53 protein-coding genes and 3 pseudogenes (1 of these 56 running past the window's edge) are annotated in these 55928 nt (G+C 71.8%); 26 read left to right on the top strand and 30 right to left on the bottom strand.

The window, feature by feature from the left end; translation table 11 throughout:
* The 13 genes from ACZ6EJ_RS02425 to ACZ6EJ_RS02365 form a co-directional block, all read right to left on the bottom strand.
* On the bottom strand, nt 1-113 hold the 5' end (the start) of the coding sequence (locus ACZ6EJ_RS02425; RefSeq protein WP_469263948.1) for a YccF domain-containing protein. Its footprint begins 280 nt before the window's first position; only the first 113 of its 393 coding nucleotides appear in the window; its start codon is at nt 111-113; its stop codon lies beyond the left edge, outside the window.
* Nucleotides 110-973 carry a zinc metalloprotease HtpX gene (gene htpX / locus ACZ6EJ_RS02420; RefSeq protein WP_469263946.1) on the bottom strand — a complete coding sequence of 288 codons (864 nt, stop codon included), beginning with the start codon at nt 971-973 and terminating at the stop codon, nt 110-112. The genes ACZ6EJ_RS02425 and htpX overlap by 4 nt, the downstream gene beginning before the upstream one ends.
* 221 nt (nt 974-1194) lie before the next feature.
* The gene (gene mscL / locus ACZ6EJ_RS02415; protein ID WP_469263944.1) at nt 1195-1650 is read right to left on the bottom strand and encodes a large conductance mechanosensitive channel protein MscL; all 456 of its coding nucleotides are present in this window, start codon (nt 1648-1650) and stop codon (nt 1195-1197) included.
* A gap of 132 nt (nt 1651-1782) precedes the next feature.
* Nucleotides 1783-3330, bottom strand: a complete 1548-nt coding sequence (locus tag ACZ6EJ_RS02410; RefSeq protein WP_469263943.1) for an NADH-quinone oxidoreductase subunit N — start codon at nt 3328-3330, stop codon at nt 1783-1785.
* Nucleotides 3327-4931 carry a complex I subunit 4 family protein gene (locus tag ACZ6EJ_RS02405; protein WP_469263942.1) on the bottom strand — a complete coding sequence of 535 codons (1605 nt, stop codon included), beginning with the start codon at nt 4929-4931 and terminating at the stop codon, nt 3327-3329. The genes ACZ6EJ_RS02410 and ACZ6EJ_RS02405 overlap by 4 nt, the downstream gene beginning before the upstream one ends.
* Nucleotides 4928-6928 (bottom strand): NADH-quinone oxidoreductase subunit 5 family protein, encoded by a 2001-nt coding sequence (locus ACZ6EJ_RS02400; protein ID WP_469263940.1) that lies wholly within the window; start codon nt 6926-6928, stop codon nt 4928-4930. Before ACZ6EJ_RS02400 ends, ACZ6EJ_RS02405 begins: the two co-directional genes overlap by 4 nt.
* On the bottom strand, nt 6925-7359 hold the full coding sequence (nuoK, locus tag ACZ6EJ_RS02395; protein WP_469263939.1) for an NADH-quinone oxidoreductase subunit NuoK: 435 nt from the start codon (nt 7357-7359) through the stop codon (nt 6925-6927). The genes ACZ6EJ_RS02400 and nuoK overlap by 4 nt, the downstream gene beginning before the upstream one ends.
* Nucleotides 7359-8060, bottom strand: coding sequence for an NADH-quinone oxidoreductase subunit J family protein (locus ACZ6EJ_RS02390; RefSeq protein WP_469263937.1), 702 nt, complete (start codon nt 8058-8060; stop codon nt 7359-7361). Before ACZ6EJ_RS02390 ends, nuoK begins: the two co-directional genes overlap by 1 nt.
* Nucleotides 8057-8629, bottom strand: a complete 573-nt coding sequence (locus tag ACZ6EJ_RS02385) for a NuoI/complex I 23 kDa subunit family protein (RefSeq protein ID WP_469263935.1) — start codon at nt 8627-8629, stop codon at nt 8057-8059. Before ACZ6EJ_RS02385 ends, ACZ6EJ_RS02390 begins: the two co-directional genes overlap by 4 nt.
* Nucleotides 8626-9597, bottom strand: a complete 972-nt coding sequence (locus ACZ6EJ_RS02380) for a complex I subunit 1/NuoH family protein (protein WP_469263933.1) — start codon at nt 9595-9597, stop codon at nt 8626-8628. Before ACZ6EJ_RS02380 ends, ACZ6EJ_RS02385 begins: the two co-directional genes overlap by 4 nt.
* Entirely contained in the window at nt 9594-11093 is a 1500-nt protein-coding gene (locus ACZ6EJ_RS02375) for an NADH-quinone oxidoreductase subunit C (RefSeq protein ID WP_469263932.1), read from the bottom strand. Before ACZ6EJ_RS02375 ends, ACZ6EJ_RS02380 begins: the two co-directional genes overlap by 4 nt.
* A complete protein-coding gene (locus tag ACZ6EJ_RS02370) occupies nt 11090-11761 on the bottom strand; it encodes an NADH-quinone oxidoreductase subunit B (RefSeq protein ID WP_469263930.1) in 672 nt (223 codons plus the stop codon). Before ACZ6EJ_RS02370 ends, ACZ6EJ_RS02375 begins: the two co-directional genes overlap by 4 nt.
* On the bottom strand, nt 11752-12165 hold the full coding sequence (locus ACZ6EJ_RS02365; RefSeq protein WP_469263987.1) for an NADH-quinone oxidoreductase subunit A: 414 nt from the start codon (nt 12163-12165) through the stop codon (nt 11752-11754). The genes ACZ6EJ_RS02370 and ACZ6EJ_RS02365 overlap by 10 nt, the downstream gene beginning before the upstream one ends.
* A gap of 438 nt (nt 12166-12603) precedes the next feature.
* Here ACZ6EJ_RS02365 and ACZ6EJ_RS02360 point away from each other — a divergent pair, with 438 nt between their 5' ends.
* The 7 genes from ACZ6EJ_RS02360 to ACZ6EJ_RS02330 all read left to right on the top strand — a co-directional run bounded on the left by ACZ6EJ_RS02360 (nt 12604) and on the right by ACZ6EJ_RS02330 (nt 23797).
* Nucleotides 12604-13779 carry a sensor histidine kinase gene (locus ACZ6EJ_RS02360; protein WP_469263928.1) on the top strand — a complete coding sequence of 392 codons (1176 nt, stop codon included), beginning with the start codon at nt 12604-12606 and terminating at the stop codon, nt 13777-13779.
* A 401-nt stretch (nt 13780-14180) separates the two neighbouring features.
* Nucleotides 14181-15542: a sensor histidine kinase gene (locus ACZ6EJ_RS02355; protein ID WP_469263926.1), complete on the top strand. Its 1362-nt coding sequence runs from the start codon at nt 14181-14183 to the stop codon at nt 15540-15542.
* A 477-nt stretch (nt 15543-16019) separates the two neighbouring features.
* Nucleotides 16020-16679 (top strand): LuxR C-terminal-related transcriptional regulator, encoded by a 660-nt coding sequence (locus ACZ6EJ_RS02350; protein WP_469263986.1) that lies wholly within the window; start codon nt 16020-16022, stop codon nt 16677-16679.
* Between the two features lie 984 nt (nt 16680-17663).
* The gene (locus ACZ6EJ_RS02345; RefSeq protein WP_469263924.1) at nt 17664-19667 is read left to right on the top strand and encodes a 2-oxoacid:acceptor oxidoreductase subunit alpha; all 2004 of its coding nucleotides are present in this window, start codon (nt 17664-17666) and stop codon (nt 19665-19667) included.
* Nucleotides 19660-20733, top strand: coding sequence for a 2-oxoacid:ferredoxin oxidoreductase subunit beta (locus tag ACZ6EJ_RS02340; RefSeq protein WP_469263922.1), 1074 nt, complete (start codon nt 19660-19662; stop codon nt 20731-20733). The genes ACZ6EJ_RS02345 and ACZ6EJ_RS02340 overlap by 8 nt, the downstream gene beginning before the upstream one ends.
* A gap of 331 nt (nt 20734-21064) precedes the next feature.
* Nucleotides 21065-22063, top strand: a complete 999-nt coding sequence (gene rarD, locus ACZ6EJ_RS02335; protein WP_469263920.1) for an EamA family transporter RarD — start codon at nt 21065-21067, stop codon at nt 22061-22063.
* Between the two features lie 60 nt (nt 22064-22123).
* A complete protein-coding gene (locus ACZ6EJ_RS02330) occupies nt 22124-23797 on the top strand; it encodes an FAD-dependent monooxygenase (RefSeq protein WP_469263919.1) in 1674 nt (557 codons plus the stop codon).
* A gap of 207 nt (nt 23798-24004) precedes the next feature.
* Here ACZ6EJ_RS02330 and ACZ6EJ_RS02325 read toward each other — a convergent pair whose 3' ends face one another.
* Nucleotides 24005-24379, bottom strand: a complete 375-nt coding sequence (locus tag ACZ6EJ_RS02325; RefSeq protein ID WP_469263918.1) for a hypothetical protein — start codon at nt 24377-24379, stop codon at nt 24005-24007.
* Between the two features lie 97 nt (nt 24380-24476).
* Nucleotides 24477-25109, bottom strand: a complete 633-nt coding sequence (locus ACZ6EJ_RS02320; RefSeq protein WP_469263984.1) for a CGNR zinc finger domain-containing protein — start codon at nt 25107-25109, stop codon at nt 24477-24479.
* A gap of 37 nt (nt 25110-25146) precedes the next feature.
* On the opposite strand from ACZ6EJ_RS02320, the gene ACZ6EJ_RS02315 reads away from it, so the two are divergent.
* Nucleotides 25147-25602, top strand: coding sequence for a VOC family protein (locus ACZ6EJ_RS02315; RefSeq protein ID WP_469263916.1), 456 nt, complete (start codon nt 25147-25149; stop codon nt 25600-25602).
* Between the two features lie 241 nt (nt 25603-25843).
* Nucleotides 25844-26395 (top strand): annotated as a pseudogene (locus ACZ6EJ_RS02310) (DUF3291 domain-containing protein); the annotation flags it as partial.
* 154 nt (nt 26396-26549) lie between these two features.
* Here the strand turns inward: ACZ6EJ_RS02310 and ACZ6EJ_RS02305 are convergent.
* Complete coding sequence (locus ACZ6EJ_RS02305) at nt 26550-27122, bottom strand: GNAT family N-acetyltransferase (RefSeq protein WP_469263914.1); 573 nt, start codon at nt 27120-27122, stop codon at nt 26550-26552.
* Nucleotides 27123-27425: 303 nt separating this feature from the next.
* Between ACZ6EJ_RS02305 and ACZ6EJ_RS02300 the strand changes: the two genes are divergently transcribed.
* The gene (locus tag ACZ6EJ_RS02300; protein WP_469263913.1) at nt 27426-28013 is read left to right on the top strand and encodes a hypothetical protein; all 588 of its coding nucleotides are present in this window, start codon (nt 27426-27428) and stop codon (nt 28011-28013) included.
* Between the two features lie 526 nt (nt 28014-28539).
* Entirely contained in the window at nt 28540-29202 is a 663-nt protein-coding gene (locus ACZ6EJ_RS02295; RefSeq protein ID WP_469263911.1) for a hypothetical protein, read from the top strand.
* Nucleotides 29203-29677: 475 nt separating this feature from the next.
* Here ACZ6EJ_RS02295 and ACZ6EJ_RS02290 read toward each other — a convergent pair.
* The 3 genes and pseudogenes from ACZ6EJ_RS02290 to ACZ6EJ_RS02280 form a co-directional block, all read right to left on the bottom strand.
* Nucleotides 29678-30079 (bottom strand): annotated as a pseudogene (locus tag ACZ6EJ_RS02290) (hypothetical protein); the annotation flags it as partial.
* A 5-nt stretch (nt 30080-30084) separates the two neighbouring features.
* On the bottom strand, nt 30085-30522 hold the full coding sequence (locus ACZ6EJ_RS02285; protein WP_469263909.1) for a hypothetical protein: 438 nt from the start codon (nt 30520-30522) through the stop codon (nt 30085-30087).
* Complete coding sequence (locus ACZ6EJ_RS02280) at nt 30519-30809, bottom strand: hypothetical protein (protein ID WP_469263907.1); 291 nt, start codon at nt 30807-30809, stop codon at nt 30519-30521. Before ACZ6EJ_RS02280 ends, ACZ6EJ_RS02285 begins: the two co-directional genes overlap by 4 nt.
* A 107-nt stretch (nt 30810-30916) precedes the next feature.
* On the opposite strand from ACZ6EJ_RS02280, the gene ACZ6EJ_RS02275 reads away from it, so the two are divergent.
* The 3 genes from ACZ6EJ_RS02275 to ACZ6EJ_RS02265 are packed head-to-tail and all read left to right on the top strand — an operon-like array spanning nt 30917 to nt 32185.
* Entirely contained in the window at nt 30917-31753 is an 837-nt protein-coding gene (locus ACZ6EJ_RS02275) for a helix-turn-helix domain-containing protein (RefSeq protein WP_469263905.1), read from the top strand.
* A complete protein-coding gene (locus ACZ6EJ_RS02270) occupies nt 31750-31959 on the top strand; it encodes a DUF397 domain-containing protein (protein ID WP_469263903.1) in 210 nt (69 codons plus the stop codon). The genes ACZ6EJ_RS02275 and ACZ6EJ_RS02270 overlap by 4 nt, the downstream gene beginning before the upstream one ends.
* A 16-nt stretch (nt 31960-31975) precedes the next feature.
* On the top strand, nt 31976-32185 hold the full coding sequence (locus ACZ6EJ_RS02265) for a DUF397 domain-containing protein (protein ID WP_469263902.1): 210 nt from the start codon (nt 31976-31978) through the stop codon (nt 32183-32185).
* 244 nt (nt 32186-32429) lie between these two features.
* On the opposite strand, the gene ACZ6EJ_RS02260 is transcribed toward ACZ6EJ_RS02265, so the two are convergent.
* The 3 genes from ACZ6EJ_RS02260 to ACZ6EJ_RS02250 all read right to left on the bottom strand — a co-directional run bounded on the left by ACZ6EJ_RS02260 (nt 32430) and on the right by ACZ6EJ_RS02250 (nt 34984).
* On the bottom strand, nt 32430-32723 hold the full coding sequence (locus ACZ6EJ_RS02260) for a hypothetical protein (RefSeq protein ID WP_469263901.1): 294 nt from the start codon (nt 32721-32723) through the stop codon (nt 32430-32432).
* A gap of 85 nt (nt 32724-32808) precedes the next feature.
* Complete coding sequence (locus ACZ6EJ_RS02255; RefSeq protein WP_469263900.1) at nt 32809-33000, bottom strand: hypothetical protein; 192 nt, start codon at nt 32998-33000, stop codon at nt 32809-32811.
* A 427-nt stretch (nt 33001-33427) separates the two neighbouring features.
* The gene (locus tag ACZ6EJ_RS02250) at nt 33428-34984 is read right to left on the bottom strand and encodes an MFS transporter (RefSeq protein WP_469263899.1); all 1557 of its coding nucleotides are present in this window, start codon (nt 34982-34984) and stop codon (nt 33428-33430) included.
* A gap of 103 nt (nt 34985-35087) precedes the next feature.
* Here ACZ6EJ_RS02250 and ACZ6EJ_RS02245 point away from each other — a divergent pair, with 103 nt between their 5' ends.
* From ACZ6EJ_RS02245 to ACZ6EJ_RS02235, 3 genes are read left to right on the top strand one after another with little or no spacing between them, the layout of a single operon-like run.
* Nucleotides 35088-35978 (top strand): helix-turn-helix transcriptional regulator, encoded by an 891-nt coding sequence (locus ACZ6EJ_RS02245; protein WP_469263898.1) that lies wholly within the window; start codon nt 35088-35090, stop codon nt 35976-35978.
* 59 nt (nt 35979-36037) lie between these two features.
* On the top strand, nt 36038-36172 hold the full coding sequence (locus tag ACZ6EJ_RS02240; protein ID WP_469263897.1) for a DUF397 domain-containing protein: 135 nt from the start codon (nt 36038-36040) through the stop codon (nt 36170-36172).
* Nucleotides 36173-36188: 16 nt separating this feature from the next.
* Nucleotides 36189-36398, top strand: a complete 210-nt coding sequence (locus ACZ6EJ_RS02235; protein WP_469263896.1) for a DUF397 domain-containing protein — start codon at nt 36189-36191, stop codon at nt 36396-36398.
* A gap of 371 nt (nt 36399-36769) precedes the next feature.
* On the opposite strand, the gene ACZ6EJ_RS02230 is transcribed toward ACZ6EJ_RS02235, so the two are convergent.
* From ACZ6EJ_RS02230 to ACZ6EJ_RS02215, 4 genes and pseudogenes are all read right to left on the bottom strand, one after another.
* A complete protein-coding gene (locus ACZ6EJ_RS02230) occupies nt 36770-38977 on the bottom strand; it encodes a permease (RefSeq protein WP_469263894.1) in 2208 nt (735 codons plus the stop codon).
* Nucleotides 38974-39666, bottom strand: coding sequence for an ABC transporter ATP-binding protein (locus tag ACZ6EJ_RS02225; protein WP_469263893.1), 693 nt, complete (start codon nt 39664-39666; stop codon nt 38974-38976). The genes ACZ6EJ_RS02230 and ACZ6EJ_RS02225 overlap by 4 nt, the downstream gene beginning before the upstream one ends.
* 112 nt (nt 39667-39778) lie before the next feature.
* Nucleotides 39779-40123: a hypothetical protein gene (locus ACZ6EJ_RS02220; protein WP_469263892.1), complete on the bottom strand. Its 345-nt coding sequence runs from the start codon at nt 40121-40123 to the stop codon at nt 39779-39781.
* Nucleotides 40124-40456: 333 nt separating this feature from the next.
* Nucleotides 40457-41064 (bottom strand): annotated as a pseudogene (locus ACZ6EJ_RS02215) (IS5 family transposase); the annotation flags it as partial.
* 171 nt (nt 41065-41235) lie between these two features.
* Between ACZ6EJ_RS02215 and ACZ6EJ_RS02210 the strand changes: the two are divergent.
* The gene (locus ACZ6EJ_RS02210; protein WP_469263891.1) at nt 41236-41901 is read left to right on the top strand and encodes a hypothetical protein; all 666 of its coding nucleotides are present in this window, start codon (nt 41236-41238) and stop codon (nt 41899-41901) included.
* 698 nt (nt 41902-42599) lie between these two features.
* On the opposite strand, the gene ACZ6EJ_RS02205 is transcribed toward ACZ6EJ_RS02210, so the two are convergent.
* Nucleotides 42600-43157, bottom strand: a complete 558-nt coding sequence (locus ACZ6EJ_RS02205; protein WP_469263889.1) for a TetR/AcrR family transcriptional regulator — start codon at nt 43155-43157, stop codon at nt 42600-42602.
* Nucleotides 43158-43263: 106 nt separating this feature from the next.
* Between ACZ6EJ_RS02205 and ACZ6EJ_RS02200 the strand changes: the two genes are divergently transcribed.
* Complete coding sequence (locus ACZ6EJ_RS02200; protein WP_469263888.1) at nt 43264-44181, top strand: NmrA/HSCARG family protein; 918 nt, start codon at nt 43264-43266, stop codon at nt 44179-44181.
* Between the two features lie 136 nt (nt 44182-44317).
* Here ACZ6EJ_RS02200 and ACZ6EJ_RS02195 read toward each other — a convergent pair whose 3' ends face one another.
* Together ACZ6EJ_RS02195 and ACZ6EJ_RS02190 are read right to left on the bottom strand one after the other, a co-directional pair.
* Nucleotides 44318-44731: a hypothetical protein gene (locus tag ACZ6EJ_RS02195; RefSeq protein WP_469263887.1), complete on the bottom strand. Its 414-nt coding sequence runs from the start codon at nt 44729-44731 to the stop codon at nt 44318-44320.
* Nucleotides 44732-44945: 214 nt separating this feature from the next.
* Entirely contained in the window at nt 44946-45581 is a 636-nt protein-coding gene (locus ACZ6EJ_RS02190) for a hypothetical protein (RefSeq protein ID WP_469263885.1), read from the bottom strand.
* Nucleotides 45582-45890: 309 nt separating this feature from the next.
* On the opposite strand from ACZ6EJ_RS02190, the gene ACZ6EJ_RS02185 reads away from it, so the two are divergent.
* The 3 genes from ACZ6EJ_RS02185 to ACZ6EJ_RS02175 all read left to right on the top strand — a co-directional run bounded on the left by ACZ6EJ_RS02185 (nt 45891) and on the right by ACZ6EJ_RS02175 (nt 49242).
* Entirely contained in the window at nt 45891-46913 is a 1023-nt protein-coding gene (locus ACZ6EJ_RS02185) for a hypothetical protein (protein WP_469263884.1), read from the top strand.
* Nucleotides 46914-46995: 82 nt separating this feature from the next.
* Entirely contained in the window at nt 46996-48222 is a 1227-nt protein-coding gene (locus tag ACZ6EJ_RS02180; protein WP_469263882.1) for an MAC/perforin domain-containing protein, read from the top strand.
* A 204-nt stretch (nt 48223-48426) separates the two neighbouring features.
* Nucleotides 48427-49242 carry an HAD family hydrolase gene (locus ACZ6EJ_RS02175; RefSeq protein ID WP_469263880.1) on the top strand — a complete coding sequence of 272 codons (816 nt, stop codon included), beginning with the start codon at nt 48427-48429 and terminating at the stop codon, nt 49240-49242.
* Between the two features lie 34 nt (nt 49243-49276).
* On the opposite strand, the gene ACZ6EJ_RS02170 is transcribed toward ACZ6EJ_RS02175, so the two are convergent.
* Nucleotides 49277-51640 carry an ATP-binding SpoIIE family protein phosphatase gene (locus ACZ6EJ_RS02170; RefSeq protein WP_469263878.1) on the bottom strand — a complete coding sequence of 788 codons (2364 nt, stop codon included), beginning with the start codon at nt 51638-51640 and terminating at the stop codon, nt 49277-49279.
* A 426-nt stretch (nt 51641-52066) separates the two neighbouring features.
* Here ACZ6EJ_RS02170 and ACZ6EJ_RS02165 point away from each other — a divergent pair, with 426 nt between their 5' ends.
* The 4 genes from ACZ6EJ_RS02165 to ACZ6EJ_RS02150 all read left to right on the top strand — a co-directional run bounded on the left by ACZ6EJ_RS02165 (nt 52067) and on the right by ACZ6EJ_RS02150 (nt 55695).
* Complete coding sequence (locus ACZ6EJ_RS02165) at nt 52067-52585, top strand: toxin-antitoxin system HicB family antitoxin (RefSeq protein WP_469263876.1); 519 nt, start codon at nt 52067-52069, stop codon at nt 52583-52585.
* 76 nt (nt 52586-52661) lie between these two features.
* Nucleotides 52662-53504 (top strand): DUF4097 family beta strand repeat-containing protein, encoded by an 843-nt coding sequence (locus ACZ6EJ_RS02160; protein WP_469263875.1) that lies wholly within the window; start codon nt 52662-52664, stop codon nt 53502-53504.
* Between the two features lie 338 nt (nt 53505-53842).
* A complete protein-coding gene (locus ACZ6EJ_RS02155; RefSeq protein ID WP_469263873.1) occupies nt 53843-54907 on the top strand; it encodes an ATP-binding cassette domain-containing protein in 1065 nt (354 codons plus the stop codon).
* Nucleotides 54904-55695, top strand: a complete 792-nt coding sequence (locus ACZ6EJ_RS02150; RefSeq protein WP_469263871.1) for an ABC transporter permease — start codon at nt 54904-54906, stop codon at nt 55693-55695. Before ACZ6EJ_RS02155 ends, ACZ6EJ_RS02150 begins: the two co-directional genes overlap by 4 nt.
* Nucleotides 55696-55928: the final 233 nt, after the last annotated feature.

Genomic DNA, 55928 nt, shown 5'->3' with positions numbered 1-55928 from the left:
CCGAACGGGATGCCGATGACGGTGACGCAGAGCAGGAGCCCCGCGAGCAGGTAGCCGAGGAACATCCAGAAGCCGCACAGGATGAGCCAGACGACGTTCAGGAGGGTCTTCATGGGCGGTGACCTGCCATCTGTTCCAGGCGGGCGATGCGCTCCGCCATCGGCGGGTGGGTCGAGAACATCTTCGCCATCCCCTGACCGGGGCGGAAGGGGTTCGCGATCATCATGTGGCTCGCGGTCTCGATCTTCGGTTCGGGCGGCAGCGGGAGCTGCTTCGTCCCGGCGTCGAGCTTGCGCAGGGCGCCGGCGAGGGCGAGCGGGTCCCCGGTGAGCTGGGCTCCGGACGCGTCGGCCTCGTACTCGCGGGAGCGGCTGACGGCGAGCTGGATGACGGAGGCGGCGAGCGGCCCCAGGAGCATGATCAGCAACATGCCGAGGAGGCCGGGGCCCTCGTCGTCGTTGGAGCGGCCCACGGGGATGAGCCAGGCGAAGTTGACCAGGAACATGATGACGGAGGCGAGGGCTCCGGCCACGGACGCGATGAGGATGTCCCGGTTGTAGACGTGGCTCAGCTCGTGGCCGAGGACGCCGCGCAGCTCGCGTTCGTCGAGGATCTGGAGGATGCCCTCCGTGCAGCAGACGGCGGCGTTGCGCGGGTTGCGCCCGGTGGCGAACGCGTTGGGCGCCTGGGTCGGGGAGATGTAGAGGCGCGGCATGGGCTGGCGGGCCGCCGTGGAGAGCTCGCGCACGATGCGGTAGAGCTGGGGGGCCTCGAATTCGCTGACGGGCCGGGCGCGCATGGCCCGCAGGGCCAGCTTGTCGCTGTTCCAGTACGCGTAGGCGTTGGTGCCGACGGCCACCAGGAGCGCGACGAGCAGGCCCGTACGTCCGAAGAAGCTGCCGATGACGATGATGAGTGCGGACAGTCCCCCGAGGAGTACTGCGGTCTTCAGCCCGTTGTGCCGGCGGTGCACGGTACGCCCTCCTAGTGGTGCGGCAGGGGACCCTTTGCGTGGTGCTGCTCCACTCCTCAGTGGAGCCTCCCGTACTGGTCAACGCCAGGCGGCGGGAGCTAGTTCCCTTGTGCGAGCGGCGGGAGGGCGGGGCCCGTCCGGCGTGTCCGGGCCGGTGCGGGCTCCGGCCCCGTACGGCGCGACCGCTGAGCCGTACGGGTGACCGGGGCGTGCCGGGGCGGTCAGCGCTGGGCGGGGAGCTTGGCGAGGGCGACCGCCTCCGGGTCGGGCTCGACCTCGCTGGTGCAGAAGCCGCAGCGGGAGGCGACGGCCGGGATCTCGTTGAAGCAGCGCGGGCAGTCGCGCAGGGCGGCCCTGATGTCGACCGCCTCCTCCTTGGCGAAGCGGTTCTGCACCTTGGCCATGGGGACGACGACGCAGAAGTAGAGGACCGCGGCGGTGATGAGGAAGGCGATGGCGGCCGCGAGGAACTTGCCGTACGGGAAGATCGTGCCCTCGACGGCGAACTCCGCGGTGCTGAAGTCGCCGACCGAGCCGGTGGCGAGACCGATCAGCGGGGTGATGAAGGCGGTGCTGAAGCCGGTGACGACCGCGGTGAACGCGGCTCCGATGGCGAGGCCGATCGCCATCGAGATGACGTTGCCCCGCAGGATGAAGTCCTTGAAACCGTTCAGCACTGCTCTCTCCTCCTGGGCGGGTACGTCGCCGCCTTGTCACGTGACGTATGCAGCCAAGACCTTGCCCTGCGCGGGCGACCGCGGGCAAACCGGCCCCGCGGGCCCCGGAGGCCCCCCGCGGGCGTCGGAGGGTCAGAAGAGGTGGACGGCGGCGAAGCGCAGGACGAGCTGGGGGGCGCCGGAGAGCAGGACCCCGGCCGCCGTGGCCAGGGCGATCGCCGCGGTGAGCGCGACGGGGGCGCCGGACCCGCGGGGCGCGGCCGTCCCGGCGGCCTCCGGGCCGCCGAACAGGGCGGCGGTCCACCGAAGGTAGTAGGCCAGCGCGATCACCACGTTGACGGCCATGACGACGGCGAGCCAGCCGAGGCCCGCGTCCACCGCCGCGGAGAAGACGGTCACCTTGGCGAACAGCCCGATGACGCCCGGCGGCAGTCCGGCCAGGCAGAGCAGGAAGAAGGCGAGGGCGAGGGCCGCGAGGGGGCGCGAGGCGTACAGGCCCCGGTAGTCGGCGAGGCGGTTGCCGGGGTGCGTACGGGCGACGAGGGCGGCGACGGCGAAGGCGCCCAGGTTCACGACGGCGTACATGAGGGCGTACGCGACCGTGGAGCCGATCTGGTCGTCGCTGGAGTACGCGGCGGCGGCGATGGGGACGAGGAGGTAGCCGGCCTGGGCCACGGAGGACCAGGCGAGCAGGCGGACGGCGCTGCGGGCGCGGGCGGGGTCCTGGCGGAGGGCGGCGACGTTGCCGACGGTCATGGTGAGCGCGGCGAGGACGGCGAGGGCGGGGCCCCAGACGTCGGCGTAGGCCGGGAACGCGACGACGGTCACCAGGACGAGCCCGGAGAAGCCGACGGTCTTGCCGACGACGGAGAGGTACGCGGCGATCGGCAGGGGCGCGCCGACGTAGGTGTCGGGGACCCAGAAGTGGAAGGGCGCGGCGGCGGTCTTGAAGGCGAACCCGACGAGGGTCAGGGCGACGCCGGTCTTGGCGAGGGTGTCGAGGGCCGGGGGCACGTCGTCGAGGCGGGCGGCGATCTCGGTGAGGTGCAGGGAGCCCGCGGCCGCGTACACGAAGCTGACGCCGAGCAGCATGACGGCGGTGGCGACGACGGAGGAGAGGAAGAACTTCAGCGCGGCCTCGGAGGAGCGCCGGTCGCCGCGCACGATGCCGACCAGGGCGAACGCGGGCAGCGAGGCGACCTCCAGGGCGACCACGAGGGTGGCGAGGTCGCGGGCGGCGGGCAGGAGGGCGGCGCCGGAGGCGGAGGCCAGGAGCAGGAACCAGTACTCGCCCGCCGGGAGCTTGCGGGTGTCGTCCAGGGAGAGCAGCGCGGTGAGGAGCGCGCCGCCCAGGACGAGGGCCTGGATGACGAGGGCGAAGTGGTCGGCGGTGTAGCTGCAGGGCTGCGCGCCGGTGGTGACGCAGAAGGTGGAGCGGTCCCCGCCGCGCAGGGGGATCAGGAGCGCGAGGGCCGCGGCGAGGGCGGTGAGGGCCCCGTAGCCGAGGAGCCGTTTGCGGTGGGCGGGCAGGAACAGGTCGGCCACGAGCAGGACCAGGGCGGCCAGCGCGGTGAGGGTGGGGGGCGCGACGGCGAGCCAGTCGATGGACTGGACGAGGCTGGGGGCGTCGGCGGCGGCGGTGGTGTGCGTGAGGGCGAGGGGGGTGGGGTCCGCGGTCACGACTTGCCTCCTGCGAGGAGCTTCTGCACGGCCGGGTCGGTGAGGCCGAGGAGGACGGCGGGCCAGAGTCCGGCGAGGACGGTGAGGGCAGCCAGCGGGGCCCAGGTGGCGGCTTCGTACGGCTGTACGTCGGCGAGCCGCGGCGCTCCGGCGGCGGGCGGGAGCGGGGGGTGGGGCACGTGTCCGCCCATGCAGACGCGGCGGACCACGATGAGCATGTACGCGGCGGTGAGCAGGGTGCCGAACGCCCCGACGGCCATGAAGGTGCGGAACGCGGGGCGGCTGAGTCCTTCGGCGGGGCTGAACGCGCCGAACAGCGTGAGCATCTCGCCCCAGAAGCCGGCGAGCCCCGGCAGGCCGAGCGAGGCGATCGCGGCGAAGGCGAGGAGCGCGCCGAGCCGCGGGGCCCGGCCGTAGAGGGCCGCTCCGGCGGCCCCGGCGAGGGTGTCGAGGTCGGCGGTGCCGTAACGGTCCTTGACCGCGCCGACCAGGAAGAACAGCAGGCCGGTGATGAGGCCGTGGGCGATGTTGGCGAAGAGCGCCCCGTTGACCCCGGTGGGGGTCATGGTGGCGATGCCGAGCAGGACGAAGCCCATGTGGCCGACGGAGGAGTACGCGATGAGCCGCTTGAGGTCGCCTGCGGCACCGGTGCGGGCGAGGGCCAGGCAGGCGAGGGAGGCGTAGACGATGCCGACGACGGCGAACGCGGCGAGGTAGGGCGCGAAGACGCGCATACCGTCCGGTGCGACGGGGAGCAGGATGCGGACGAACCCGTACGTCCCCATCTTGAGCAGGACGCCCGCGAGGAGGACCGATCCGACCGTGGGCGCGGCGGTGTGGGCGTCGGGGAGCCAACTGTGCAGAGGCCACATCGGGGTCTTCACGGCGAGGCCGAGGCCGACCGCGAGGACGGCGACGACCTGCACGGACGTGGTGAGGCCGCGGCCGTTGTCAGTGGCGAGTGCCACCATGTCGAAGGTGCCGCTCCTGAGTCCGATGAGGAGCAGGCCCAGCAGCATGACGACGGAGCCGAGCAGGGTGTAGAGGATGAACTTCCCGGCGGCGGGCTCCCTGGCCTCACCGCCCCAGCGGGCGATGAGGAAGTACATCGGGATGAGGACCATCTCGAAGGCGAGGAAGAAGAGCAGCAGGTCGAGGACGGCGAAGGTGGCGAGGGTGCCGGACTCCAGGACGAGGACGAGGGCGACGAACGCCTTCGGCGAGGGGCCCGCGGGCGGCTTGAAGTAGCTGTACAGCGCGCAGAGGAAGGTCAGCAGCGCGGTCAGGACCAGGAGGGGGAGCGAGATGCCGTCGGTGCCGAGGTGGACGCGGACGTCGAGCGCCGGGATCCACGGGATGTCGGTGGTCGCCTGGATCGTGGCGGGGTGGTCGTGGTCGAAGCCGGCGGCCAGGGCGATCGCGGCGATGAGCACGGCCGCGGTGACGGTCACGCCGTGGCGGAGGACGGCCTGGTCGGGGCTCCTGCCCCGGAGTCCGGGCGGGGCGGGGAGCAGCGCCGCGACGGCGCCGAGGAGCGGGGCGGCGACGATGAACGCGAGAAGGAACTGCATCACGGATGCGCTGATATCGAGCACGGTCACGACCCCGCGTTGACGTTGGCGAAGACGACGGCGGCGATCGCCAGGACGAGGGAGCCCGCGAGCAGGGCGCCGAGGTAGGTCTGCACGTTGCCGGTCTGCGCCCGGCGTACGGCGGCGCCCAGGAGCCGGGCGGTGGTCCCCGCGCCGCGGACGTAGGCGTCGACGACCTCGCGGTCCAGGAAGCGGACGAGGCCGGCGGCGGCCTGGACGGGCCGGACGAACAGGGCCGCGTACAGGGCGTCGAGGTGGAAGCCGGTGACCGCGTGGCGGTGCAGGGGGCCGAGGAGGAGCCTGCCGGGGTCGGCGGGGTCGGGGGCGTCCGCGATGGAGCCGTAGGCGGCGGTGTGGGACGCCATGGCCTCGGCCTCGACGAGGGCCGGTTCGGCGGCCGGGTGGGCGGCGACGGCGCCGATGGGGACGCGCGCGGCGAGGGCGGTGGTGTGCCGCCAGGCGCCGTAGGTGACGAGCCCGCCGATGAGCCCGGCCCCCGTGGACAGGACGGCGGTGGTGAGGGACGGGGTGAGGGCGTGCCCGTCGAACCAGTCGCCGATCGCGCCGGCGGTGAGGCCGAAGGCCAGGGTGGGGACGGCCAGGACCCACAGGACGGAGGTCATGGCGGCGGGCTGCCCGCCGTGGTCGGGGACGTCGGCGCCCCGGCCGCGGAAGGCGAGGAGCCAGAGGCGGGCGGCGTAGGCGGCGGTGAGGGCGGCGGCCAGGAGCCCGGCGACCAGGACCGTCCAGCCCGCGGCGGCCGGGGCGGCGGTCCGGTCCCCGAGGGCGGTGTGCTCGGCGGCGACGAGGACGGCTTCCTTGGAGAAGAAGCCGGCGAACGGCGGGATGGCGGCGAGCGCGAGGAGGGCGACCGTCATCGTCCAGTAGGCGTCCGGGACGCGCCGGGCGAGGCCGCCCATGTGGGACATGGCGGCGAGGGAGTTGGTGCCGGCGGCGTGGATGACGACCCCGGCGGCGAGGAAGAGGACGGCTTTGAACGCACCGTGCGAGATGAGGTGGAAGACGGCGGCCCCCCGGTCCCCGACCGCCAGGGCGCCCGACATGTAGCCGAGCTGGCCGATGGTCGAGTAGGCGAGGACGCGCTTGATGTCGTCCTGGGCGAGGGCGGCGAGCCCGGACCCGATCATCGTGACGGCGGCCATCACGGCCAGGACGACGAGCGCGGCCGCCGAGGCGGCGAAGACGGGCAGCAGCCGGGCCACGAAGTAGATGCCGGCGGCCACCATCGTCGCGGCGTGGATGAGCGCGGAGACGGGGGTGGGGCCGGCCATCGCGTCGGGCAGCCAGGTGTGCAGGGGGAACTGGGCGGACTTCCCGGCGACGCCCGCGAGGAGCAGCAGGGCGATGAGCGTGGGGTGGTCCAGGCCGCCGTGGGCGACGGCGGCGAGGATCTTGGTGATCCGGAAGCTGCCGGTGTCGGCGGCGAGCGCGAACAGGCCGATCAGGAAGGGGACGTCGCCGGCCTTGGTGACCAGGAAGGCCTTGAGGGAGGCGGCGCGGGCCTGGGGCGTCTCCCAGTAGTGGCCGACGAGGAAGTACGAGCAGATGCCCATGACCTCCCATCCGACCAGGAGCACCATCAGGTCGCCGGAGTAGACGACCAGGAGCATCGCCGCCGTGAAGAGGGAGACGAGGGCGGCGTAGGAGGGGTAGCGGGCGTCGTCGCGGAGGTAGGCCGTGGAGTAGATCTGTACGCAGGTGGCGACGAGCCCGACGAGGACGGCGACCAGGACCGCGAAGCCGTCCAGGCGCAGGGCGAGGTCGATGGGGACGGAGCCGGTGGGGGTGAGCTGGGTCGCGGCGTCGATGGCGCGCCCGCCGCCCTGGCGGACGGCGACGACCGCGGCGAGGACGGCCGCGGTCAGCGTCGGGAGGATCGCGAGGGGGCGGACGAAGCCGGGGGCGGTGCGGCCGGCGGCGAGTCCGGCGACGGCTCCGAGGAAGGGGAGGAGCGGGACGAGGGCGGCCAGGGTCGTGGTGGTCACGTGGTCGTCCCCGCCTTCTTGGGCTTCCCGGCCCGCGCCGTGTCCGCCGTGTTCGCCGCGCCGGTCGCGGTGCCCGCGCTCCCGGTCGGGTCGTGGTCGCCGTCGGGGAGCGTCTCGGCGTCGTCGGTCTCGGCCGTGTCGCGGAGCCGGTCGATGGCCGAGCTGCCCCGGTTGCGGTACACGGCCAGGACGATGGCGAGGCCGATGCCGATCTCGGCGGCGGCGACGGCGATGGTGAAGAGGGTGAGGGCCTGGCCGGCGTGGAGGGTGTCGCGGAGCCATACGTCGAAGGCGACGAGGTTGAGGTTGACGGCGTTGAGCATCAGCTCGACGGACATCAGGACGAGGATCGCGTTGCGGCGGGCGAGGACGCCGTAGAGCCCCGTGCAGAAGAGGAGGGCGGCGAGGACGGCGGGATAGGCGAGGTGCATCAGCTCTGCCCCTCCCGTCCGGCGGGGCCGTTCCCGGTGGGCCGGGTCGCCCCGTTCCGCGCGGGTCGCACCGCGGTGTCGGTGTCGTCCTTGCGGGACAGCACGATGGCGCCGACGAGGGCGGCCAGCAGCAGGACGGAGAGCGCTTCGAAGGGCAGGACCCAGTTGCGGAACAGGAAGGCGCCGGTGACCTCGGTGGAGCCCTGGGCCGGTCCGTCGAGGTCGATCCAGGTGGTGCGGAAGGCGTCGACCACCACCCAGACGAGCGCTGCCGCGGCGGTGGCGGCGACGCCGAGCGCGACCCACCGGTTGCCCGAGTCGGCGTCCGGGGAGCGGCCGATGGGGGCGCGGGTGAGCATCAGCCCGAACAGGAGGAGGACGACGATGGAACCGACGTAGATCAGCACCTGGACCCAGGCGATGAACTCCGCCGTGAGCAGGAGGTATTCGACGGCGAGCCCGCCGAGCGCCACGACGAGCCAGAGGGCGGCGTGCACCAGTTGCCTGGTCGTGACGGTGATGACCGCGGCGCCGAGGGTGGCCAGGCCGACGAGGACGAAGGCGATCTCCACCCCGGTCGGGGAGAGGAAGCCGGGGTGGCCGCCGGCGGCCAGGGTGTTCGCCGCGGTGGTCGCCACCGTGCTGACGGGCGCGGACGCCGTCGCGGATGACGACCACGCGGCCGCTGCGGTGAGGGTCATGGGGTCCCGCCCTTCTCCTCGGGCCGTTCCTCCGGCGTGGTGGCGGCTTGGGCGGCGAGCTTGTCCGCCGCCTTGCGGGCGGCGGCGATCTCCTTGGGTTCCTCGGCTCCGGGGTCCAGGGCGGGCGGCTCCGGCACGGTCCACATCCAGGTGCGGAGCTTGTCGCGCTCGTGGGTGAGTTCGTGGATGTCCGTCTCCGCGTACTCGAACTCGGGCGACCAGAACAGCGCGTCGAAGGGGCAGACCTCGATGCAGATGCCGCAGTACATGCAGAGGGAGAAGTCGATGGCGAACCGGTCGAGTACGTTCCGGCTGCGCTCCCGGCCGCCGGGGGCGGCGGGCGGGACGGTCTCCTTGTGCGAGTCGATGTAGATGCACCAGTCGGGGCACTCGCGGGCGCAGAGCATACAGACCGTGCAGTTCTCCTCGAACAGCCCGATGACGCCGCGCGAGCGGGGCGGCAGTTCGGGCTGGACGTCGGGGTACTGCGCGGTGACGGTCTTCTTCGTCATGGTGCGCAGGGTGACGGCGAGGCCCTTGGCGAGGCCGGAGCCGGGGATCGGGGTCACTGGGTGATCGCCACCTTCACGATGCCGGTGAGCGCGATCTGCGCGAGGGCGAGGGGGACCAGGGTGGTCCAGGCGAGCTTCTGCAACTGGTCCTCACGCAGACGCGGGTAGCTGACGCGCAGCCAGATGACGACGAACGCGAGAAGGGAGGTCTTGAGCAGGGTCCAGAGCCAGCCCAGCCCGTCGGCGCCGAGGGGGCCGTGCCAGCCGCCGAGGAAGAGGACGGTGGTCAGGGCGCACAGGACGACGATGCCGGCGTACTCGGCGAGGAGGAAGAGGGCGAAGCGCAGCCCGGTGTACTCGGTGTACGCGCCGAAGATGATCTCGGAGTCGGCGACGGGCATGTCGAACGGCGGGCGCTGGAGTTCGGCGAGCCCGGCGACGAAGAAGACCAGGGCCCCGACGATCTGCCAGGGCAGCCACCACCACGCGAACGCGTCGAGGATGCCGGTGAGCGAGACCGTGCCGGCCGCCATGGCGACGGACGCGGCGGCGAGGAGCATCGGCAGTTCGTACGAGAGCAGTTGCGCGGCGGTACGGAGGCCGCCGAGCAGGGAGAACTTGTTGGCCGAGGCCCAGCCGGCCATCAGGGAGCCCAGGACGCCGATGCCCATCACCGCGAGCACGAAGAAGACGCCCGCGTCGACGGCTTGGCCGACCGCGCCGTCACCGGGCCCGACGGGGATGACCGCGAGGACGAGGAGGTACGGGAGGAGGGCGACGGCGGGGGCGAGTTGGAAGACGCGGCGGTCGGCGGCGGCCGGTACCACGTCCTCCTTCTGCGCGAACTTCACGCCGTCCGCGACGAGCTGGGCCCAGCCGTGGAAGCCGCCCGCGTACATGGGGCCGAGACGGCCCTGCATGTGGGCCATCACCTTGTGCTCGGTCTGGCCCACGAGGAGGGGGGCGACCAGGAACACGGCGAAGACGACGGCCAGGCGGAGGGCGACGTCGAGTACGTCGTTCACGCGGTATCGCCTCCGGCGGGGCGGTCGGCATCGGAGGATGCGCGGTGGGGGGGCGGGGTGTCGGACGGTTCGGTGTCGGGGGGCGGGGTTCCGGACGGTGCGGTGTCGGGGGTCGCCTCGTCCGGTGCGGTGTCGGGGGGTGGGGTTTCGGACGGTGCGGTGTCGGGGGTCGCCTCGTCCGGTGCGGTGTCGCCGGGGGGCGCGTCATCCGGCGGGGCGGGGGTGTCGCTGGTACGGGCGGGGCGCGGGGGTTCACCGCTCGCGGCCTCCCGCCGTGTACGGCTCGGCGCGTCCTGCGAGGGCCGGGCGGACTTCTCCGGCTCGTCGTACGCCGGTTGGGCGTCGTGCCACGGGGCGTCCGTGCTGCGTACGGGGGGCCGCGCCGCGGCGGCCCTCGACGTACCCCGCTCCGGGCGCTGGCTGGCCGACCCCTCGGAGGCGGAACGGGAGCGGCGGGCCGGGCGTACGCCGGGTGCATCCGGCGCGTCCAGCGCGTCCGGCGCGTCCGGCTCCGGGCGCTGACTGGCCGACCCCTCGGAGGCGGAACGGGAGCGGCGGGCGCGCGCGGCCGGGGGCGTGTCGGGGGTCGTCGGGGCCGCCTCCGGGGCCGCAGGCGTCGGGGAAGCCGCCTCGGGCGCTGCCGGACGGACCGCCGCGGGCCCCTCCGGGGGCGTCCCGGCGGGTCCCTGCGGAGACGGTGCCGCGGGGGGTTCCGTGGACGGCGCGGGGCGCTGGGCGGCGGACCCCTCGCCGGCGCTGCGGGTGCGGCGGGGCGGCCGGTCGGCCGCGGGGCGGGCCGCTCGGGAGGGGCGGGCCGCGGCGGGCGGGAGCTGGCCCTTGAGCGGGCCCCACTCGTTCGGGTCGGGGACCCCCGGCGGAAGCATCGTGCGGCGCTTGGGCCCACCGTGTTCGGACTCGCCCGGCTCCTTCGCTCCGGGCCACGCCTTGGCGACCCGTGCCGCCAGGACGAAGTCCTTGCGCAGCGGGTGGCCCTCGAAGCCCTCCGGCAGCAGCAGCGGGACGAGATGCGGGTGGCCTGCGAAGCCGATCCCGAACATCTCGTGCGTCTCCCGCTCGTGCCACGCCGCGCCCGCGTAGACGTCCACAGCGCTGGGCAGGACGGCCGCGTCGTGCGGCACGGTCGTCCGTACGAGCAGCCGCCGGACCGTCCCCGTGCCCAGAGCGGCGACATGGGCGCAGACGCGGAAGCCGACGCCCGGTTCGTCCACGGCGCTGAGCCAGTCGAAGTAGGTGCAGCCCAGCTCGTCGCGGGCGGTCCGCAGCGCGGCGGTCCACCCGGCGGCGGGGACGTCGACGGTGAGCAGGTCGTACGCCGACTCGGCCGTCGCCCCGTCCCCGAACACCTCGGCGGCGGCGTCCGGCAGCCGGCCGTACGCCTCGGCGGCGGACTCCGCGGCGGGGCCGCGGACGCCGGAGGCGGACGCCTCGGCGGGCCCGTCGGCCCCGGCGGCCGCAGCCGTGCGCGGGTCGTTCATCGCCGGTCCTCCCCCGGTGTCGTGGGCGCGGCGACCAGGCCGCTGCGCAGCGCCTCGGTGGACGGGCCGCCGGCGGGGGCCTCGGGGGCGTACCGGTCGGCGAGGGACTCTCGGGCGATCTTCTCCTGGAGCTTCAGGATGCCCTGGAGCAGCGCCTCGGGCCGGGGCGGGCACCCCGGTACGTACACGTCGACGGGGATGATCTGGTCGACGCCCTTGGTGACGGAGTACGAGTCCCAGTAGGGGCCGCCGCAGTTGGAGCACGCGCCGAAGGAGATGACGTACTTCGGTTCGGGCATCTGCTCGTACAGGCGCTTCACGGCCGGGGCCATCTTGTCCGTCACCGTGCCGGAGACGATCATGAGGTCGGCCTGCCGGGGGCCGGGGGCGAACGGGATCACGCCGAGCCGGATGAAGTCGTGGCGCGCCATGGACGCGGCGATGAACTCGATGGCGCAGCAGGCCAGTCCGAAGTTGAAGACCCAGAGGCTGTAGCGGCGGCCCCAGTTGAGGACGACCTTCATCGGTTCGGGCGCGAGCCGGGAGAGCACGCCGAGGCGCTTCGGCTCCGGGAGCAGGGCGGCCTCGGGTGCGGCGGCGGCCGCGGGCTGCGACTCGGGCGGGGTCGCGGGCTGCGCCGCGGGGGTCGGCCGGTTCGTCAGGCCCATGCGAGGACGCCCTTCTTCCATGCGTAGAGCAGTCCCACGGCCAGGAAGCCGAGGAAGACGAACATCTCGACGAGCGTCGTCGCGCCGTACCCCGGAGCCGCGAAGACCGTCGCCCACGGGAACAGGAAGATGGAGTCGACGGCGAAGATCACGTACAGGAACGCGTAGACGTAGTAGCGGACCTGGGTGTGCGCCCAGCCCTCCCCCACGGGATCGACGCCGCATTCGTACGTGAGCAGCTTCTCCGGCGTGGGGACGATGGGCCGCAGGAGGCGGCCGGCCCCGAAGGCCACGGCGACGAACAGGACGCCCACCAGGGCGAACAGGCCGATCACCGAGTAACTCTGGAAGTACGAGTCGCCCGAGGCGAGCACGACGGGCGACTCGCCCGCGACGCCGGCCAGGTCCCGCAGGACGCCCTGATCCCGAAATCCGGTCAGGTCACGGGATCCGGCCAGGTCACGAAGGCTCGTGAGGTCCGCGGTGCCGGTCAGGTCCCGCACTCCGGTCAGTTCCCGCGGTCCCGTGAGGTCTGCGGCGTGGGTCAGGTCCGCGGCGTCGGCCCGGTCCGCGGCTCGGGTCGCGTCCGCGACTCCGGTGATGTGCGCGGCTTCGGTCGCGTCCGCCCCGTCCGCCACGCCGGTCACGTATGTCACACCGGCCACGTCCGCCCCTCGTTCCCTCGTCGCCCGCCGCCTGTCCCATATCTGTACGGACGGGAGTCTAGGGCCTGTTAAACGGAGCGTAAGCAGCCGCGTCGGTCATCAGGTGGGGTTATCCCTACTCCACCCCCTCCCACGAGCCCCATGGTGTGCGCGGTCACGGCCCGGCAGGCTGTCGGTATGACCATGACCCCCTCCCCGGCGGAACCCGACCGACTGCCCCCCGCCCGCTTCGCACTCGACCGGTGGACCTGGCGGGAGATCGCCTACCTACTTGCCAACCTTCCGGTGGCGGTCGTCGGGTTCGTCTGCACGGTCTCCGTGATCGCGGTCGGCGCGGGCCTGTCGCTCACGGTGGTCGGTCTTCCCCTGCTCGTCGGCGGGCTCGGGGTCGCCCGGCTGCTGGGCAGGGTGGAGCGCGGGCGGGCACGGTCGATCCTCGGCGTGCGGGTGGACGAGCCGAGTCCGTTGGCGCGTTCCCATCGGGGCGAGGGGGTCTTCACCCGGTTGTGGGCCGGGCTCAGGGACCCGGTGGGCTGGCGGTGCCTGCTGTACGGGTTCATACGTCTGCCGTGGGGGGTGCTGACGTTCGCGCTGACGCTGGTGAGCCTGTTCGTTCTGTGGCCGGTGCTCCCCTTCATCACGCGCGGGCTGACGGCGGTGGACCGGGCGATGGTCCGGGGGCTGCTCTCGCCCTCGGACGAGTTGGAGCGGCGGATCGCGGAGCTGGAGTCGGACCGGGGGGTGGTGGTGGACACCGCCGCCGCCGACCTGCGCCGCATCGAACGCGACCTCCACGACGGCGCCCAGGCCCGCCTGGTCGCCCTCGCCATGGGGCTCGGGCTGGCGAAGGAGAAGCTGGTGGACGATCCGGAAGCGGCGACCCGGATGGTGGAGGAGGCGCACGGCGAGGTGAAGGTCGCCCTCCAGGAGCTGCGCGACCTGGCCCGCGGCATCCACCCCGCCGTCCTCACCGACCGCGGCCTGGACGCCGCCCTCTCCTCCATAGCCTCCCGCTGCACCGTTCCCGTCGCGGTCTCGGTCGAGCTGGCCGGACGGCCGGCGGAGGCGATCGAGGGGATCGCCTATTTCACCGTCTCGGAACTCCTCCAGAACGTCAGCAAGCACAGCGGTGCGCGGACCGCCTCCGTCGAGGTGTGGCGCACGGCAGACCGGCTGATGCTCCAGGTCACGGACGACGGGCGGGGCGGGGCGCGGTTGGACGGCGGCGGTACGGGGTTGGCGGGGCTCGCCGAGCGGCTGGACGCGGTGGACGGGGTGTTCGTCCTCGTGTCGCCCGAGGGCGGACCGACGACCGTCACCGCCGAGTTGCCCTGGCGCGACCGGGCCTCCTGAGCGCGCCGACGCCCTGGCCGGCCCGTCGAAGCCGGTCTGCGGGGCTGCGCGGTCGGCCTGCGGGGGGTGCGCGGTCGGCCCGCGACGGGTGAGCCGGACTCCGGGATGGGCTGCGCGGCGGCCCGCGGAGGCACGGGACGGCCCACGGGAACACGGGGCGGCCCACCGGGGGGCCGCCCACGGGGGGTGGGGAAAACCCCCCGTCGCATACGGAGAAGAGCCTCATGGTGCGGAAGTCGGCCGAGCAGCACCCTTGAGGGAGAACGGTTCGCGGCGAAGGTCCGCGGCGAGGGACCACCACCAGCGCCTTCCCGGCGCGGGTGCGACCACCACCGGCACCGCGGCAGGCTCCGACGCACAGCCCGCTGAGAGACTGGACAGAGACGGAACGGACGGCATTCATGGCCACGGTATACGGACCGGACACACGGGACCGGGACCCCTTCGGTCCCGGCGCCGGTCGCGGGGCGAAGGCCCCGGCGAAGCATTTTCTCCCGGCACTGCTGCGGGCGCCGCTGGAGGCCCGTGCCTGGCGTGAACTCCTCTACGCGCTGCTGAGCTTCCCGCTCAGCACGGCGATGTTCGTCTTCGCGGTCGCCATGACGTCGATGAGCGCCGGCCTGCTGATCACCTTCATCGGGATTCCGGTGCTGGCCGCCGGTCTGGCCGTCTGCCGTGGGTTCGGCGCGCTGGAGCGGCAGCGGGCGCGGACGCTGCTGAAGGTGGAGGTGGCGAACCCGGCGCCCGTGCGGGCCGCGTCCGGCGGGCCGATGGCGTGGATGGGCGCGATCCTCAAGAGCGGGGTGTCCTGGCGGCATCTGCTGTACACGCTGCTGCACTTCCCGTGGTCCGTGTTCACCTTCACGGTCTCGGTGACGTTCTGGACGTACGGTCTCGCGGCGCTGACGTACCCGCTGTGGCACTGGATCTTCCCCGCCTTCGTGGGCAGCGGCGGCATCCAGCTCTACGGCGACCGCAACCACCAGGAGTATCTGGACTCCCCCGCCGAGCTGGCGATGACCGCGGCGGTCGGCCTGGCGCTGGTGCTGGCGTCGCCGTGGATCGTGCGGGGTCTGCTGACGGTGGACCGGCTCATGGTGACCGGGCTGCTCGGCCCGTCCCGGTTGGCGAACCGGGTCTCCGAGCTGGAGTCGGACCGGGGGGTGGTGGTGGACACCGCCGCCGCCGACCTGCGCCGCATCGAACGCGACCTCCACGACGGCGCCCAGGCCCGCCTGGTCGCCCTCGCCATGGACCTCGGGCTGGCGAAGGAGAAGCTCACCGACGACCCGGAGGCCGCCGCGCGCATGGTGGAGGAGGCGCACGGCGAGGTGAAGGTCGCCCTCCAGGAGCTGCGCGACCTGGCCCGCGGCATCCACCCCGCCGTCCTCACCGACCGCGGCCTGGACGCCGCCCTCTCCTCCATAGCCTCCCGCTGCACCGTCCCGGTGAAGGTCCAGGTGGACCTGGACGCCCGCCCCGCACAGGCCATCGAGGGAATCGCGTATTTCACCGTCTCGGAACTCCTCCAGAACATCAGCAAGCACTCCGGTGCGATACGGGCCGCGGTCGATGTGTGGCGCACGGCCGACCGGCTGATGCTCCAGGTCACGGACGACGGGCGGGGCGGGGCCTCGGTCTCCGCGGGCGGCGGGCTGGCCGGGTTGACGGAGCGGCTGGACGCGGTGGACGGAGTCCTCGTGGTCGACTCCCCGCCCGGCGGCCCGACGACGGTCACCGCCGAGCTGCCCTGGCGAGGCTGATCCACCAAGAGCCGCCTTCGCCGGAGGCCCAGCCCCCGTACCCGACCTGGACCGGCTCTCGCCCCCGTACCCGTCCGGCTCCGGGCGGGTACGGGGGCGGGCACCGCCCCTCCCTCACACCCGGCGGGCCCGGCCGGCGGCCCGCCCGACAGGCCCGCACCGGCCCCCGGCGGGCGCCTCCCGCTATGGCGCCCCGGCGCCGCGCTCTGGTGCCGCGCTCCCCGTCGCCGCGCCCTGCTCCGGCACCGTGCCGGCAAGCCCTCCGGAGCATTCCGGACCTCCCGATGCTCCAGAGGCAGAGGAAGGGCCTCCGCTTGTGTGCGGCACGTGCCGCGGCACGTTATCCACAGGGCCCGCGCTCGCCTTCTGGTCCTGGGATGCTGGGGCGGGTCGGGCGCGGTGCGCGCAAGGGCGCGGAGAGCGCGGAATCAGCGGAACAGTGGGGGAAGCGTCGTCGTGGAGAACGTGGAGAACAGAGTGCGTGTGGTCATCGCCGAGGATTCGGTACTGCTTCGGGAAGGGCTCACCCGCCTGCTCACCGATCTCGGGCACGACGTGATCGCGGGCGTCGGGGATGCCGAGGCGCTGCTCAAGACCCTGGCGGATCTCGACGGCCAGCAGTCGTTGCCGGATGTGGTGGTGGCCGACGTACGGATGCCGCCGACGCACACGGACGAGGGCGTGCGGGCGGCCGTCCGGCTGCGGAAGGACTATCCGGGCATCGGAGTGCTGGTCCTCTCGCAGTATGTGGAGGAGCAGTACGCCACCGAGCTGCTCGCGGGCAGCAGCCGGGGGATCGGGTATCTGCTGAAGGACCGGGTGGCCGAGGTCCGCGAGTTCGTGGACGCGGTCGTACGGGTGGCCCAGGGCGGCACGGCGTTGGACCCGGAAGTGGTGGCGCAGTTGCTGGGCCGCAGCCGTAAGCAGGACGTGCTGGCGGGGCTGACGCCGCGCGAGCGCGAGGTCCTCGGTCTGATGGCCGAGGGCCGGACGAACTCGGCTGTCGCCCGGCAGCTCGTGGTGAGCGACGGAGCGGTGGAGAAGCACGTCAGCAACATCTTCCAGAAGCTGGGGCTCTCACCCAGCGACGGAGACCACCGACGCGTCCTCGCCGTGCTCACCTACCTCAAGTCCTGACGCAGGGCCTCCGGACACCAGCAATCCGGCGGCCCGGCCTCCCGGACGCCCGGCCTCCGGAAGTCTGGCCTCGGGGTGCCCGGCCTCCCGGACACCCGGCCCCCGTCGCCCAGCCTCCCGGACACCCGGCCCCCGTCGCCCGGTATCGCGGTGCCCGGCCTCCCGGCGTCCAGCCTCCGGGCACCGGGCCCAACCGGCACCCAGCCTCCGGACTCCCGGCCGACCAGCTCCCGACCTCTCCGACGCCACTTGCACTTCCGGCGTCCGACTCCTCCGGGTGTCTGGCGCCCTGTCCGGCACGCGGAGGTGCACCGGAGCGCGCGCGTCCCATGGGAGCGTTCCGGGAGCGCTCCGGAGGCATACGGGTGTCCGGCGGGCCTCGGTGGGGCACCTCTGCACGGGGGAGGACACGAGCCGACCGGGCCGAGGCAGGAGCCAGACGCAGGAGGCAGACGCAGGAGGCAGTCGAGAAACGGACGAGCGACGACCACGAGGCTGGCGGGAAGCGGGCGCGAGGCGGACGGGCGAGAAGGCCCGCGAGGCGGACGACGGAAGCGACCGCGAGGCGTCCGGGGCGAGGACAGGCACGAGGAAGGCCGAGGAGCGGAACCCAGGCCCAGGACCCGAGACCCGAGCCCAGGACCAGTGGCCCGAGGCCAGGGGCCAGGGGCCAGGGGCCAGGGGCCAGGGGCCAGGGACCAGGGGCCCGAAGCGGACCACGGACCACGGACCACGGACCGAGACCCGAGGCCAGGCATCAGAACCATGGGCCACAGGCCAGGGCCTGCGGCCGCCGCGAAACGTCGCCTTCTCACAAACGGGGGGCCTGCACAACATGGCTAAACCGGCCAATAAGGCGTCTCAAAATGGTGTCCACCATATGATTGATCCGGGGAGACTGACCCGCGCGGACGTAGGGTGGCCCCTGGGGTCGCCGGCTGGCCGGACGGTCCCGAACCGCCGCCCCAAGGGAGGTCCAGTTCAGTGACGAGCCAGGTCAGTAGCGCGGCAGAGACGGCCGACGAGGCCAACGACGCCGTCCTCGGAGGCCAGCGCGCCCCCGAGTCAGGTACGACGGGAACCGAGGGCGGCGACGGGAAAGAGGTCCGCCGCCTGGACCGGGTGGTCATCCGCTTCGCGGGCGACTCGGGTGACGGTATGCAGCTCACGGGTGACCGGTTCACCTCGGAGACGGCTTCCTTCGGCAACGATCTGTCCACCCTGCCGAACTTCCCCGCCGAGATCCGTGCCCCCGCCGGCACCCTTCCGGGAGTCTCCTCCTTCCAGCTCCACTTCGCCGATCACGACATCCTCACCCCCGGCGACGCCCCGAACGTCCTGGTCGCGATGAACCCGGCCGCGCTGAAGGCGAACATCGCCGACGTGCCGCGCGGCGCGGAGGTCATCGTGAACACGGACGAGTTCACGAAGCGGCCGATGGCGAAGGTGGGATACGCGACCAGTCCGCTGGAGGACGGTTCGCTGGATGCCTACAACGTCCACCCGGTGCCGCTCACGACGCTGACGATCGAGGCGCTGAAGGACTTCGGGCTCCCCCGCAGGGAGGCCGAGCGGTCGAAGAACATGTTCGCGCTGGGGCTGCTGTCCTGGATGTACCACCGGCCGACCGAGGGGACGGAGGCGTTCCTGCGGCGGAAGTTCGCGAAGAAGCCGCAGATCGCCGAGGCGAACGTGGCGGCCTTCCGCGCCGGGTGGAATTTCGGCGAGACCACCGAGGACTTCGCCGTCTCCTACGAGGTCGCCCCGGCCTCCCAGGCGTTCCCGACCGGCACCTACCGCAACATCTCGGGGAACCTCGCCCTGTCGTACGGGCTGATCGCCGCCGGGCGCCTCGCGGACCTGCCGATCTACCTGGGCTCGTATCCGATCACCCCGGCCTCGGACATCCTGCACGAGTTGTCCCGGCACAAGAACTTCGGCGTGCGGACCTTCCAGGCCGAGGACGAGATCGCCGGCATCGGCGCGGCGCTCGGCGCGGCGTTCGGCGGTGCGCTCGGCGTCACGACGACCTCCGGGCCGGGTGTGGCCCTGAAGTCGGAGACGATCGGGCTCGCGGTGTCGCTGGAGTTGCCTCTGCTGATCGTCGACATCCAGCGCGGCGGCCCCTCGACCGGGCTGCCGACCAAGACCGAGCAGGCCGATCTGCTCCAGGCGATGTACGGGCGGAACGGCGAGGCCCCCGTCCCGATCGTGGCCCCGCGCACCCCCGCCGACTGCTTCGACGCCGCCATCGACGCGGCGCGGATCGCGTTGACCTACCGGACGCCGGTCTTCCTGCTCTCGGACGGGTATCTCGCCAACGGCTCCGAGCCCTGGCGGATTCCGGAGACGGACAGCTTGCCCGACCTCCGGGTGCGGTTCGCGTCGGGCCCGAACCACACGCTGGCCGACGGCACCGAGGTGTTCTGGCCGTACAAGCGCGACCCGCACACCCTGGCCCGTCCGTGGGCCGTCCCCGGTACGCCCGGTCTCGAACACCGTATCGGCGGCATCGAGAAGCAGGACGGCACCGGCAACATCTCCTACGACCCGGCCAACCACGACCTCATGGTCCGCACCCGGCAGGCCAAGGTCGACGGCATCGAGGTCCCGGACCTCCAGGTCGACGACCCCTCCGCCGACTCCCGGCTCCGCACGGAGGGGGACGGCGCCGCCGCGGCCCGCACGCTGGTGATCGGCTGGGGTTCGACGTACGGGCCGATCACCGCCGCCGTACGCCGTCTGCGCGCCGAGGGCCTGCCCATCGCCCAGGCCCATCTGCGCCACCTCAACCCCTTCCCGAAGAATCTCGGCGAGGTGCTGAAGCGCTACGACAGGGTCGTGGTGCCGGAGATGAACCTCGGCCAGCTCGCGATGCTGCTGCGGGCGAAGTACCTGGTGGACGCGCACAGCTTCAACCAGGTCAACGGAATGCCGTTCAAGGCGGAACAGCTCGCCACGGCTCTCAAGGAGGCCATCGATGCCTGACACGGGGGAACTGCTCCACAACGACTTGTTGCAGTTGGTGCCGAAGGCCGAAGCCAAGCAGTCCATGAAGGACTTCAAGTCCGACCAGGAGGTGCGCTGGTGCCCCGGCTGCGGTGACTACGCCGTCCTCGCCGCGGTCCAGGGCTTCATGCCGGAGCTGGGGCTGGCCAAGGAGAACATCGCCTTCGTCTCCGGCATCGGCTGCTCCTCCCGCTTCCCGTACTACATGAACACCTACGGGATGCACTCCATCCACGGCCGCGCGCCCGCCATCGCCACCGGGCTCGCCACCTCCCGCCGGGACCTGTCGGTGTGGGTGGTCACCGGTGACGGCGACGCGCTCTCCATCGGCGGCAACCACCTCATCCACGCCCTGCGCCGCAACGTCAACCTGAAGATCCTGCTGTTCAACAACCGGATCTACGGGCTGACGAAGGGGCAGTACAGCCCCACCTCCGAGCTGGGCAAGATCACCAAGTCGACGCCGATGGGCTCGCTCGACGCGCCCTTCAACCCGGTGTCCCTGGCCATCGGCGCGGAGGCGACGTTCGTCGCGCGGACGGTCGACTCCGACCGCAAGCACCTCACCGGCGTGCTGCGCGCGGCGGCCGAGCACCCCGGCACGGCACTGGTGGAGATCTACCAGAACTGCAACATCTTCAACGACGGCGCCTTCGAGGTCCTCAAGGACAAGGAGCAGGCGACCGAGGCGGTGATCCGGCTGGAACACGGGCAGCCGATCCTCTTCGGCTCCGAGGGCTCCAAGGGCGTCGTCCGGGACCCCGCCACCGGGGACCTGAAGGTCGTCGCCGTCACCGACGAGAACCGCGCCCAGGTCCTCGTCCACGACGCCCACGCCGACTCCCCCACCACGGCGTTCGCGCTGTCCCGGCTGGCCGACGCCGACACTCTGCACCACACCCCCATCGGGGTGCTGCGGGACGTCGAGCGGCCCGTCTACGACACCCTGATGTCCGACCAGTTGGAGACCGCCGTGGACCGCGACGGCAAGGGCGACCTCGGTGCGCTCCTCGCCGGGAACGACACCTGGACGGTCATCGGCTGACCGCCCGCCGCCCGACCCTCCCGGCCGGGAGGCGTCACGGAATCGAGGGCCCGGACCCGACCCTCCAGGGGATCGGGACCGGGCCCCCGTGCGTCCGCCCCGCCCCCGGCTCCGGACCCGTCGCACACCCCGCCCCGCCCTCCCTTCACACGGATCCGGGCCCTCGTGAGTCCCGACCCGGTTCCGGGCCCCTCGCACGCCCCCGCCGGAACCGGGCCGCACGCACGACTGTCATGAGCGTCCTGCTGAAACGGCTATGACAGAAGGCCCTCCCGGCGTTACCGTCATGCCCGTCGGCACATCCGCCGGCGCCAGCACGTCGGGAGGGCCCGTGAAGGGGAAGAACGAGCAGCGGGCCGGCCTGCTGTACGGATACGGCGCGTACGGCATGTGGGGCCTGGTCCCGCTGTTCTGGCCGCTGCTGAAACCGTCCGGGGCGATCGAGATCCTGGCCCACCGGATGGTCTGGTCGCTCGGCGTCGTCGGGGTCGCCCTGCTCGTGACGCGCCACTGGGCGTGGGTCGGCGGGCTGGTCCGGGACCGGCGCAAGCTGGGGCTGATAGCGGTCGCGGCGGCGACGATCACGGTCAACTGGGGGCTGTACATCTGGGCCGTGAACAACGGCCAGGTCGTCGAGGCGTCGCTCGGCTACTTCATCAACCCGTTGGTCACCATCGCCATGGGCGTCCTGCTGCTGGGCGAACGGCTGCGGCCCGTGCAGTGGATCGCGGTCGCCACGGGCCTGCTCGCCGTCCTGGTCCTGGCGATCGGGTACGGCCGGCCGCCGTGGATCTCGTTGGTGCTGGCGTCCTCCTTCGCCACGTACGGCCTGGTGAAGAAGAAGGTGGACATGGGCGGCCTGGAGTCCCTGGCCGCCGAGACCGCCGTCCTGTTCCTGCCCGCGCTCGGCTTCCTGCTCTGGCTCTCGGCCACCGGCGCGTCCACGTTCACCGCCGGGGGCGCGGGGCACGGGGTGCTGCTGGCGGCGACGGGCATCGTCACGGCGGTCCCGCTGATCTGCTTCGGCGCGGCGGCGGTGCGGGTGCCGCTGTCCACGCTGGGGCTGCTCCAGTACCTGGCGCCGGTCTTCCAGTTCGCGCTGGGCATCCTCTACTTCCACGAGGCGATGCCGCCGGAGCGGTGGGCCGGGTTCGCCCTGGTCTGGCTGGCATTGTCGCTGCTGACCTGGGACGCCTTGCGTGCCGCGCGGCGCAACCGGGCCCTGGCGGTGAAGCTGCTGGCGGCGAGTGCGGGCGGACCGGCCCCCGCGACCCCGGAAGCCGCCGACGCGCACACCCCGCTCCCGACGCCCCAGCAAAAGATTACCTAGTTGCTTTTCTTACTCGGTTACGTTTTCCTGGTCCTCCGGGCACGTGACCGAGGGAGCGGCATGAGCGACGACGGCGTACTCATCGTGGGCGCGGGGCCCACCGGACTGGTGCTGGCCTGCGATCTGGCGCGGCGGGGCGTGGCCGTGCGGATCGTGGACCGGTCGCCCGCACCGCCGCGCACCTCACGCGCCAAGGGCCCCAACGCCCGGTCGATGGAGGTCCTGGACGATCTCGGGGTGGTCGACGAGGTGCTGGCCGCCGGTTCGGCCCCGCTGCCGATGCTGAAGTACCGCGACCGCCTCCCCGTCGCGGAGGCCGATCCGTGGGCGGGTTCGGCCCCGACGCCGGACGCCCCGTACGACCGGGGGCGGTTGATCGCCCAGTGGCGGCTGGAGGAGATCCTGCGCGGGCGGTTGGCCGGGTACGGCGTCCGGGTGGAGCTGGGCCGCGAGGTGGTGGGCCTGGCCGGGGGCGCGGGCGGCGGGGACCCGGTCACCGTGGCGTTCGCGGAGGGGCCGGCGGCGCGGGCGCGGTACGTCGTCGGGTGCGACGGGGCCCACAGCTCCGTGCGCAAGCTGCTCGGGATCGGGTTCGGGGGGACGACCGCCGAGGACCAGGTGATGGTCTGCGGTGACGTCGAGCTGGCCGAGGGCGTCCTGGACCGCGGCCGCTGGCACCAGTGGTTCGACGAGGACGGGGCGGTGATGCTCTGCCCGATCCCCGGTACGCGGGCGGGCTGGTGGTTCCAGGCGGGGCCCGAGCGGGACGGGCGGGGGCGGCCGCTCGCGCCCTCCGCCGACGGGTTCCGGCGGCTGTTCGCCCACCACACCGGGCTGCCCGGCCGCCACCTCGTCCGGGCCGAGCTGCTGTCGACGTACCGGGTCAACGTGCGGATGGCGGACCGTTTCCGCGCGGGGCGCGTCCTGCTCGCCGGGGACGCGGCGCATGTGCACGCCGTCGCGGGCGGGCTGGGGATGAACACGGGCATCCAGGACGCGTTCAACCTGGGCTGGAAGCTGGGCCTGGTCCTCGCGGGCCGGGCGGACCCGGAGCTGCTGGACACCTACGAGGAGGAGCGGCTGCCGGTGGCCGCCCGGACGCTCGACCTCACCTCCGAGCGCCTGCGGGCCACGCTGGAGGCGATCCGCCGGCCCGGCGGCGGCCTGGACGCGGCGATCACCCCGGACACGACCGGGCTGGGCATCGGCTACCGGTGGAGCTCCCTGGCCGTACACCCCGCGGAGCCCGCCGCCCACGCCGTGCGCCCCGGCGCCCCCGCCGATCCGCGCCCCGGCGACCGTGCGCCGGACGCCCCCTGCCGGGAGGCCGCGACCGGGGCCCGCACCCGCCTGCACCGCGTCTTCGCGGGCCCCCGCACCACGGTCCTCGGATTCGGTCCCGGCAGCGCGGAGGCCCTGCGCGCGGTGGCCGCCGCGTACGGCGGGGCGGGGGTGCGGGCCTGCCGGGTGTACGCGGCGCGGGAGGACCGGGCCGGGGCGGAGCCGGGTGCGGTGGTCGACGACCGGGGGCACGCGGCGACGGCGTACGGAATCGGTGGTCCCGGTTCCGGCTCGGCGGTCACGGGCGCCCTGGTGGTCGTCCGGCCCGACCACCACGTGGGCGTCCGCGCCCCGGCGGACGACGTCCGCTCCGTACGGGCGTACCTGCGCCGGCTGTACGGGGCGGGGCGCACCGGTGACGGACCGGTCCCCACGGTGGACGCCGCGCGGTGAAGGCCGATGGAGCGCCCGGATGGGGACGGTGCCGGGGGCCGTGCGGAAGGCGCGGGGGCACGCGTCGCGACACGCGTACGGCTCCGCGCCCCAGGCTCCCGGCGTCCTCTCGCGGATCGCGTGGGGGATCCCGCGCATCGGAGACCGTACGGACACCCCGCCCGAGCGCCCGTGCAGGGCAGCGGTCGGACCGGACTCGACGCGAGGTCAGCCGCGCCGGTCCTCGACGTGCAGGACGTGCGGTTCGGTGCCGTCCCGGTGGCGCTTGGACCGGCCCAGCAGCCCGACCTCGAGCTGCGACGGATCACGGGGCTCGTCGGGGCCGACATAGGTGAGGACGTCGTCATGGTGCCCGGTGACGACCCACCCCTCCACGTCCTGGAGGTCGATCACCCCGAAGTCGCCGGCCGAGGACCCGCTGCGCACCGGACCGAACGTGCCCAGTATCCCGGTGGCCTGTTCGGCGAGGTCGCCCTCCGGGGCGGTCAGCACGACGCACGTGCCGTGCTCGAACAGCACCCAGGATTTATGGGGGTCGGCGAGTATCCGCCGCCAGACGTCAATCAGCGAGTCGGCATTCATGGCGTCATCATGCCGAAGGGCACTGACACCGGGCCGCGTCCGACGGAAGCCTTCCGAACCCGCGCGCCGGCGGACCCGAGGGCCGCCGCGCCGGCCCTCACCGTGTGCGGCCTTCCTCGCGGGCGCGGTGGGCGCGGACCTTGTGGCGGTTGCCGCAGCGTTCCATGGAGCACCAGCGGCGTTTGCCGGGGCGGGAGGTGTCGACGAAGAGCAGGCGGCAGTCGTGCGCGGCGCAGGTGCGGACGCGGTGGGCGTGCGCGCCGGTGAGCAGGTCGATCGCGTCGCGGGCGACGGTGGACAGCAGGTGGGACCCGGTGCCGCCGGGCGCCCACGCGCGGTCGCCGCCGCCCGTCAACCGGGCTCCCAGGGGGGCGGGTTCCGCCGCCGCGTTGACGGTGGCGAGGTCCGCCGCGCCGGGCCGCCGGGCCCGCACGTGGTCCTCCGTCAGCCGCCACAGCGCGTCGCGCAGAGCGCGCGCGGCCGCCACCTCGGCCGCGCTCACGGCGAGGTCGAGCCCGTCCGGCAGACGGCTCTCGTCCGCCCAGCGCTCCAGGTCGCGCGGCCCGTGCAGCACCTCGAAACGGGCCAGCGGGCCAGGACCGCCGGTGACCAGCAACTCCAGGCACAGCGCGCCCGGATCGAACCGGAACGAGCTGCCGTCCGGGTGGCGCAGCAGCAGCCCGGCGGGCGTCGGCCGCTCCACCGGGGCCCTCGGCGCCGGCGCGTCCATTGCGTCTCCGCTCATGTAACCAGTATAAACGGTTTCCATGACGCAGACCCTTTCCTGGAAGCTCGTGATCGACAGCGCCGACCCGCACGCCCAAGCGGGCTTCTGGGCCGAGGCCCTGGGCTATCTCATCGAGGACAACAGCCCCCTGATCGAGCAGTTGCTCGCGGCCGGGGCGGCCCCGGAGTCCGCCACGACCCGCGCCCACGGCCGCCGCGCCTGGCTCGACCTCGCGGCGGCCCGCCACCCGGACGACCCGTACGACGCGACCAGCGGTGCGGGGTCGGGGCGGCGGCTGCTGTTCCAGCGGGTGCCGGAGCCCAAGACCGGGAAGAACCGCCTCCACATCGACGTCCACAGCGCCCCCGGCCGCCGCGACGCCGAGGCGGAACGGCTGGTGGGGCTCGGCGCTCGGGTGCTCCGCACGGTCGACGAGCCGGGCGGGAGCTGGCTCGTTCTCACGGACCCCGAGGGCAACGAGTTCTGCCTCAACTGAGCGGCTCGCGGGGTCCGTTCTCCGGGACGGGGAAGCCACGCGGGCGGGGAGAGCGCAACTTCGACACGGGCCGCGGGGGCGGCTACCTTCACCTCGTCCTCGGCGGCCGCCCCGGTCGCGGAGGAGTGCGCACAGGGCCGAGCCGCCCGCGACGGGACGCCGTACGCCACGCCCGCGCGCCTCGCCCCGTGCGCCGGCCATGGAGCCGGTCCGCCCCCGGCATCACCCAAGGAGAGACGCGTTGCCCCATCTCGCGCTGTACACCTTCGGCGTCCTGACGTCGCCTCTCGCCGACCCCGGCCCCCTCACGCGCGCACTCCAGGACAGCGGCGGGCCCGTCTACCGGCAGATCAGCCGACACCCCGGACACCTCGGCCACGCGGAGGCGGTGGACGGCGACCGGGGCGCACCCTTCGACGCGGACTGGGGGGCGTGGGGAGCGTTCGCGGTACCGACCTGGTACGCCAAGGGCCGTACGGCGGAGACCACCGCCCTGGCCGCGACCCTCTCCCTCTGGACCGACCGGCGCCCCGCCTTCGACGCCGTCTACACCGGTCCGCACCGGGCCGCGCTGAGCAGGCGCCACGACTGGTTCGAGAGGACGGGACACCCCACGCACGCGCTCTGGTGGGTCTCCGAGGGCGTGATACCCACCTGGCAGCACGGGGTCTCCCGGTTGGAACACCTCCACGCCCACGGTCCCGCGCCGCACGCCTTCACCTTCCGCGACGCTTTCGCCCCGGACGGGGCCCCGACCCGGATCACCGGCACCGGGACGGCGATCGACCAGGTCGGTCGACCAGGGTCGGTCGACCAGGCCGACCAGGTCGGGCAGCCCGGTCTCGGTCCTGCTTCGCGGACCTGGAACCGCAGGAGGCCCCGTCGTCGGAGCTCACAGGCATCGGCGTCTCCAGGTTGACGCACCGGGCCGGCCGCCGGCCGGCGGATCAGTCGAGGAAGAGACTCATGTACAGGGCAGTCTCCCCCTCGGACTCGGTGGCGCTGTAGAGGGAAGTGTCCAGGCCGCAGAAGGTGAAGCCCATGCGCTGGTAGGCGCGGATGGCTGGAGCGTTGATGTTGGTCACTTCCAGCCACACGTGCCCGGCACCGCGTTCCCGTGCCCAGTCGATCGCGTGGCTCATCAGTGTGCGCCCGATCCCCCGGCCCTGGTACGGACCGGCCACCTGGATATCGGTGATGACCAGCCGCCGGTTCCACGGCTCGTACCCCGTGTCGACATAGCCGCACACGCGTGCGCCGTCCAGCGCGACGAACCGGCGCTCGGCCTCCGACGTCTCACCGGCCTCGGGCTCGTCGTCGGGGAAGACCTTGTGAACGGGCGGGTCCAGCCGGGCGGGCCTGAGAGTGAACCCGTCCTTGGAGCCGACCACCTCGAAGACGGTGTCCGAGCTGAACTCGCCCTTGATGGCGGCGGACTTGTCCGTCTCGCTCACCGCCACGCGGTAGACGATCGCCTCCGCCGCCTCACGTTCGGCCGCTCCAGGGTCAGGTGGGATCACTCCCTCACCGTATCGGCCCGGTGCGCCACGGCGGCCGAGTCCAGCCCGCCGGCCGGACCACCGGCGGCAGACCTGCGTCGGCGGTCGAACGAGCCCGGCCGAACCAGGCAGGGAACACCCGACCGGTACGCGATGCCCGCCCGCGGGACGCCCCGCCGATCCTGCGCGAAGAATCCTGCGACAAGCCCATGACGCCAGGTCACGACGTGTCCGTGACGTCTCGCCGCACTTCCCCCGGGCGTCACGTCGGTGGATCGGGGCTTAGCCTCTGCGGTGTCACCTTGGGCAGCGAGAGGATCGTCCGTGTTCGACGAGCGGTTGGAAGAGTTCTCCCGACAGCGGCTGGGCGGGCGTCCCGTGCCGGAGGACGTGCGGGCGCTGGCGGCGGCGCAGTGGGAGGGGGTCGAGCACCCCTTCGCGCGGCTCGGCATCACCCTCCTGGAGCCCGATGCCCGGCACCCGCTGACCGACCACGACTACCTCACCGAGGCGGACCGCGCCGATCCGGACATCATGGCCAACTGCGCGGCGGCCGCGGAGATGGCCACGTGGCTGAAGGCCGTGGCCGAGGACGAGGACGGCAACTTCTACGGGTACTGGCTGCACCCCCGGCAGCGGGAGGACCAGCCCCCTCCGGTCGTCAAGGTCGACACGGAGTGGAGTTACTGGCCGTTGGGCGGGCGCACGTTCTCCGAAGCCTGTCTGTACGACCTCTCCGTCGAGGACGACGAGCTGTTCGCGGAGGTCGCCGCGGGGCTCGCGCGGCTGGGCGTCACCGTGCCCGCCCCGTCCCCCGCGGACCTCGACTTCCCGCCCGCCGACCCCGCCCCGGAGGACGTGCACGCGCTGCTCTACTCCGCCGAGCGGAAGAGGCTCGGGCTGTCGGAGTAGGGCGGGTCGCGGGGCCCGCATCCGCTGAGAGCCGCTGAGCCACGGTGATCACGGTGAGGGGCGTGAAGCCTCTCGGACGAACACTGGTCGGGGCGGGAGCGCATCGGGCATCGGGCATCGGCGGTGGCTCAATCGATGGTTTTGCCTGGGGGGCGTCACCGCTTCCGGTGATGCCCGCCTCTCGTCGGAGCCTGCGAGGCCGGACCGCCGCGGTACCGGTGGTGGCCTGATCCGCCACTGGAGGTCTGCACACAACCCACGAAAGCGGCCACGCACGGCCATCCGTCGTTCGAGGCCACCCTGGCGACGGCCTCGAACCGCGCCGCGGGTTGGCCGACGCGCGACGCCACGGCCGGCTCGCGCTCGAAGTGGCCGACGCATACGCCGTGTTCCACCGCACCGCACCACAGAGGCGGGCGCGCGGGCGGCGGGCCGTTGTCAGTGGTGTCTGGTGGAATGACAGGGCAAGGCTGACAGGGCCGCACACGCGTGCGGGACGCACGGGAACGAAGGGGTGCTCCGCGAGATGACCGACGACCGCGACCTGTGGAAACTGCTGACGTCCACGCCCTCCGCCGATCTGCGCCGCCGCGCCGCCATCGTCGACGCCGTGCGGCGGGGCGTCGACGGCTACCCGGAGGGCCGGACCCCCCGCTCGGCGGGGCCCGCCGCCCGGTACGCCTGGAACGACGGCGGGGGCCAGTCCACCGTCTGGTACTGGTTCCCCGACGGCCGCGCCCTGCTCACCGTCTTCGACCACGAGATCCGCCTGAATCTGCTGGCCGGACGCGAATACCGGGCCCAGCTCGCCCTGTACGACGGCGTCCCCGACGACCTCAAGCAGGTCGTCGTCGGCCAGCAGGAGACCTACGAGTCCAGGAACCTCACCGACCCCGCCACCGGTGCCACCGTGCTCGCCGCGAGCGGCGTGTTCTGGTACGACGGCGCGCGGTGGCACATAGCGGAGGGCGTGATCCGCGCCGCCGCCGAACACCAGGCCGCCACGGACGCGTTGCGGGATACGGGCTTCGCCTACTGCATGGGCCCCTACCTCCTGGGCAAGGACTTCACGCCCGCCCACGTCATCGCCCGTGGGGAGGAGAACGACTACGACGAGTTCGTCGACGACGACGGCGAACCCCTCGACTGGCGCGCCCTGATCAAGGACGCCTTCGCCCAACACGCCTGACGCCGGCCCTCCCGCCGCCCGGCACCCCCCAGCCCTCGATTCCCCCCAGTCCCCGGCACCCCCGGTCCTCTGCACCCCCCGGTCCTCTGCACCCCCCGGTCCTCGGTGAGCTCCCGAGTCCGCCGCCCCGGCGACCGGAGGCCCAGGGCCGGGGAGAGCCAAGCCCGGAGCCCGGGGGGAGCCCGAAGGCCGGAGTCCGGGGGCCGGGGGCCTGAGTCCGAGGGCTGAGGGCCGGGGGCCGGCGGTTGGGGAGCCCGCAGGCCGGAGGTCGGCCGGCAGGCTCCCGGCGAACGACACGGGCGCCGGCTCACTCCCCCGGTGTCCCACCGCCCTCGCCCCGGTCCTCGTCATCCCCGCCCCTCTCGCCCCCGCTCCTCTCGCCCTCGCTCCTGCCGCCCCCGCCCCGGCCCCGCTCGTCGCGGCTGCTCCCCTCCCCCTCGCTGTCGTCGTTCTCGTGGTCGGTCCGTCGGCTCAGGACCTCCTGGCGGATGCGCTCCGTCATCAGGTCCGCGAGCGGGTCCGTCACGTCCCAGGAGTGGGCGGCGGGGTGCCGGTCGTACAGGAAGCACGCCGATCCCTCCGTGACGGAGAGCCGGCGGATCACGGCCGGGCACGGCAGCAGTTCGGCGAAGCGGAACTTCCGGCGCGTGCCGGTGTCCGTCCAGAACATCCACAGGTCCCGCGGGGAGACCCGCGCGGCCGACCAGAGCTGGGCCGCGTGCTCGGTCTCCTCGCCGTGCTCGCCGAGTTCGCAGAGCAGGAAGTCGTCCAGGACGGGCGCGTCCACCTCCTGGCCGGGCGGCACGTCATCCAGGGACATGAGCGCGACGCGTGCGCCCATCGCGGGGAGTTCGGTGAAGGCGGTGCACTGCAACACGGGGCTCATCCTTGCCGGTCGGGAACGAGGGGGGTACGGGCTGCCGCGCAGAAGGCGTCCACCGGGGGCGCCGCGGTCAGGGGGCGCAGGACGAGCCCGTACCAGGCGGTGGCGTCGCGGGCGACGAACTCGTACGGCAGGCCGTCCGCGAGCCGCAGCAGCGCGTAGTCGTGTTCGCGGAAGCTGTCCACCCAGAGGCGGAGTTCGGCCGGTGCGTCGCGGTGGGGCCCGGTGACCGGGTGCAGCGCGCGGGGCGGGAGCCACGGGCTGGTGTACGGGTCGGGGTCCAGCGCGTCCGCGAGCCGCCGCGCCTGCCGCCGCAGCCACCGGAGCGCGAGCCGCCGCGTGGGGGCGATGGTCCCGCCGAGCCGGACGGACCGCGCCGCGTCGCCGCCGCGGCTCTCCGCCGCGTACCAACGGCCCTCCGGCCGCCGCGCGTTCACAGGACCTCGCCCCGGCTGCGGGCGTTGAGCCGGGCGATCCTGGCTCGCAGTTGCTCTATGACCAGCGCGGGGCGGACGCGGTGCGGTTCGGCCTCCCACTCGATCCCACCGCCGACGGGGCGGAGCGACCAGTAGGGGCCGGCGACCCCCCGGAACTCCGCCACGCGGTCGTTCCGGCCGGTGTCGACCACGAGGGCGCCGAGGGCCGGGGCAAAGGGGGGCGGGGGGCCGGGAATCGGGGGGTCGGGAGGTTCCTGCGCGTTCGGACAAGCGTTCTCGCCGTACACCTATCGCTTCTCTCCGTAGTCATTCCACTACCAAGCGGGCTCAGCGTGTCCTAACGTGAAACGCCATTCAACTTGTCGATCCGGCACGGAAGATCGGTGAACGGTACGTGAATCGCAAGGAGTTAAATCCGGAGGCATCGCCGCAGGCGGCCCTCGGCGCACGTCTGCGCAGGATGCGGGAGGGACGGGGGTGGACGCAGGAGGATTTCGCCGGGAGGGCGGGGTACTCCAGCACGCACGTCTCGTCGGTCGAAACTGGCCGCAAGGTTGCGACCTTGCGTTTCGCGCGGGGTGCCGACCGGGCCTTCGGGATCAAGGACACCCCGGAGTCGTTCGAGCGCGAGGTGCGCGAGATCAAGCACGGCAGCCTGCTGGAGGGCTTCCCCGAGTTCCAGAACTACGAGCGCCGGGCGGCGGAGATCCGGCTGTACGAGGTCGGCGTGATACCGGGACTGCTCCAGACGAAGGAGTACGCAACGGCGCTGGCCGAGAGCGCGGTCCGGCGCGGGGCCATCACCCCGGAGCAGGCGGCGGAACGGATCGCGCTCGTCGAGGAACGCCAGGCGACACTGTTCCGGAAGAACCCGCCGCTGGTCTTCGCACTGCTGGACGAGAGCTGCCTCCTGCGCCCCGTGGGCGGGAAGAAGGTGATGGAGGCGCAGTTGGACCGGCTGCTGGAGTTCGCCGAGCTGCCCAACACCGTGCTCCAGGTGGTTCCGTTCTCCATGGGGGAGCACCGCCCGTTCGATCTGCCGCTCTACATCCTCACGATGCCGGACCGCTCGGTGATGTCGTACGCCGAATCCGCCCAACAGGGCTATCTGGAGCGGGAAAGTACCGTCGTCGTGCCTCTGCTGACCGCCTACCATCAGATGCAGGCCGTAGCCCCCTCCCAGGCGGCCTCCGTAGACAAGATCTGGCAGTTGCGAAAGGGCACCCTGTGACAACCGAAACCCCCCGCTGGTACACCTCCTCGTACAGCAACAACGGCGGTGCTTGCGTCGAGGTCGCCACCAACCTCGCCGCCCCGAACGGCGTCGTGCCGGTCCGCGACTCCAAGGACGTGAGCGGTCCCGTCCTCAACGTCCGCGCCGGTGCGTTCAGCTCGTTCGTCATGGGTATCAAGTCGGGTGAGCTGCACCGCTCGTAGTCACGAAGGGAACTCCATGACGACCGACTCCCCCCGCTGGTTCACGTCCTCGTACAGCGACAACGGCGGCCAGTGCGTCGAGGTCGCCACCAACCTCGCCGCGCCGAACGGCGTCGTCCCCGTCCGCGACTCCAAGAACACGGGCGGCCCGGTCCTCAACCTGGCCACCACCGCGTTCGACTCCTTCGTCGCGGGCGTCCGGGCGGGAGAATTCGGCACCGTCTGAACAGCGAGAAGCCCCACCGCCCGTGCGGTGGGGCTTCTCGCTGCCCGTCGACGGGCGGGGGCTCGCCGGGGGATGCCGCCGGTCCGGTGGGGCGGTGGACCGGAGGCCGGTGGGGTGGAAGGCGGTGGAGCCCGCAGCGGGCACCGGAGAAGGTGCGCGACCATCCGGCACACGACCCCCGTCCGCCGGTCACGGGCGTACGGCTGTCCGCGCGCCGCAGTCGAGCCTGCCTCGAAAGGCCCGGTCAGAAGTCCCAGAACCTCATTCCGGGGTACTTGGCCCGGTACTCGAACGCGTTGGTGACGTAGATGATGGACGAGCAGGACCCACGGGTCCCGCCGAGCGGGTTCTTGCACCTCTCGCCGACGGCGGTTCCGGACAGCAGCCCGTGTGCGCGGGCCTTGCCGCTGACCGCGTAGGAAGAGACCGGTCCGCCGCTGCCGCCGGACCCGGCCATGTTCCGTCCGGCCCGCTGCGTCACCTCGTCGACGAGCCGAACGGCCCCGCCGATGTCCTTGTACATGTGCTTCCCGATCACGCCCAGGCACACGTCTCCGGTCAGTGAACCGCTGGCGCGCACCTCCTGGCCGGGGAGAAGCCCCGATGTACGTCCTGCACCGGTTTCAGGTGCTGGTTGTCGTCGTCACCGGCGTGGAACCCGTCATGACGACCGGCTTGGAGAGTTCGGTGGTGTGGATCAGGATGTACGCGGCATCGTGCAGGACGTCCGTATCCGTCACCATGCCGACCCGCTTGGAGCGCGTCCCGTTGCAGATGGTGTCGCCGTATCCGCTGACCCAGTGCTGACTTGTCATCAGGCGTTGCCGGTTGAGGTGATGCACGGCGAACCCGGCCGTACACGTCCCCTTGGGCGTCTTGATGCACGACCCTCCGACCCACGGGTTCGAGTCGTCCCTGCGCGTCCACGTGGGAGTGCCCGCCTCCATCCCCTTCAGGACGACCGGAATCCCACCCGTCAGGCTCTCGGGTGTGCCGCTCGCATCGGCCCCGGCAGGGGTGGGGGGACGCCGTGGGCTCGATCTCGACGGCGAGCGCGTTGCCGTCGACGCTGGGCCCCGCGCCGGTGGCCCCAACTCGTCAAGCGGTACCGCGAGAGCCTCGAAGAGCTGTATTCCCGTATCGCCGCACAGGGGGCGCACGAACTCGGGGGAGGGGGCAGGCCGCTCGCGGCACGCTCCCTCCCCCGACCGTCTGCCGGTGCGGTCCCGGCAGCCATTCCCGCTATCGAACGCCTGCTCCTTCGTTGCTGTCCGAAGCCTCCGCCTCCGTCGCGGCCTGCTTCGGGCCATCGCCGTTCGGGTCGGCGTCCTTCTCGTCGTCCAGGACCTTCGGAACCCAGCGCAGGGTGAGGATGGCGAGGACGAGATGGAGGAGGCCGGCCGCGACGGCGACGATCTGGAGACCGGTGACGAAGGCGTCCTTCGCCCGGCCGATCACCGCGGGCGCGAGACCGGGGAGGTCGATCGTCTCGCCGAAGGTACCGGCGAGGTCGGGGCCCTGCAGTCGGAAGATGAGGACGGACAGCGAGCCGAGGAGCGCGATACCGAGAGCGTTGCCGATCTCGTTGCTGGTCTCGGCGATCGCGGCCGCGGAGCCGGCCCGCTCGGAGGGGACCGCGGCGACGGCGGTCTCGGCGACGAGGCTGAACGAGATGCCGTAGCCGACGCCCGCGAGAACCGTGGACGCGACATACCAGCCCACCCCGCCGGAGGAGGCGATGGGCAGGAGCAGGAGCAGACCGGTGGCGATGAACAGGTGACACGTGATGAGCGCCGACCGCTTGCCGATGCGCGCGACCAGCATGGGCGTCACGATGCACGTGACGGTGAGAAGCAGGGCCCCAGGGACCGAGAAGAGGGCGGCCCGCAGGACGGAGATCCCCAGAACGGACTGGAGGTAGACGCCCGACAGGTAGGCGGTCGCCGACCATGCGGCAAGCGGCAGAAGCCCGGTGACGATCGCGATGGTGAAGACCCGGTCCCGGAAGAGGCTGAGGTCGATCAGCGGTTCGTCGAGCGTGAGCTGCCGCCGGATGAACCACGCCAGGATGACCAGTCCGACCAGGCCCAGCAGCAGGGTGATCAGGGAGAATTCCTCCGCTGCCATGTGCTTGACGGAGTAGATGGTCAGCAGGAGGCCGACGACGGACTGCACGACGCTCAGGACGTCGACACTGCCCGTCCGCGTGGCCTTCACCTCACGGAGCAGGACCGGCGCGAGCGCCAGGAACAGCACGAGGATCGGAAGGTTGACCAGGAAGACCGAGCCCCACCAGAAGTGACTCAGCAGCTGCCCACCGACAGCCGGCCCGATCGCGAAACCTGCGGCGAATGCGGCAGCGAAGATCCCGATCGCCTGTGCCCGCTTCTGCGGGTCGACGAAGAGTTCGCTGAGCACCGCGAGCGCCGAGGGCAGCAGCGTCGCCCCGGCCAGGCCCATGAGCGCCCGGAAGGTGATGAGCATTTCCGGGCTTGACGCGAACGCCGCTCCCAGCGAGGCGAGACCGAACAGCGTGACACCGATCATCAGCAGCCTCAGCCGACCGTACCGGTCACCGATGTTGCCGAAGGCGATGAGCAGGGAGCCCACGACGAATCCGTAGATGTCCAGTGTCCACAGCGCCTGGTCGGCGGTGGGCGACAGGGCTTCCGTGACCTTCGGCATGGCCAGGAACAGCACCGAGCCGTCCATCGCGACCAGCAGAACAGGGCCGAGGATCACCGCCAGGCCCAGCCACGCCCGCAGACCTGGCTTGGGGGTATCAGTCGTCTTGGTCATGCGCACGAGCATGGGATTCCCCGGGGCGGGCAACCAGGCCCATGCCGGGGGTACACCCCACAGGGATACCCAGCTTCCGTTGTGCCCTCCTAGACTCGAAGCCATGGAAGTGGAGAGCCTGGGGACATTCCTCAAGACCCGCCGAGCTCGGGTCACGCCGGCTCACATCGGACTCCGCACCTTCGGCACCACCCGCCGTGTTCCCGGTCTGCGACGCGAGGAGCTGGCCCAGGTCGCCGGGGTGAGTGTCGGCTACTACACCCGTCTGGAGCAGGATCAGGCGGGCACGGCCTCCGCGCAGGTTCTCAACGCGCTGGCCCGCATTCTCCAGCTCGACCCGGCAGAGACTGCTCATCTGCACAACCTCGCGCTGAAACGGGCCGCCCCACGCATGGTCCGTCACCAGCACGAGCAGCTGCATCCGCGCGTAGTCGCGCTTCTGGCCTCCCTGGGCCAGAACACGCCGGCCATCGTCCTCGGCCGCCGGGGTGACGTCCTGGCGTGGAACCGCACCGGGCACGCCCTCTTTGCGGAGCACGTCGACTTCGACGCGCAGCATGACGCCGTGCGGAGGCCGTCGATACCGCGGATGTTCTTCCTCGACTCCCATACGCGCGCGCTGCATGAGAACTGGGACGAACTGGCACGCATCCACGTGGCGTTCCTTCGGTTCACCGCGGGCCGGTATCCCGATGATCGTCGGCTGGCCGAGCTCATCGGCGAACTGGTCATGCGCAGCGACGACTTCGCCAAGCTCTGGGCCGCGGGCGATGTCGCCGAATGCACCGTGGGCACCATGCATCTGCAGCACCCGACGGTCGGCAGGGTGAGCGTCGACTACCAGGTCTGGCTCCAACCCGACAGCCGCGACCACCGGTTGGAGATCTACACGGCCAACGACGGCCCTTCCGCCGACGCGCTGCGCCTGCTGTCCAGCCAGGTCGTGGAGCAGGAGCGCCTTCTTCCCGAGCCCGCCTCCTCGGAAGCGCCCTGACGCACGGTGTGGTTCACCCTGGGCCCCTCGCGGGCGGGTTTCGCCCCTGAGGTCCGGGCGTGACGCGCGGCTCGCAGGGCGTCGTGCCGGTCCGCGACTCCGAGGACGTGGGCGGTCCCGTCCTCAGCGTCCGCGCCGGTGCGTTCAGCTCGTTCGTCATGGGTATCAAGTCGGGTGAGCTGCACCGCTCGTAGCCACGAAGGGAACCCCATGACGACCGACTCCCCCCGCTGGTTCACGTCCTCGTACAGCGAAAACGGCGGCCAGTGCGTCGAGGTCGCCACCAACCTCGCCGCCCCGAACGGCGTCGTCCCCGTCCGCGACTCCAAGAACACGGGCGGCCCGGTCCTCAACCTGGCCACCACCGCGTTCGACTCCTTCGTCGCGGGCGTCCGGGCGGGAGAGTTCGGCACCGTCTGAACAGCGAGAAGCCCCACCGCACGGGCGGTGGGGCTTCTCGCTGTTCGGCGGAGGCGATGGGGCGGAGGCGGTGGGGCGGAGCCAGGGACTCGACCGCACGACGGGCGGGGGCCGGGGGGGGTGACTGCGCGGCCGACGGGGATCCGGGGGCCTCGGTCCGGCCGGCGGGGTCCGGAAGCCGCAGTCCGGCCGGCGGGGGCCGGGGCTGCGGGTCCGGCCGCCCCTGAGCGGGGCGGCGGCGTACGGGCGACGCCTTGGGGTGCTGCGCCCGCAGGTGCGGGGGCCCTTGGGCGGGCCGGTGCGTGCGGCGGCGGCAGGGGCTGGGACGCGCCCCCTCGGCGCCGGTCCATGTCCGTGGTGAGGCGTCGGCGTCAATCCGCCGTCGGCTGCCACTGCTGAGCGGCACGCATCGCTGTGCGTGCCCCCAAGGCTCCGACCAACACCGTCAGCAGGACGCATCCGACCGTGGCCGCACCAAGGACGCCCCAGGAAAAGGTTCCCTCTTGCACCATGGCGATGAAGAACAGGGAATGCCAGGCGGTGATGGCAGCGGACATCGCGGTCGAGATCAATAGAGGGATGGTCAAGTGCCAGAAGACCACTGATCTGAAAATGCCCTGGGTGCCGGTCAGGACTGCAAGGGGTGACAACACTTGCCGAATCCTCACGAATTCCGCAGCGGTACTCAGCGCGGCGGTCAGGAGCAGGAGGACAAGTCCCACAGAACCGAAGAGCAAGGTCCAGTTGTTCATGCGGTCCTTGTTCGCGGCGCCGACAAGCCACGCCTCACCCGGTGATTCAACATTCACCGCCGGCACCAGTGCGTACGCCGCTTCTTCGATCGCCGCTTGGTGGCCCGCGACTTCGGCAATGACGATGAGTGTGCCGTTGAGTTTATCGATGTCCAGTCCCGAGGGGGCGACCTGAGCCTGCAATCCTGGACCGTACCAACCAGAAATCGCCCCGACCCGGATATCGCTGCTCGTGGCCTCCTCCGGCCGGGCAGAGCACGGGAGGCTCAACGACCGCAGCGCAGTACACGTTCCCTGGACGAGAACCGACTGTTCCTCGGGAAATGCTTTCAGGGCGAGAAGGTGGGACCCTGCTGGGAGCGAACGGGCGAGAGCCTCAACCGCCGATGCCGTGAGATCGCGACTCTGAATGCTGACCACTCTGTCCCCCAGTCGGGCCTCAGAGGCGCGTGCCACGGCAGCGTTCTCACCGAGTCGGCTGTTCCATACCTGGATCTGACAGACGAGCCCGATACCGATGACCATGGCGAGCGCCAGGCGAACGATGACACCGGGGTGTGCGACAGTCCATCGCCCGCCGATCAACGCTCCTGGACGCCCGGTCCGGAACCCGCCTTCGGCGATCAAGCGGCCCAGCCCACGGCAGGCGGTCACGGCTACGGAAGGCAGCAGTGCCCACATCACCACGGTCCCGATGGCGAAGACGACGAGGCCGGGAACGTTCCTGACGTACTGACTGAGTACGACAGCGGCAATGCCCATGCCACACCCGACCAGTCGCCAACGGGGAACTTTCGAGGAGAACGATCGGGGCCTGGTGGCGGCTGCGCCAAGGTCCACCCGGTGGAGAAGGACGACGGCGGCGAGAGAGATCACGAAGGAGACCATCAGCGCGGCGGCCATCGCAGGCCACGCCGAACGCACGTCGGCGCTGTCGAGCAGGTAGCCCGTGGGCGGAATCCTGATGTCCCTCGACAATGCCACGGCCATGGGGAGCGTGGCCAGGGCTGTTCCGACCGCGATCGGAAGGGCGGCCTCCCCCGTGTTGACCACCGTGCGATGCCACCACGACGCACCCAGCGCTTGGAGCAGGTTGCTGCGGCGGTCCCGTGTGCTCGAACCGATGCGCGAGGCGACGACCAGGAGAGCTACCGCCGGAACCCCGGTCATCGCACCCAGGGCGAGCAGCACCTGGGAAAGGGGGCGGCCGTACAGGACTTCCCCCATCGGGTAGGGCCGACCGAATCCAGTCGTGTGGAACCATGACTCCTTTTGACTGGCACGGGGTGGCTGCGAGGGCCTGACGTACGCAAGGCGCTCGGAGGGGGAGACCAGCCCGGCCTTGGAAATCATGCCGACGTGACGTCCGTAGCGGCTGCTGATCTGCTCGCTCTCGCCCTGGCGGGCCAGTTCTGGGGAGAGCATCACCTCACCGGGCGCCGGCCAACGGGCGAGGCCCGGCGGAGGCTGTGCGTCGGATCGCAGAGGAACGATATAGACCACGGTGTGCTGGACCTCGCCGACCGCGTCGAACGCCTCCCTCCACAGCGCCACGGCATCCTGTTGGCGATCGGTGATCATCGGTCCCCGCGCCTGGTTGCGTGCGGCTCGCCCGTCGTAGGTGGCAGAGGCGACGGCCATACCCAGTACGACCAGTGCGACCGCCACCGCGGCAGTGAGCAGAGCCCAGAAACGCAGTCGGTCGCCTGGACGGCCCCGCCCGGCCGCGAACCCGACACGCAACAACTGCCCCCACAGCGGCCCACCGGGTGTGGGCGGACGGGTGGGCGCCTCGGCCTGTCGCTTGCTTTCAGTGACTGCGCTCACGGATTGACACCGTCCAAAGTCCCCGCCAGGAGACCGGCTTCGAGCTGTCGTGTGCATCCGGCGCGCGCGGCCACCGCGGGATCGTGTGTGACGACCAGCAGAGCGCAACCCCGCTCTCGGGAGACGGCGAACAGGAGATCGGCCACGGCCTCGCGGGCTACGGGGTCCAGCGCCCCGGTCGGCTCATCGGCGAGGAGGACACGCGGCTCGGTGATCAGAGCCCGGGCGACGGCCGCCCGCTGGCGTTCTCCGCCCGAGAGCATTCCGGTCGGCGTGCCTTCATCCGGTACGCCCAGCTCCATCAGCAGTTCGGCTGCACGCTTGTAAGCGCCACGATGCTCGCCACCACCCAGGAGTACCGGCAGAGCGACATTCTCCACCGGGGTGAGTTCAGGCAGCAGTTCACCGAACTGGAAGACTACGCCGATGTACTCGCGGCGGACTTGCGCCAACCGCCGAGCTGGTAACCCGGTCAGCTCTCGTCCGTCGACCCTGATCGATCCGCTGTCCGGTCTGATCAACCCGAGGATGCACATCAGCAGTGTCGACTTGCCTGAGCCGCTCGGTCCTGTGATCGCCATGGACTCACCCGGCTGGACGTCGAGGTCGACTCCGTCCAGCAGAACACGTTCGCCCAGCCGATGGCAGAGGCCGTCCACCTGCAGACCGCTCGATTTTCCGGCTGTCAATTTCGTAGGCTCCTTTTTCCTCACCCCGGCGTCGGGATGAGACAGTGTGCAAATGCCACCGCCGGGTCGACCATCGAGTGGCCGACCCGGCAGGGTAGATCGCCGTCAACGATCAGGGAGCAACCCATCCCGAGCAGTCGTCAGGCGAGCCGTAGTTCTCGTCACACGCCTGGAACTTTATGATCCGGGACCCGGTTCCGGACTCGACTCTCGTGCTGGGTCCGCTGTGATTCCACAGGGTTCTCTTGGTGCCGGCACTGGCCTGGCGGTAGTACTCCGCCTTGCCCGGGTCTCCGTCCGAGCTGCCGTCGTAGACGGAGATCTTGCCGTCGTCACCCTCCCACGGCGCCGTCGCGGAGACGCCACCGCCTTTCGCGGTGAGAGCCATCGCGCTGCCTGTAGGAATCACGAGACCGACGACAAGCACAGTTCCCACGACGAACTTCATTCGTGACATGCCATTCCCTTCTTTGACTACGAAAGGCCGCTCTCAGCCCCAGGCAATCATTGATCGATCAAGCTGTCACCACAAGAGGGGAATCGCGCCAGGCAGCAACGGGAAAGCGCCGTTGTTCCATGAGATCGCCCCGACCCACAGCGAGGCAAGATAGAGAGCGCCCCCGCGATGGCGCTACAGGCTTTTCGCCGATGTGTGCGCCGGCTCAGCAAGAGGTGCGGCACACATCAGGCCCTGTTGACGTGCGGACGGGTTGGTCCACTGGCTGACGATTCAGTATCAGCCGACATACGCTTCCCCCGCCGAGGTTGCCGGCCCGGCCGGTGTCTGGGTGATCCCACGTCGGCGTAGCCATCGACGCGGGTGGTCGTAGTCGTAGCCCTTGTCCGCGTGCAGTTTGGCGGGGCGCCGCCGTCGCGGTCCGCGGCGGGATCGGATCGGCGGGATACCGCGGACGAGAGGCTCGAGGGCCTGACTGTCGTGGAGGTTCGCGCCGGAGATCCCGATCGAGAGGGGCAGACCCGTACGCTCCGTGATCACGTGGGCCTTCGAGCCCTTCTTGCCCCGATCGACAGGGTTCGGACCTGTCAGCTCTCCCCTTTCAGGGCCCGCATGTTCACCGAGTCGATCACACAGCGGGGCCAGCCCAGCTCGCCCCGCCTGCCCAGTTCGTCCATGACCCAGACAGTGCAGCTTGGCCCACACCCGTGCTGTGCTCCACTCGGCGAACCGGCGGTGGGCCGTCGGCCCCGAAGGCCCGAACGACGAGGCAACTGCCGCCATGTACACCCCGACGTGGCCACGAAGATGATCGCAGCGAACACCTCACGGTCTCCGTACCGACGGCGACCAACGCCCTGCGGCCGAGACGAAGCAGGCGGCACCACCCGCTCGAGCAGCTCCCACAACTCATCCGGCACAAGACACTCAACGATCCCCACGACGCCAGACTGTCGAACAGCCCAGATGAGACCACTTCTTAATGCCCCATAAGGTAGATCACCCTCAATCAACCTCAAGAAAAAGCTTTTACCCGGCGCGACTGTCAGCAATGATGAGATAACTGTGCACAGGCCAACCCAACAAGGGGCGGTAAGAAGGAGGGATGCCTTGTGGGCATCAAGATAAACGGAGCCTTGTGTTCCGTAGTCGCATTCGCTGTAGTGTCCGGTGTTGCTGCGGCGCCTGCTTTCGCCCAGCCTTCGACGGCCGCCTCAGCCGACGAGCCGGCACCCGTCAATACCGCTCCCCCGGAAGAGCCCGAGGAAACCGACCTCGTGGAGAACCCGGAGCCTGAACCGGAACCTACATTCAAGCCAGAAAAGCCTCCGGTCGACACCCCGGATGCCGAATACTGTTCTCCGAGAAATGTCTACACACCGCAGACCAAGGGCAAGACGTACCACACGGGAGTCGGTCCGACGAACTCCAACTACAACGGCACGTCACGCACAGCGCGCTCGACCTTCGTTTCAGAGGTCACCGGCGAGGTGGGGGTGAGCGTCACTGCCGGGCTGTCGGGCAGCGTCGCCGCCATGATCGCGCAGATCGAGGGCAAGTACGAGGTCAACCTCAGCGCAAAACTTACCGCGAAACTCGGCAACTCTATCGCGGTCGACACTCCCCCGAAGAAGACGACGAACGCCAAGTATGGCGTCTACCGCCTCAAGAACACCGGCGTCAGCTACAAGATCTACAGCAACTGCCAAAACTCAACAAAAAAGACCATCACCAGTTATACCCCACTGAAGGTCGGTTGGTACTTGTGGGAAAACTGATCCCCCTCAAGTCCCGGACCGCTCGCCTGGGTCTGCCCTCGCTGACCCTCGCAGCCGCGCTGTGCGTCACCTCTTGCACGGATGGCGCGGACAGCACGACGAAAGCGAGGGAGGGGTCCCGCTCCACCAAGCCGGTTGAGACAGGTACACCCAGGGCGGAACACATCTCAGGGGAGTCGGTCTCGGTTGCCCCGAAGCCCGTTCAGGATGGGGCCGTCCTGCTCTCCGTCGCCGCCAGAAACGGTAACGCACAACTGCCTCTTCCCAAGAAAATGGGTGTCGGCCTCCTGGCCATCCAGGTCAATTGCCAGGGTGCGGGCACGTTGGAAGTGTCCGTAGACCCGGTGGGCATGTCCTTCCCCCTTGAATGCGTGCAGAACGAAGTGAGCAGCACCTACAACGAGATTCACCTCAAGAGGGGCCGAGACGAGGGAAGCGTGCGCGTTACAGCCCCTTCCGGTGTCCGCTGGGCCCTGACCGTCGAGCAATAGACGCTCACGCGGTGTTCCAGCGACCGCAGACCGAATAGTGAGTGGCCTCCCTTCCCGGATGGTTCCGGGAAGGGAGGCCAGCTCTTGTATGGGGTCAGCCAGGGCGGTCAACTGGTCCGGCGTGTCCGGCACATCACGCAGCTCAGGGCGCGGGGCGCGGGGCGCGGCGTATCGGTGCGGGGCGCGGGCGTGCAGCGCGTTCCGGGGTCAGGGGCGTACGCCGTCGAGGGCCAGGTGCAGCAGGCGGCGCGCGGCCGGCGGATCGTCCTCCGTGACCAGGGAGACCGCCTCCACCAGGGTGAGCAGGTCCTCCGGGGCGATGCCCGGCCGGACGGCGGCCACCGACAGGGCGCGGTCCAGCAGCACCGCCGTCGCCCCGCGCATCACCACGTGACACGCCTCGTCGGTCAACGCGTCGTCGTCCGCCGCGTCGGCGAGCCACGCGGCCAGACCGCGGGTGCTCGCGGCGCAGACCGCCAACTCCTCCAGCCAGGTGACGAGCCCCGTGCGGGGGTCGCCCTCCGCCAACTCGGCGGCCCGCAGGCGCAGGCGCTCCACACTGTCCCGGAAGACCTCTTCGAGCAGCGCGCGCCGGGACGGGAAGTGCCGGTGCAAGGTGGCGGAGCCGACGCCGGCCTCACGGGCGACCTTCTCCAGGGAGACCTGCGCTCCGTCGCGGGCGACGAGGGCCGAGGCCGTCGCGACGAGCCGTTCGTGGTTGCGCTGCCAGTCCGTCCGCTGCGGCCTGACCTCGTGTTTCACCACCTGCGCTCCCTTTCGCTCCAGACCCTCTTCGACAAACGGAGGGGCACCCCATATCGTAGCCGACGGAAAACGGGGTGGTACCCCACTTAAGCCGGGAGGCACAGCCATGTCCGCTTCATCACCGTTCGTCCTGGTCACCGGAGCGACCGGCAAACAAGGGGGCGCGGTGTTCCGTGCGCTGCACGCCTCCGGCGCCCCGGTCCGCGCCCTCGTGCGAGACCCGCACGCCGAACGCGCCGCCGCCCTCCGCGACCTGGGCGCCACCCTCGTACGCGGCGACCTCGACGACGCCGCGTCGCTCCGGGCCGCCCTCGACGGGGCCCGTGCCGTGTTCTCCGTACAGACGCCCGTCGTGACCGACCTGATGGGCGATGCCGAGGTCCGGCACGGGCGCAACCTCGTCGAGGCGGCCCGCGCGGCGGGCGTCGAGCACGTCGTGCACACCTCGGTCTCGGGGGCGGGGACCATCGACGTCGACGGCTTCGACGAGACCCGCTGGGGCGCGCACATGGGGCACTACTGGCGCAGCAAGGCCGCGGTCGAGGACGCCGTGCGCACCGCGGGCCTCCCCCGGTGGACGATCCTGCGGCCGGCCACGTTCATGGAGAACTTCGTCCGCCCGTCGCCCTACTTCCCCGACCCGGCGTCCAACCGCCTCCTCGTCGCCGTCGACCTCGACGCCCCGCTCTCCTTCGTGGCGGTCGCCGACATCGGAACGGCCGCCGCCGCGGCGTTCGCGGACCCCGAGCGCTTCCACGGCGTCGAGCTCGAACTCGCCGGCGACGTCCAGAGCTTCCGCTCGATCGCCCAGACCCTGTCCCACGTCCTCGGCACCGCCGTAGAACTCCCCGCCGACCCGGAAGAGGCCCGCGCCCAGGGCCTGATGACCGAGCTGTACCAGGCGCAACGGCACATGAGCGCCTACCCGGCGCCGGCCCGTCCCGCGTTCGCGGAGGCGGCGGGCATCACGACGACGACGTTCGCGGAATGGGCGCGGACCGCGCCGCGCCGGCCCGGCGCCTGATGCAGCGCCGTAACGGGCGGTCGGAGCTCCTGTGCGCGGGCGGACCGGACACGGCCGGAACCGCGAGCGACGGCGTGAACGGCACCTGAAGGGCGACCGGGAGGCCGCACGTGCCGGTCCGGCGGCGACGGCCGGGTCAGGGCTCCTCGCCGTCCGTCCCGACGGTCCGCTTCTTCTGGAAGGGGGCCTTGTCCTGGCCGATCCTCGGATCGATCTCGTACCAGTCGTTCTTTCGTGCGCTGTGCTTCCCCGCGGCGACGATGGCCAGACCTTCCTCGCGGAGGTAGTAGAAGATCGTGGCCGTGCCCTCCTTTCCCCGCTTCCCCTTGCTGATGTGCCGTACCTGCACGTCCTGGCCCTCTTCGTTGACGCAGTTCGCGCTGGGGTTGCCTCCGCCGACGGCCGCTCCGGCCGTCGCCTTCTTCACCTGCTTCTCGTCGGCCTCCGTCCAGTTCTTCCCCACCGCGTAGAGCTCGTCGGCTAGTTCCTCGTGCCGGGCGGGGTCGTAGTACCTGTCGCCGAAACGATGCACCTTCTTCTTCGGGGTCATGCCGTCCTCCTTCCGGTAGGGGGCGACGGCGGCGCTCGGCCGCGGCGCGGTCGGCGCGGGCGTACACACCACTGTCCTCACGCCTCTCGGGGCGGCGCAGGAAAGCACCCGCCGGACGGGTGAACCCTCTCCCGGCCTCCCCGCCGTCAGGAGCGACCGTCCGGGCCGGCAGGGACGACGGGGGCGGCGCTCGGCCCGGTCGGCGGCAGGCCTCTCAGGAGTCCTCCTTGAGCAGCGCCCGCCACCTGCCCCCGGTCTCGTAGTACGCGGCGCCCTTCGCCTGGTACTCCTGGAACGTGGGGTCCCAGGTCTTCGACGTGGGACCCTGCACCTCGCCGAGCTGGGGCCACTGGTGCTCCACGTACGTGTAGTCGAAGTAGGCCAGCCCGGCCAGCTCGCGTCCGAAGACCCGGAGCCGCCCCCGCGTCGTGTCGTAGACGTTGCCCGTGGTCCGCGGTGACGCGAGGAAGAACTTCTGCCGGGTGTGCACGCCGCCGAGCACCCAGGCGTCGTTCACCAGGATCGACCAGTTGTGTGATTTCAGCACGCCACCGGGGCCGAACTTCTTGGTGGCCTCGTGCATGGTCCAGAAGTTGTTCTTCACGTCCGGGTCGATGCCGCTTCCGTCGAGGTCGGGCGGCTGGTTCGTGATCCGCAGACTGCCGATGATCAGGCCGATGAAATCGGACTTCCTGCTCGCCCTCACCACGGCGTCGTAGACGCCCCAGGCCACCGTGACGGCCTCGTCGGAAAAGGCGTCCTTCCCGTCCCAGGTGCGGTCGAGCTCCGCCTCCTGGTACATCCGCTGAACATCCCGCGCGGCCTTCTTGAACTGGCTCTTGGTGAACATGTCGTTCTCCCTCCATCCTCGACGCGACGGATGCGGCCCCTTCCAGCAGACCACGGGTCCTGGGCGCAGGGCGTTCGGCGACCGCCGGAAGGGGGACCCCCGCCGAGACGGCCGCGCCCGCTCCGTTCCCGGCCCTCGGGAGCCGCTGCCGGCGCCCGGCCATCCCGGTGGCGAACGGCATGGGGAGCCCGCAATCTGGTGGACAGTGGCCGTCACGCGTTCCGCGGCCCCCGGTCCCCGCGCGCGGGGACGGTCGGGCGCCGAAGCGGGCGGATTGCCGATCGGGGGGACGGACCGAGGAGCAGCGCCATGGGCGAGAGCGTCAACGTCACCTTCCACAAGGGACTCAAGCCGAGCGATACGAGGAACCGCGATATCGAGGACGACTGGAAACTCAACCGGGTTCGGAACGACCTCGAGAACATCGGCTTCCTCCCTCGCGACAGCGGCGACGAGGTGGCCTACCGCTTCGTCAATCCCAACGCCAAGGACGTCACGAGGGGGCAGGCGGTCGTCTCCAGGGACCTGGAGGAGGCCGTCGACCTCAAGTACGTCCTCCTCTCCACCAACGTCCTGCTCACCAACGTGAAGGCGACGCGCACCGACTGGGTCGGGATCAGCAAGGACTGGTTGCAGCAGGGAAGACTGGCCGTGCGGATACGGCTGAACGAGAACGATCAGAGCGCCAGGGACCAGAACAAGCGGGTCGGCGCGTACCGGCCGCTCCTGCTGTCCAACGTCGTGCCCACGAGCACCAAAGTCATCGGGGCCTACACCAACCTCTGCGTGGTGGTCGCCGACAGCGTGGTGACGTTCGACATCAGCTCCAAGACGAAACTCGGCTTCGAGTTCACCATCCGCCCCGAGCAGGGGGACCCCATCGCTTCCAGCCTGTACCTGTGCGACCCGAAGGACCAGGAGCACTGGGTGACCGGCTCCCTCGGGCGGTACCAGTCGGTCCAGAAGACCATCCAGATCACCGGGCAGGGAGCGAAGCCGCCCAAGGACGAGATCCTGGCCCTCCAGAAGGTGGTGTTCACCTCCAGGGCGGTCACGGCCTACAGGGACGCGAACGGCACCTACCCGCCCGGACGGATCCCCCTCGACGCGAAGCCCACCGGCATGATCCCCGAAGGCTCGACGAAGCCGGGCAAGCCGACGCCCGGAGCCGGGTCCGATCAGACCTTCGGATGGATCGCCGACGTGCAGACGGACCCGTGGGACCAAGCCCTGGGCCAGGTCGTCGTCTACTTCTTCGTCTTCAAGGACTGGAAGACCGCCCAGGCGGTCATCGAGGGCTACAACACCCCTCCCCCCGACTCCTGGATGTGACCCACGGGCGGACCGGAGAAGCGGCGGAGGGGTGCTCCCGGCCGGTCCGCTCCCCACCGACCGCAGCAGAGAGGAAGACGTCGTGACCCTGACCCTGACCACGGTGAGGAACACGCGCGGCGCGAGCAAGTCGCTCCAGCTCGACCATGAGAGCAAGCTCACGCAGGCCCGGAACAAGCTCGAAGAAGACGGAATCATGTGGGAGGAGGCCGATTTCCTCGTCAACGACTCCCCGGTGGCCAGGGGCTCCGAGGAGAAGACCACGGTGTCGGAGATCATCGACGCGGACGAGGACAACACCATCTACGTCGGAAAGGTGCGGGAGAAGTCGCTCGACGACCCGGACGCGCCCAAGTACTGGAACCTGACGGACGCCCAGAAATGGGAACTCCTCGCGGGCATAGGCGTCCTGCGCGGGCGCACGCTGAGCAGGACAGGGCTGAAGAAGACCTTCCGTGACGTCTGCACCTGGAGCGAGTTGCCCCTCCACAACCGGCCCGACGTGAGCACGGAGAAGGCGACCACGTACACGTTCTCGGAGTTCACGAGCCATCTGGAGGTCTCCGGGGTGCAGTCCGCCTCCGTATCGCTCTCGGTGCCCTTCGGCGACGCCAAGGCGGAGTACGAGCACGAGAAGAAGCAGTCCCAGGGCCAGAGGAAGGTCTCGGAGCGGCTGGTCAACCGGTTCGTGGTCCGCAAGGTCATCCTCAAGCAGTACCTGGAGAAGATGATCCCGGCGCCGGACTTCGTGACGAAGGTCGCTGAGGCCAGCACGTTCCAGGGGACCCCGACGGAGGACAACTACAGGAACCTCGTCGCCGTACTGAACGACTGGGGCTTCTACGTGCCGACGCTGTTCACGCTCGGCGGACTCGTGTACGCGACGGAGACCACCGAGATCGAGGAGTTCTCCCAGGCCGAGACGGAGCGGAAGGACTTCGGCGCGTCCGTCTCCGCGACGTTCAAAGGCGTCGGCGGCGGCGCGAACTACAAGCAGGCCGAGGAGAAGAACAGCACGAAGTCGGGTTCGAAGAAGTACCAGAACATCACCCTGCAATCGATCGGGGGAATGGCCATCAGCTCGCACGAGGACTACACGAGCTGGGCGGAATCGCTGAACGGACCCGGCAACTGGGCCATCAACGAGTACACCGAGATGCTCCCCTCCCTCGTCGTCCTCAGGAACGGTGGGGACAGAGGCAGATTCGCAGTGCAGGACGCGATATTCGTGCTCCAGACGTTCTCCGCCAAGGAGTACAACTACGTGCACATCGGCAAGTACGTGAACAAGGTCCAGTCGCTCGTATGACTCCTTCGTTCGCATGACTCCTTCGTTCGGATCGGGGTCCGGTGTTCGAGGTCCGCGGACCGGGGCGCGGTGGGGCGATGGCCTTGGGCCGGCCGGGTGTCCGAGGGCGTCGCGGCCGACTGCCGCCGCGCCAGGAGGCAGCCTCCCTTACCGCAGTCCCCCCGCGTGGGCAAGCGGCCGTACGGGGCCTTCTAGGGTGGGGCCATGCCCACGCTTCCCGCCTACGCCCTCGTCGCCACCGACCTGGACGGCACCCTGCTGCGCCCGGACAACACCGTCAGCGCCCGGTCCCGCGCCGCGCTCGCCCTCGCCGCCGCCGCGGGCGCCCGGCATCTCGTCGTCACCGGGCGTCCCGTGCCCGGCATCCGGGCGCTGCTCGCGGACCTCGCGTACACCGGGCCCGTCGTGTGCGGGCAGGGGACCCAGCTCTACGAGGCCGAGGCCGGGGGCGGGCGGCTGCTGCGGTCCGTCGTGCTGGACCCGGAGGCGGCCGAGACCGCGCTGGGCAAGATCGAGGCGGAGGTCGGGGCGGTGTTCGCCGCCGTGGACCAGGACGGGGTGGACGGCCTGACCCTCATCGAGGCCGGATACCGGATGCCCAACGTGACGCTCCCCGCCCAGCGCGTGGACTCCCGCGACGCGTTGTGGGAGCGACCGGTGATCAAGGTGCTCGTCCGCCACCCGGAGCTGGGCGACGACGCGCTGGCCGCCGCCGCCCGCGGGGTGGTGGGCGACCTGGCGACGGTCACCATGGCGGGGCCCGGCACGGTCGAGCTGGCCCCGCGCGGGGTGGACAAGGGCACGGGGCTCGCGCTCGCCGCCGAGCTGCTGGGGATCGGGGCGGAGCGGACGATCGCGTTCGGGGACATGCCGAACGACCTGCCGATGTTCCGCCGCTCGGGCCACCGGGTGGCGATGGGCAACGCGCACCCGGAGCTGCGCGCGGCGGCCGACGAGGTGGCGCTGTCGAACGCGGAGGACGGCGTCGCGGCGGTGCTGGAGCGGTTGTTCGGCGGCTGAGGCGGCTGAGGCGGGGCGGCTGAGGCGGGGCGGGTCAGCCCTTCTCGCTCGGGTCGTTCCCTTTGCCGGTGTGCGCCTCTTCGTCGGTGTGCGCGTCCTTGCCGGTGTGCGCCTCTTCGTCGGTGTGCTCGTCCTTGCCGGTGCGCGCCTCTTCGTCGGTGTGCTCGTCTTCGCCGGTGTGCCCCTCGCTTCGGTCGCCCTCCTCTTCGGCGGGCTTCTCGCTCCGCTCCCCCGTGTTCCTCTCGTCCTCCGGGAGGTCCTGTTCGGTCCACAGCACCTTGCCCTCCGGGCCGTGCCGGGCTCCCCAGTGGTCGGCGAGCCGGGAGACGATGAACAGGCCGCGGCCGCCCTCGTCGACCGTTCCCGCGTGGCGCAGGTGCGGGGCGGCGGAGCTGCCGTCGTGGACCTCGCAGGTGAGCGCGGAGTCCAGCAGCAGGCGCAGCCGCAGCGGCGGGGTGCCGTAGCGGACGGCGTTGGTGACCAGTTCGCTGACGATCAGCTCCGTCGCCTCGATGGTGTCCGGGTCGATCCCCCACTCCGTGAGCCGCTCCCGTACGAGGCGGCGGGCCGTGGCGGGCGTCGTGGAGTCCTGCTCCAGGTCCCAGGTCGCCGAGCGGTGTTCGGAGATCGTGCCCGTACGGGCCAGGAGCAGCGCCGCGCCGGCGCAGCGGGCGTCGTCCGGCAGCTCGTAGACGATGTCGTCGCCCATCTGCTGGAGGCTGCGGCCCCTGCGGGCGAGGGCGTGCGCGATGTGCTGCGCCGCGTGGTCGACGGCGAGCAGGTCGGCCGTGCAGAACGCGAGGACGCTGCCCTCCTCCAGGGTGATCGCGGCGGGGGCGAACAGCGCGCTGTCGTCGGAGAAGAGGCCCGGCCCCTCCGGTACGTCGAAGGCGATCGCCTTCCCGTCCGGCCCGACGACCAGCGGCGCGGGGTGCCCGGCGCGGGCGACGGTGCAGGTGCGGGTGAACGGTTCGTAGACCCCGTACACGCAACCGGCGTGCAGCGGCTCGCTCTGGAGGGCGTCCCCGGGGGGCAGGGCGGCGCGTTCCTCGGCGAGCCGGTCGGCGCTCTCCTTGAGGCGGGCCAGGACCTCCTCGGGCTCCAGGTCGAGGCCCGCCAGGGCTTGGAGGACCGTCCGCAGTTGGCCCATGGCGATGGCGGACTGGAGCCCGTGCCCGGCGACGCCGCCGACCACCAGGGCGGTGCGCGCGCCGGAGAGGGCGATGGTGTCGTACCAGCAGCCGCTGTCCCGTCCGGGCAGCAGTACGTGGGCGGTGTCGACGGCGGCCTGGCGCCGCTCGGCCTGCGGGAGCAGCCGCCGTTGGACGGTGGAGGCGATGACGTGCTCGCGTTCGTAGCGGCGGGCGTTGTCGATGCTGAGGGCCCCGCGGGCGGCCGCGGCGGTGGCGAGGGAGAGGTCCTCCTCGTCGAACGGCCGGGAGGACTCGCAGCGGTAGAGGCTGACCAGCCCGAGGACCGCTCCGCGCTGGGTGAGCGGGACGACGATCATGGAGTGCGCGTCGGTCTCCGTGATGGCGCGCGCGCCTTCCGGGTCGGCCTCCAGCCAGGGCGTGTCGGAGCGGATCGGGACGAGCCGGGGCTGCAAGTCCCCGACGGCGAGCGCGTACGGCGTACGGGGGTGGAGGCGGCGGGTCGCCGACCGCCCCCGCGTCTCCTCCCCCACCGCCTGCCGGACGGTTCGGCACCGGCCGCTCGCCGCGCGGCGCAGCGGGGTCTCGGGCGGCAGCGGCCCCACCGGCGGGTCGGCCCCGCGCAGGACCTCGTCCACCACCTCGATGACGGCCAGGTCCGCGAAGTCCCGCACCAGGGCCTCGATGAAGCCCCGGCAGATGGCGCCGACCTCCAGGGTGCCGCCGACCGCGTCGCGCACCGCGGCGAGCGCGGCTTCGCGGGTCCGGGACTGCTCGCGCTCGGTGACGTCCACGACCGCTGCCAGTACGCCGAGGGGGGCGTCGTCGGGGCCGTCCAGCCGGTAGGCGGAGACCAGGAACACCCGGTCGCCGGGGATCTGCCGCAGCCTCCCGCGCACCAGGCGGTCGGGGACGGAGCCCTCGCCGGCGAGCACCGACGCGAAGACCCGCTCGACCTCCTCGGGGTCCTCCAGCCGGAAGACGTCGTGGAACCGGCGTCCGATCAGGTCGCCGGTGCCCACGCCCTCGACGCGGGAGTTGGCCCGTACGAGCCTCATCCGCTGGTCGAGCACGACGAGGGTGACCGCGGACTGGGCGAAGAGCATCCGCAGGAGCGCCTCGTCCAGGGCGTCCTCCGGCGTTCCGGACCCGGCCCTTCCGGGCCCGGCCGGGGTCTCGGCGTCCGACACGGCTCCACCCACCTCACGGCTCCGGCGCACCGGGTCGCCGGCGCGCCGGACCAGCATCACCCGCCTCCTGGGGACCGGCCACCGGTGCGCGGCAGAGGCGTGACGGCGGTGGGGGCGGGCGGGGGCGCACCCTGCGGGGCCGGCCGGACGGCCTGCCGCTGATCCTGGCGTGCTGCGCGTAGTCGGCCGAGGGGGGTGCGTGCGGCGCGTCCTGCCGGGACGCGACACGCATGGCACCGTTTGGCACCACATGGCGTCTCGCGTCACCAACAGCGGCACCGTCCGGCACATCACCCGTCGCGCCGTGGTGCCACATGGCATCACGTGGTGCCACGGAGTGGGGCGGGTGCCACTCCGCGGCACCGAGCGGCACCCCTATTTTTCGCCCCTTTACACAGGTCAGCAGCGCCTCCGCAGCGCCCGGCCCACTCCGCCTCCCCTTCGGGCTTGCATGTGGCACCACCGTGGTGCCATGATGGCGTCATGGACCTCACGCCTTACGTTGACACCCTCCGCCGCGAACTCGCGGTGGCCGCCGAGGCCGGCGGCGACGAAGCCCGCGAACTGGCCGAGCGGCTCACCGCCCCGCTGGAGTCGGCGGCCCGGCTGACCCTGCTCAACGTGCTCTCCGCCGCGATGGACGAGATCACCCGCGAGCTCGCCCCCGGCTCGGTCGACGTACGGCTGCGCGGGCTCGACCCCGACTTCGTGGTGACGCCGCCGCCGGGCGACGGCGTCACCGCGGCGGAGCCGTCCGCACCCGCCGAGGCGTTCCGGGCGTCGGCCCCGGCCGAGGGCGACGAGGGCGGCACCGCCCGCGTCAACCTGCGCCTGCCGGCCCACCTCAAGGCGCGCGCCGAGGAGGCCGCCGCCCACGAGGGCCTGTCGGTCAACGCGTGGCTGGTGCGCGCCGTGTCGGCCGCGGTCGACGGCGGGACACGACCGCGTACGACGGAGAAGGCCCGGTCCGTCGGCCAGAGCTTCACGGGCTGGGTGCGCTAGCCGCAACCCGCCCACCCCGCTCATCCATCACGTCCCCGACGGGGACGCCCCGAAGACCCACGAGGACGGAACAGCCATGCCTTCTTTCGACACGCCCGAAGCCATCTCGACCACCGCGCAGGTGGAGGCCGGGTCCATCCAGTTCACCGCCGCCGACCGCACCGACACCGTCGTCGAGGTCCGCCCCCGCGACCCCCGCAAGGACCTGGACGTGCGGGCGGCCGAGGACACCGAGGTGGCGTACGCCAACGGCGCCCTGACCATCAGGACGCCCAAGCCCAACCTGTTCGGCCGCGTCGGGGCCGTCGACGTGACGGTCGACCTGCCCACGGGCTCGCAGATCGACGTGGCCGGCGCGTGGACGCAGGTGCTCGGCGAGGGCCGGCTCGGCGAGGTCCGCGTGAAGACCTCGTCCGGGGACGTCCGCCTCGACACCACCGGCCCGCTGCACCTGAAGGCGTCGCACGGCTCGATCACCGTGGACCGGGTCGAGGGCAGGGCCGAGATCACCACCAGCTCGGGCAGCCTGCGCGTCGGCGTGGTGGACGGGCCCGCCGTCCTGAAGAACTCCCACGGCACCACGATCGTCGGGGCCGCCACCGGCGACCTGCGGGTCAGCGGCGCCAACGGCGACATCGAGATCCGGCGCGCCGAGAACTCGGTCGCCGCCACCACCGCCCACGGCACCCTGCGGGTGGGCGAAGTGGTGCGGGGGACCGTCCAGTTGGAGACCTCCTACGGTGCCATCGAGGTCGGCATCCGCGAGGGCACGGCCGCCTGGCTCGACGCCTCCGCGGGCTCCGGCCAGGTCCGCAACACCCTCACCGCCTCCGACGCCCCGGAGCAGGCCCAGGAGACCGTCGAGGTCCGGGCCCGCACCCGGCACGGCAACATCGACATCCGCCGCGCCAAGGTCTGAGCCCGCCCCGCGCGCACCACGGCGCGCGGCCCCCGCCCCACGCGACACCTCACGTGCCACCCCACGCGACACCCCCCGTACCGCCCAGGCGACACCCCGCGTGCCGCCCCGCGCGACACCCCCCGTACCGCCCAGGCGACACCTCGCGTGCCGCCCCGCGCACCACGGCGCGCGGCTCTCCGCGCCGCGCGCCCACCACGCAACGCCCCGCGCGGCCCGCCCCGCAACGCCCCACGCGGCCCTCGCACCCCACCCCGCAACGCGCCGCGCGGCCCTCGCGCCCCATCCCGCGCCCCGCCCCGCTCGCCATCCACTCCCGTCTCCGAACGGAGGACTCCATGGCTTCATCTGTCATGCCCACGTCCAATCGAGGCGTCGGCCACCCGTCGCCGTTCGCCGTCTCCGCCGCCGGCCTGCGCAAGTCGTACGGCGACAAGACCGTCCTCGACGGCATCGACCTGCGCATCCCTGCCGGGTCCGTCTTCGCCCTGCTCGGCCCGAACGGCGCGGGGAAGACCACCGCCGTGAAGATCCTCTCCACGCTCGTCGCCGCCGACGGCGGACAGGCCCAGGTCGCCGGCCACGACATCGCCACGTCACCGGGCGGGGTCCGGGCCGCGATCGGCGTCACCGGGCAGTTCTCCGCCGTCGACGGGCTGATCACCGGCGAGGAGAACATGCTGCTCATGGCGGACCTGCACCACCTCCCCAAGCGCGAGGGGCGGCGCGTCGCCGCCGAGCTGCTGGAGCGGTTCGACCTCACCGGCGCCGCGCACAAGCCCGCCCAGAGCTACTCCGGCGGCATGAAGCGCCGCCTCGACATCGCCATGACCCTCGTCGGGAACCCGCGGATCATCTTCCTCGACGAGCCGACCACCGGGCTCGACCCGCGCTCCCGCCACACCATGTGGCAGATCATCCGCGAGCTGGTCTCCGGAGGCGTCACCGTCTTCCTCACCACGCAGTACCTGGAGGAGGCCGACCAACTGGCCGACCGCATCGCCGTGCTCAACGACGGCCGCATCGCCGCCGAGGGCACCGCCGACGAGCTGAAGCGGCTCATCCCCGGCGGACACGTCCGCCTCCGCTTCTCCGACCCCGACGCCTACCGGGGCGCCGCCGACCTCCTGCGCGAGGTCACACGGGACGACGAGGCGCTCACCCTGCAGATCCCCAGCGGCGGCAGCCAGCGCGAGCTGCGCTCGCTCCTGGACGGACTGGACGCCGCCGGCGTCGAGGCGGACGAACTGACCGTGCACACCCCCGACCTGGACGACGTCTTCTTCGCCCTGACCGGCTCCGGAACCGTCCAGAGATCCGGCCCCGGCACCGGGGCGTCCGACCGGCACCCTCCCGCCTCCCCGACCGCACCCGCCGCCCCGTCCCAGGAGACAGCCCGATGAGCACCCTCGCCCTCGCCGTGCGCGACTCGTCCACGATGCTGCGCCGCAACCTGCTGCACGCCCGGCGCTACCCGTCCATGACACTGAACCTGCTGCTCAGCCCGGTCATCCTGCTGCTGCTCTTCGTCTACATCTTCGGCGACGTGATGAGCGCCGGGATCGGGGGCGGCGGCGCCGACCGGAGCAGGTACCTGGCGTACGTCGTCCCCGGCATCCTGATGCTGACCATCGGCGGCACCACGATCGGCAGCGCGGTGTCCGTCTCCACGGACATGACGGAGGGCATCATCGCCCGCTTCCGCACGATGGCGATCCACCGCGAGTCGGTGCTCATCGGGCACGTCGTCGGCAGCGTGCTCCAGTGCGTGATGAGCGTGGCCCTGGTCGGGGCGGTCGCCGTGGCGATCGGGTTCCGGTCCACGGACGCCACCGCCGCGGAATGGCTCCTCGCCCTCGGGCTGCTGGCGCTCGTCTCCCTGGCGCTCACCTGGATCGCGGTGGGGATGGGCCTGTCCAGCCCGAACGCGGAGGCCGCCAGCAACAACGCCATGCCGCTGATGATCCTGCCGCTGCTGTCCAGCGCCTTCGTGCCGGTCGACGCGATGCCGGGCTGGTTCCAGCCGATCGCCGAGTACCAGCCCTTCACCCCGGCCATCGAGACCCTGCGCGGCCTGCTGCTCGGCACCGAGATCGGCCACAGCGGGTGGCAGGCCGTCGCCTGGTGCCTGGCGCTCACCCTGCTCGGGGCCCTCTGGTCCAGGTCGCTGTTCAACCGCGACCCGAAGTAGCCGCGGCCACCCGGCCCCGGGGGCGGCGTACACCGGCACCCGCCGGCGTACGCCGCCCTCCCGGCCGTCCCGCGGCGGCGACCGGTCCGCCCGCGGGACGGCGGCGCGCCGGACGCTTGCCGGGGCCGCCGCACGACGCGGCCGGCGCGGGGGGGGGGGGGGGGGGGGGGGGGGGGGGTTTGTTGGTGGGGGCGGGGGGGGTGGGGGGGGTGGGGGGGGGGGGGGGTGGGGGC

This window comes from Streptomyces sp. NPDC041970, assembly GCF_055588985.1.
Note: the sequence above shows the minus strand (reverse complement) of the source record. Positions and strands in the feature narration are given on the sequence as shown.

Excerpts from the sequence above, each read along its gene's own strand:
- ACZ6EJ_RS02330 (WP_469263919.1), top strand. The coding sequence starts at position 22,124 with ATGAGCGACGACGGCGTACTCATCGTGGGCGCGGGGCCCACCGGACTG.
- ACZ6EJ_RS02320 (WP_469263984.1), bottom strand. The coding sequence starts at position 25,109 with ATGGACGCGCCGGCGCCGAGGGCCCCGGTGGAGCGGCCGACGCCCGCC.
- ACZ6EJ_RS02375 (WP_469263932.1), bottom strand. The coding sequence starts at position 11,093 with ATGAACGACCCGCGCACGGCTGCGGCCGCCGGGGCCGACGGGCCCGCC.
- ACZ6EJ_RS02355 (WP_469263926.1), top strand. The coding sequence starts at position 14,181 with ATGGCCACGGTATACGGACCGGACACACGGGACCGGGACCCCTTCGGT.
- ACZ6EJ_RS02185 (WP_469263884.1), top strand. The coding sequence starts at position 45,891 with ATGGGCGAGAGCGTCAACGTCACCTTCCACAAGGGACTCAAGCCGAGC.
- ACZ6EJ_RS02195 (WP_469263887.1), bottom strand. The coding sequence starts at position 44,731 with ATGACCCCGAAGAAGAAGGTGCATCGTTTCGGCGACAGGTACTACGAC.
- ACZ6EJ_RS02165 (WP_469263876.1), top strand. The coding sequence starts at position 52,067 with ATGGACCTCACGCCTTACGTTGACACCCTCCGCCGCGAACTCGCGGTG.
- ACZ6EJ_RS02150 (WP_469263871.1), top strand. The coding sequence starts at position 54,904 with ATGAGCACCCTCGCCCTCGCCGTGCGCGACTCGTCCACGATGCTGCGC.
- ACZ6EJ_RS02360 (WP_469263928.1), top strand. The coding sequence starts at position 12,604 with ATGACCATGACCCCCTCCCCGGCGGAACCCGACCGACTGCCCCCCGCC.
- ACZ6EJ_RS02265 (WP_469263902.1), top strand. The coding sequence starts at position 31,976 with ATGACGACCGACTCCCCCCGCTGGTTCACGTCCTCGTACAGCGACAAC.
- ACZ6EJ_RS02340 (WP_469263922.1), top strand. The coding sequence starts at position 19,660 with ATGCCTGACACGGGGGAACTGCTCCACAACGACTTGTTGCAGTTGGTG.
- ACZ6EJ_RS02175 (WP_469263880.1), top strand. The coding sequence starts at position 48,427 with ATGCCCACGCTTCCCGCCTACGCCCTCGTCGCCACCGACCTGGACGGC.
- ACZ6EJ_RS02390 (WP_469263937.1), bottom strand. The coding sequence starts at position 8,060 with ATGACCCTCACCGCAGCGGCCGCGTGGTCGTCATCCGCGACGGCGTCC.
- ACZ6EJ_RS02190 (WP_469263885.1), bottom strand. The coding sequence starts at position 45,581 with ATGTTCACCAAGAGCCAGTTCAAGAAGGCCGCGCGGGATGTTCAGCGG.
- ACZ6EJ_RS02295 (WP_469263911.1), top strand. The coding sequence starts at position 28,540 with ATGACCGACGACCGCGACCTGTGGAAACTGCTGACGTCCACGCCCTCC.
- ACZ6EJ_RS02170 (WP_469263878.1), bottom strand. The coding sequence starts at position 51,640 with ATGCTGGTCCGGCGCGCCGGCGACCCGGTGCGCCGGAGCCGTGAGGTG.
- ACZ6EJ_RS02370 (WP_469263930.1), bottom strand. The coding sequence starts at position 11,761 with ATGGGCCTGACGAACCGGCCGACCCCCGCGGCGCAGCCCGCGACCCCG.
- ACZ6EJ_RS02315 (WP_469263916.1), top strand. The coding sequence starts at position 25,147 with ATGACGCAGACCCTTTCCTGGAAGCTCGTGATCGACAGCGCCGACCCG.
- ACZ6EJ_RS02255 (WP_469263900.1), bottom strand. The coding sequence starts at position 33,000 with ATGACAAGTCAGCACTGGGTCAGCGGATACGGCGACACCATCTGCAAC.
- ACZ6EJ_RS02250 (WP_469263899.1), bottom strand. The coding sequence starts at position 34,984 with ATGACCAAGACGACTGATACCCCCAAGCCAGGTCTGCGGGCGTGGCTG.
- ACZ6EJ_RS02200 (WP_469263888.1), top strand. The coding sequence starts at position 43,264 with ATGTCCGCTTCATCACCGTTCGTCCTGGTCACCGGAGCGACCGGCAAA.
- nuoK (WP_469263939.1), bottom strand. The coding sequence starts at position 7,359 with ATGCACCTCGCCTATCCCGCCGTCCTCGCCGCCCTCCTCTTCTGCACG.
- ACZ6EJ_RS02245 (WP_469263898.1), top strand. The coding sequence starts at position 35,088 with ATGGAAGTGGAGAGCCTGGGGACATTCCTCAAGACCCGCCGAGCTCGG.
- ACZ6EJ_RS02235 (WP_469263896.1), top strand. The coding sequence starts at position 36,189 with ATGACGACCGACTCCCCCCGCTGGTTCACGTCCTCGTACAGCGAAAAC.
- ACZ6EJ_RS02325 (WP_469263918.1), bottom strand. The coding sequence starts at position 24,379 with ATGAATGCCGACTCGCTGATTGACGTCTGGCGGCGGATACTCGCCGAC.
- ACZ6EJ_RS02155 (WP_469263873.1), top strand. The coding sequence starts at position 53,843 with ATGGCTTCATCTGTCATGCCCACGTCCAATCGAGGCGTCGGCCACCCG.
- ACZ6EJ_RS02160 (WP_469263875.1), top strand. The coding sequence starts at position 52,662 with ATGCCTTCTTTCGACACGCCCGAAGCCATCTCGACCACCGCGCAGGTG.
- ACZ6EJ_RS02220 (WP_469263892.1), bottom strand. The coding sequence starts at position 40,123 with ATGTCACGAATGAAGTTCGTCGTGGGAACTGTGCTTGTCGTCGGTCTC.